At 64.3% G+C, this 57,544-nt stretch carries 50 protein-coding genes and 1 tRNA gene (2 of these 51 only partly in view); 19 read left to right on the top strand and 32 right to left on the bottom strand.

All coding sequences use genetic code 11. The features are described 5' to 3' along the window. From ACFFF7_RS06770 to zapE, 4 genes are all read left to right on the top strand, one after another. Positions 1–319, top strand: partial view of a helix-turn-helix domain-containing protein gene (locus ACFFF7_RS06770; protein WP_379480615.1) — the 3' portion only. The gene continues 215 nt to the left of window position 1, outside the view; the window shows 319 of its 534 coding nt (coding positions 216–534); its start codon lies off the left edge, out of view; it ends in the stop codon at positions 317–319. 131 nt (positions 320–450) lie between these two features. Beyond that, positions 451–1,233 carry a succinate dehydrogenase iron-sulfur subunit gene (locus tag ACFFF7_RS06765; RefSeq protein ID WP_379480614.1) on the top strand — a complete coding sequence of 261 codons (783 nt, stop codon included), beginning with the start codon at positions 451–453 and terminating at the stop codon, positions 1,231–1,233. Between the two features lie 16 nt (positions 1,234–1,249). After that, a complete protein-coding gene (locus ACFFF7_RS06760) occupies positions 1,250–1,714 on the top strand; it encodes a PaaI family thioesterase (protein ID WP_379480613.1) in 465 nt (154 codons plus the stop codon). Next, complete coding sequence (zapE, locus tag ACFFF7_RS06755; RefSeq protein ID WP_379480612.1) at positions 1,711–2,823, top strand: cell division protein ZapE; 1,113 nt, start codon at positions 1,711–1,713, stop codon at positions 2,821–2,823. The genes ACFFF7_RS06760 and zapE overlap by 4 nt, the downstream gene beginning before the upstream one ends. A 2-nt stretch (positions 2,824–2,825) precedes the next feature. Here the strand turns inward: zapE and ACFFF7_RS06750 are convergent, their stop codons facing one another. Beyond that, a complete protein-coding gene (locus ACFFF7_RS06750) occupies positions 2,826–4,970 on the bottom strand; it encodes a TonB-dependent receptor (RefSeq protein ID WP_379480611.1) in 2,145 nt (714 codons plus the stop codon). A 175-nt stretch (positions 4,971–5,145) separates the two neighbouring features. Here ACFFF7_RS06750 and ACFFF7_RS06745 point away from each other — a divergent pair, with 175 nt between their 5' ends. Next, complete coding sequence (locus tag ACFFF7_RS06745) at positions 5,146–5,844, top strand: pirin family protein (RefSeq protein ID WP_379480610.1); 699 nt, start codon at positions 5,146–5,148, stop codon at positions 5,842–5,844. On the opposite strand, the gene ACFFF7_RS06740 is transcribed toward ACFFF7_RS06745, so the two are convergent. From ACFFF7_RS06740 to ACFFF7_RS06660, 17 genes are all read right to left on the bottom strand, one after another. Continuing rightward, positions 5,841–6,818: a crotonase/enoyl-CoA hydratase family protein gene (locus ACFFF7_RS06740; RefSeq protein WP_379480609.1), complete on the bottom strand. Its 978-nt coding sequence runs from the start codon at positions 6,816–6,818 to the stop codon at positions 5,841–5,843. The two genes, ACFFF7_RS06745 and ACFFF7_RS06740, sit on opposite strands and share 4 nt — an antisense overlap. A gap of 137 nt (positions 6,819–6,955) precedes the next feature. Then, complete coding sequence (locus tag ACFFF7_RS06735; protein ID WP_379480608.1) at positions 6,956–8,068, bottom strand: ABC transporter permease; 1,113 nt, start codon at positions 8,066–8,068, stop codon at positions 6,956–6,958. Beyond that, the gene (locus ACFFF7_RS06730; protein WP_379480607.1) at positions 8,065–9,198 is read right to left on the bottom strand and encodes an ABC transporter permease; all 1,134 of its coding nucleotides are present in this window, start codon (positions 9,196–9,198) and stop codon (positions 8,065–8,067) included. Before ACFFF7_RS06730 ends, ACFFF7_RS06735 begins: the two co-directional genes overlap by 4 nt. Beyond that, the gene (locus ACFFF7_RS06725) at positions 9,195–10,910 is read right to left on the bottom strand and encodes an ATP-binding cassette domain-containing protein (RefSeq protein ID WP_379480606.1); all 1,716 of its coding nucleotides are present in this window, start codon (positions 10,908–10,910) and stop codon (positions 9,195–9,197) included. Before ACFFF7_RS06725 ends, ACFFF7_RS06730 begins: the two co-directional genes overlap by 4 nt. A 6-nt stretch (positions 10,911–10,916) precedes the next feature. Continuing rightward, positions 10,917–11,945 (bottom strand): HlyD family secretion protein, encoded by a 1,029-nt coding sequence (locus ACFFF7_RS06720; protein WP_379480605.1) that lies wholly within the window; start codon positions 11,943–11,945, stop codon positions 10,917–10,919. 71 nt (positions 11,946–12,016) lie between these two features. Further along, positions 12,017–13,915 (bottom strand): XrtA/PEP-CTERM system amidotransferase, encoded by a 1,899-nt coding sequence (locus ACFFF7_RS06715; RefSeq protein ID WP_379480936.1) that lies wholly within the window; start codon positions 13,913–13,915, stop codon positions 12,017–12,019. An 11-nt stretch (positions 13,916–13,926) separates the two neighbouring features. Next, positions 13,927–15,483: an exosortase A gene (gene xrtA / locus ACFFF7_RS06710; RefSeq protein ID WP_379480604.1), complete on the bottom strand. Its 1,557-nt coding sequence runs from the start codon at positions 15,481–15,483 to the stop codon at positions 13,927–13,929. Beyond that, positions 15,473–16,732 carry a TIGR03087 family PEP-CTERM/XrtA system glycosyltransferase gene (locus tag ACFFF7_RS06705; protein WP_379480603.1) on the bottom strand — a complete coding sequence of 420 codons (1,260 nt, stop codon included), beginning with the start codon at positions 16,730–16,732 and terminating at the stop codon, positions 15,473–15,475. Before ACFFF7_RS06705 ends, xrtA begins: the two co-directional genes overlap by 11 nt. Next, positions 16,708–17,784, bottom strand: a complete 1,077-nt coding sequence (locus ACFFF7_RS06700) for a FemAB family XrtA/PEP-CTERM system-associated protein (protein WP_379480602.1) — start codon at positions 17,782–17,784, stop codon at positions 16,708–16,710. Before ACFFF7_RS06700 ends, ACFFF7_RS06705 begins: the two co-directional genes overlap by 25 nt. Next, complete coding sequence (locus tag ACFFF7_RS06695) at positions 17,781–18,638, bottom strand: XrtA system polysaccharide deacetylase (RefSeq protein ID WP_379480935.1); 858 nt, start codon at positions 18,636–18,638, stop codon at positions 17,781–17,783. The genes ACFFF7_RS06700 and ACFFF7_RS06695 overlap by 4 nt, the downstream gene beginning before the upstream one ends. Positions 18,639–18,673: 35 nt before the next feature. After that, complete coding sequence (locus tag ACFFF7_RS06690) at positions 18,674–19,852, bottom strand: XrtA/PEP-CTERM system-associated ATPase (protein WP_379480601.1); 1,179 nt, start codon at positions 19,850–19,852, stop codon at positions 18,674–18,676. Between the two features lie 16 nt (positions 19,853–19,868). After that, complete coding sequence (locus ACFFF7_RS06685; RefSeq protein WP_379480600.1) at positions 19,869–21,575, bottom strand: preprotein translocase subunit YajC; 1,707 nt, start codon at positions 21,573–21,575, stop codon at positions 19,869–19,871. Beyond that, on the bottom strand, positions 21,572–22,678 hold the full coding sequence (locus ACFFF7_RS06680; RefSeq protein ID WP_379480599.1) for a nucleotide-binding protein: 1,107 nt from the start codon (positions 22,676–22,678) through the stop codon (positions 21,572–21,574). Before ACFFF7_RS06680 ends, ACFFF7_RS06685 begins: the two co-directional genes overlap by 4 nt. A gap of 10 nt (positions 22,679–22,688) precedes the next feature. Continuing rightward, a complete protein-coding gene (locus ACFFF7_RS06675; protein WP_379480598.1) occupies positions 22,689–24,206 on the bottom strand; it encodes an XrtA system polysaccharide chain length determinant in 1,518 nt (505 codons plus the stop codon). Positions 24,207–24,228: 22 nt separating this feature from the next. Beyond that, the gene (locus ACFFF7_RS06670) at positions 24,229–24,873 is read right to left on the bottom strand and encodes an XrtA/PEP-CTERM system exopolysaccharide export protein (RefSeq protein ID WP_379480597.1); all 645 of its coding nucleotides are present in this window, start codon (positions 24,871–24,873) and stop codon (positions 24,229–24,231) included. A 185-nt stretch (positions 24,874–25,058) separates the two neighbouring features. Then, positions 25,059–26,285 carry a pyridoxal-dependent decarboxylase, exosortase A system-associated gene (locus ACFFF7_RS06665; protein WP_379480596.1) on the bottom strand — a complete coding sequence of 409 codons (1,227 nt, stop codon included), beginning with the start codon at positions 26,283–26,285 and terminating at the stop codon, positions 25,059–25,061. Beyond that, complete coding sequence (locus ACFFF7_RS06660; protein WP_379480595.1) at positions 26,282–27,799, bottom strand: acyl-CoA ligase (AMP-forming), exosortase A system-associated; 1,518 nt, start codon at positions 27,797–27,799, stop codon at positions 26,282–26,284. The genes ACFFF7_RS06665 and ACFFF7_RS06660 overlap by 4 nt, the downstream gene beginning before the upstream one ends. 34 nt (positions 27,800–27,833) lie before the next feature. Here ACFFF7_RS06660 and ACFFF7_RS06655 point away from each other — a divergent pair, with 34 nt between their 5' ends. From ACFFF7_RS06655 to ACFFF7_RS06640, 4 genes are read left to right on the top strand one after another with little or no spacing between them, the layout of a single operon-like run. Beyond that, on the top strand, positions 27,834–28,832 hold the full coding sequence (locus ACFFF7_RS06655; RefSeq protein ID WP_379480594.1) for a GNAT family N-acetyltransferase: 999 nt from the start codon (positions 27,834–27,836) through the stop codon (positions 28,830–28,832). A gap of 31 nt (positions 28,833–28,863) precedes the next feature. Further along, on the top strand, positions 28,864–29,127 hold the full coding sequence (locus tag ACFFF7_RS06650) for an acyl carrier protein (protein ID WP_379480593.1): 264 nt from the start codon (positions 28,864–28,866) through the stop codon (positions 29,125–29,127). After that, positions 29,124–29,804 carry an alpha/beta hydrolase family protein gene (locus ACFFF7_RS06645; RefSeq protein WP_379480592.1) on the top strand — a complete coding sequence of 227 codons (681 nt, stop codon included), beginning with the start codon at positions 29,124–29,126 and terminating at the stop codon, positions 29,802–29,804. The genes ACFFF7_RS06650 and ACFFF7_RS06645 overlap by 4 nt, the downstream gene beginning before the upstream one ends. Beyond that, positions 29,801–30,607 (top strand): hydrolase 1, exosortase A system-associated, encoded by an 807-nt coding sequence (locus tag ACFFF7_RS06640; protein WP_379480591.1) that lies wholly within the window; start codon positions 29,801–29,803, stop codon positions 30,605–30,607. Before ACFFF7_RS06645 ends, ACFFF7_RS06640 begins: the two co-directional genes overlap by 4 nt. Here the strand turns inward: ACFFF7_RS06640 and trxB are convergent. Next, positions 30,601–31,566: a thioredoxin-disulfide reductase gene (gene trxB / locus ACFFF7_RS06635; protein WP_379480934.1), complete on the bottom strand. Its 966-nt coding sequence runs from the start codon at positions 31,564–31,566 to the stop codon at positions 30,601–30,603. The genes ACFFF7_RS06640 and trxB overlap by 7 nt on opposite strands. 115 nt (positions 31,567–31,681) lie before the next feature. On the opposite strand from trxB, the gene ACFFF7_RS06630 reads away from it, so the two are divergent. After that, positions 31,682–32,551, top strand: coding sequence for an alpha/beta fold hydrolase (locus ACFFF7_RS06630; protein ID WP_379480590.1), 870 nt, complete (start codon positions 31,682–31,684; stop codon positions 32,549–32,551). Here the strand turns inward: ACFFF7_RS06630 and ACFFF7_RS06625 are convergent. Genes ACFFF7_RS06625 through folE form a run of 4 tightly spaced genes read right to left on the bottom strand, consistent with a single transcriptional unit; the run spans position 32,548 to position 35,692 of the window. Further along, positions 32,548–33,327, bottom strand: a complete 780-nt coding sequence (locus ACFFF7_RS06625) for a tyrosine-protein phosphatase (RefSeq protein WP_379480589.1) — start codon at positions 33,325–33,327, stop codon at positions 32,548–32,550. The genes ACFFF7_RS06630 and ACFFF7_RS06625 overlap by 4 nt on opposite strands. Before the next feature lie 52 nt (positions 33,328–33,379). After that, entirely contained in the window at positions 33,380–34,102 is a 723-nt protein-coding gene (locus tag ACFFF7_RS06620) for an SDR family NAD(P)-dependent oxidoreductase (protein ID WP_379480588.1), read from the bottom strand. Continuing rightward, positions 34,099–35,058, bottom strand: a complete 960-nt coding sequence (locus tag ACFFF7_RS06615; RefSeq protein ID WP_379480587.1) for an NAD(P)/FAD-dependent oxidoreductase — start codon at positions 35,056–35,058, stop codon at positions 34,099–34,101. The genes ACFFF7_RS06620 and ACFFF7_RS06615 overlap by 4 nt, the downstream gene beginning before the upstream one ends. Positions 35,059–35,077: 19 nt before the next feature. Continuing rightward, positions 35,078–35,692 carry a GTP cyclohydrolase I FolE gene (folE, locus tag ACFFF7_RS06610; RefSeq protein ID WP_379480586.1) on the bottom strand — a complete coding sequence of 205 codons (615 nt, stop codon included), beginning with the start codon at positions 35,690–35,692 and terminating at the stop codon, positions 35,078–35,080. Between the two features lie 141 nt (positions 35,693–35,833). Between folE and ACFFF7_RS06605 the strand changes: the two genes are divergently transcribed. From ACFFF7_RS06605 to ACFFF7_RS06595, 3 genes are all read left to right on the top strand, one after another. Continuing rightward, positions 35,834–36,412: a PAS domain-containing protein gene (locus ACFFF7_RS06605; protein WP_379480585.1), complete on the top strand. Its 579-nt coding sequence runs from the start codon at positions 35,834–35,836 to the stop codon at positions 36,410–36,412. Positions 36,413–36,479: 67 nt separating this feature from the next. Next, a complete protein-coding gene (locus ACFFF7_RS06600; protein ID WP_379480584.1) occupies positions 36,480–37,952 on the top strand; it encodes a phytoene desaturase in 1,473 nt (490 codons plus the stop codon). Between the two features lie 8 nt (positions 37,953–37,960). Next, positions 37,961–38,464, top strand: coding sequence for a sterol desaturase family protein (locus ACFFF7_RS06595; RefSeq protein WP_379480583.1), 504 nt, complete (start codon positions 37,961–37,963; stop codon positions 38,462–38,464). Here ACFFF7_RS06595 and ACFFF7_RS06590 read toward each other — a convergent pair. Both ACFFF7_RS06590 and crtY read right to left on the bottom strand, forming a co-directional pair. Next, positions 38,455–39,384, bottom strand: a complete 930-nt coding sequence (locus ACFFF7_RS06590) for a phytoene/squalene synthase family protein (protein WP_379480582.1) — start codon at positions 39,382–39,384, stop codon at positions 38,455–38,457. The genes ACFFF7_RS06595 and ACFFF7_RS06590 overlap by 10 nt on opposite strands. Beyond that, positions 39,381–40,529, bottom strand: coding sequence for a lycopene beta-cyclase CrtY (crtY, locus tag ACFFF7_RS06585; protein WP_379480581.1), 1,149 nt, complete (start codon positions 40,527–40,529; stop codon positions 39,381–39,383). The genes ACFFF7_RS06590 and crtY overlap by 4 nt, the downstream gene beginning before the upstream one ends. Positions 40,530–40,652: 123 nt before the next feature. Here crtY and ACFFF7_RS06580 point away from each other — a divergent pair, with 123 nt between their 5' ends. Then, the gene (locus ACFFF7_RS06580; RefSeq protein ID WP_379480580.1) at positions 40,653–41,099 is read left to right on the top strand and encodes a DUF2141 domain-containing protein; all 447 of its coding nucleotides are present in this window, start codon (positions 40,653–40,655) and stop codon (positions 41,097–41,099) included. On the opposite strand, the gene ACFFF7_RS06575 is transcribed toward ACFFF7_RS06580, so the two are convergent. The 4 genes from ACFFF7_RS06575 to ACFFF7_RS06560 are packed head-to-tail and all read right to left on the bottom strand — an operon-like array spanning position 41,096 to position 46,093. Beyond that, the gene (locus ACFFF7_RS06575; protein ID WP_379480579.1) at positions 41,096–42,181 is read right to left on the bottom strand and encodes an LLM class flavin-dependent oxidoreductase; all 1,086 of its coding nucleotides are present in this window, start codon (positions 42,179–42,181) and stop codon (positions 41,096–41,098) included. The two genes, ACFFF7_RS06580 and ACFFF7_RS06575, sit on opposite strands and share 4 nt — an antisense overlap. A 2-nt stretch (positions 42,182–42,183) precedes the next feature. Further along, entirely contained in the window at positions 42,184–43,098 is a 915-nt protein-coding gene (locus ACFFF7_RS06570; RefSeq protein ID WP_379480578.1) for an aldo/keto reductase, read from the bottom strand. Further along, positions 43,095–44,108 carry a LacI family DNA-binding transcriptional regulator gene (locus tag ACFFF7_RS06565; RefSeq protein WP_379480577.1) on the bottom strand — a complete coding sequence of 338 codons (1,014 nt, stop codon included), beginning with the start codon at positions 44,106–44,108 and terminating at the stop codon, positions 43,095–43,097. Before ACFFF7_RS06565 ends, ACFFF7_RS06570 begins: the two co-directional genes overlap by 4 nt. Then, positions 44,105–46,093, bottom strand: a complete 1,989-nt coding sequence (locus tag ACFFF7_RS06560) for an alpha-glucosidase (protein WP_512700620.1) — start codon at positions 46,091–46,093, stop codon at positions 44,105–44,107. Before ACFFF7_RS06560 ends, ACFFF7_RS06565 begins: the two co-directional genes overlap by 4 nt. Before the next feature lie 212 nt (positions 46,094–46,305). Here ACFFF7_RS06560 and ACFFF7_RS06555 point away from each other — a divergent pair, with 212 nt between their 5' ends. Then, positions 46,306–48,696: a TonB-dependent receptor gene (locus ACFFF7_RS06555; protein ID WP_379480576.1), complete on the top strand. Its 2,391-nt coding sequence runs from the start codon at positions 46,306–46,308 to the stop codon at positions 48,694–48,696. Positions 48,697–48,773: 77 nt separating this feature from the next. Here the strand turns inward: ACFFF7_RS06555 and ACFFF7_RS06550 are convergent, their stop codons facing one another. After that, on the bottom strand, positions 48,774–50,018 hold the full coding sequence (locus ACFFF7_RS06550) for an MFS transporter (protein WP_379480575.1): 1,245 nt from the start codon (positions 50,016–50,018) through the stop codon (positions 48,774–48,776). Between the two features lie 206 nt (positions 50,019–50,224). Here ACFFF7_RS06550 and ACFFF7_RS06545 point away from each other — a divergent pair, with 206 nt between their 5' ends. From ACFFF7_RS06545 to ACFFF7_RS06535, 3 genes are read left to right on the top strand one after another with little or no spacing between them, the layout of a single operon-like run. Beyond that, on the top strand, positions 50,225–51,655 hold the full coding sequence (locus ACFFF7_RS06545; RefSeq protein WP_379480574.1) for a sodium:solute symporter family transporter: 1,431 nt from the start codon (positions 50,225–50,227) through the stop codon (positions 51,653–51,655). Further along, on the top strand, positions 51,652–53,760 hold the full coding sequence (locus tag ACFFF7_RS06540) for an alpha-galactosidase (protein ID WP_379480573.1): 2,109 nt from the start codon (positions 51,652–51,654) through the stop codon (positions 53,758–53,760). The genes ACFFF7_RS06545 and ACFFF7_RS06540 overlap by 4 nt, the downstream gene beginning before the upstream one ends. After that, entirely contained in the window at positions 53,747–54,835 is a 1,089-nt protein-coding gene (locus tag ACFFF7_RS06535) for a CaiB/BaiF CoA transferase family protein (protein WP_379480572.1), read from the top strand. Before ACFFF7_RS06540 ends, ACFFF7_RS06535 begins: the two co-directional genes overlap by 14 nt. A 25-nt stretch (positions 54,836–54,860) precedes the next feature. Here the strand turns inward: ACFFF7_RS06535 and ACFFF7_RS06530 are convergent. Together ACFFF7_RS06530 and ACFFF7_RS06525 are read right to left on the bottom strand one after the other, a co-directional pair. Continuing rightward, positions 54,861–54,937 (bottom strand) — tRNA-Met (locus tag ACFFF7_RS06530). Between the two features lie 66 nt (positions 54,938–55,003). Then, a complete protein-coding gene (locus tag ACFFF7_RS06525; protein WP_379480571.1) occupies positions 55,004–55,549 on the bottom strand; it encodes a 2'-5' RNA ligase family protein in 546 nt (181 codons plus the stop codon). A gap of 100 nt (positions 55,550–55,649) precedes the next feature. On the opposite strand from ACFFF7_RS06525, the gene ACFFF7_RS06520 reads away from it, so the two are divergent. Continuing rightward, positions 55,650–57,544: the 5' portion of an alkyl/aryl-sulfatase gene (locus tag ACFFF7_RS06520; protein WP_379480570.1), read on the top strand. The gene runs 61 nt beyond the window's last position; the window shows 1,895 of its 1,956 coding nt (coding positions 1–1,895); it begins with the start codon at positions 55,650–55,652; the stop codon falls past the right edge of the window.

Genomic DNA, 57,544 nt, shown 5'->3' with positions numbered 1-57,544 from the left:
TACGGTTGTCTTCACTGTTCCGGCTAGTAATCCAGTTACAGGTAAGTTAATCCAGCTTCTTGGTGACGGGATCGAAGCGCAGGCCTCCGAGGCGGAGGGTTCCGAGGTTTCTACCATGGCCTTTCAGCCTACGAGCCAAGTCGGGTCGCACCCCTCCGGTCTACGAACGACCTACGCTGCCAGCGCTCTCGACGGTCCGTCGGGGCGCTGGCTTCGGTTCGGCATCCTTGTTGGCGTCGGCTTCGCCGTTATCGCATCGGTTGCCCTGATCGTCGATATCGCCTCGGGCCTGCAGCACCTGCTGCGCGGAACACACTGATCTGGCTTCAGCGATGCTGCACAAATCCTGCAGGGCTTCGCGAAGAATGCACCATCGTCCGCTTGCTCCGCGTGGATGAATCGCTAGAGAGGGCGCAAACCGGCACAAGCTGAGTAGCGACAGGGATCGATATGGCGACCTTCACACTTCCCGCGAACAGCAAGATCAACGGCAAGGGCCAGCGGCACCAGGCGTCCAGCGCCGGCCGGGTAAAGTCGTTCAAGGTCTATCGTTATGATCCAGACAGCGGTGAAAACCCGCGCTACGACACGTTCGAGATCGACCTCGACAACTGTGGCCCGATGGTGCTCGACGCACTGATCAAGATGAAGTCGGAACAGGATCCCACCCTCACCTTCCGCCGTTCTTGCCGTGAAGGCATCTGCGGGTCCTGTGCGATGAACATGAATGGCCGCAATGGACTGGCCTGCACCACCGCAATCGAGGACCTGAAGGGTGAGATCCGCATCACCCCGCTGCCGCATATGGATGTGATCAAGGACCTCGTCCCCGATTTCACCCATTTCTATGCCCAGTACGCCTCGATCCGGCCGTGGCTGCAGACGGTCAGCACCACGCCGTCGGGCAAGGAGCGCCTGCAAAGTCCGGAACAGCGCGAAAAGCTGGACGGCCTTTACGAATGCATCCTGTGCGCCTGCTGCAGCACCGCATGCCCCAGTTACTGGTGGAACAGCGACAAGTTCCTTGGCCCGGCGATCCTGCTGCAGGCCTATCGCTGGCTGGCCGACAGCCGCGATGAAATGACTGGTGAACGTCTCGATGAGCTGGAGGATCCGTTCCGGCTCTATCGCTGCCACACCATCATGAACTGCGCCAACGTCTGTCCCAAGGGCCTCAATCCCGCCCGCGCTATCGCAGAAATCAAGAAGATGCAGGCGGCCAAGCATGTCTGACGGACGCGGCAACTAAGTGGCTGACCAGCGCGGCTTCATCTACGAACCCGATCCGGACAATCCTGGCTGGCACCGCTGGGAACTGGCCGACGATACGCGCTTCAATGCCCAGACCATGGGCCGCATGCTGGTGCGTCCAGAAGATGCGCGCAGCTGCCGCGTTAGGATGTTTCCCGAACGGCGTCATTCGAACCTTCTGGACATGGTCCACGGCGCCGTCACGCTGGCGCTGATCGACATAGCGCTGTTTGCCGCAATGCGGACTCTTCTGCAGGGCGATGCGGGCGGTTCTGTCACGCTGGAACTGTCGAGCCAGTTCACCGGTGCCGGATCGCTGGGACAACCGCTCGACGCCATTGTCGAGGTGATGCGTGAAACCGGGCGCTTGGTGTTCATGCGCGGCGTCGTGGTCCAGGGCGAAGGCGACAGCCACCTGGTCGCGTCCTTTTCCGGTATTGTCCGCAAACCGACGGTGCGATGACCAGCGTAATCGAGCGGTACCATGCGCTCGTCGCTGCGGGCGAACTGCGCGCGGATCCCCAACAACGCGCTGCTGCGGAATTGCTCAGCCGGCTGCAGGCAAGGCTTGAAGCACCAGCGAACAGCAGTGTTCTGGGTCGCCTGTTCGGACGAAAGGCAGAGTCGCCGCGCGGGGTCTATCTGTGGGGCGGGGTCGGACGCGGCAAGTCGATGCTGATGGACCTGTTCCACGACAATCTGGCGATCACGGAAAAGCGCCGCGTCCACTTCCATGCCTTCATGTTGCAGGTCCACCAGGCGATGCGGATCTGGCGCGAAAGGGATCCTGGCGATCCGATTCCCAAAGTCGCGCGCGAACTGGCGCGGGATGTGCGCTGCCTGGCCTTCGACGAAATGGTCGTGAATAATTCGGCCGATGCAATGATCATGAGCCGGCTGTTCACTGCATTGATCCGGGACGAAGGCGTAACGGTGGTCACGACCAGCAACCGGGCCCCATCAGAGCTTTACAAGGACGGCCTGAACCGTGAGCACTTCCTGCCGTTCATCGCCCTGATCGAAAGCGAACTGGACGTCCTGCCGCTGAACGGGCCAATCGACTATCGGCTTGAACGGCTGGCGGGGATCGATAGCTGGCACACACCCATTGGCGAGGCCGCCACCGCCCAGGTGCGCGAGGCGTTTTTCCGGCTGACCGATTACCCCCCCGAAGACAGCGAGCACGTACCGTCAGCCGATCTGGACCTGGGCGGAGGCCGCACGCTCCACGTTCCCAAAAGCTTCAAGGGCGTGGCCGTCTTCAGCTTCAAGAAGCTTTGCGGCGAGGCACGCGGGGCGGCGGATTATCTGGCCGTCGCCCAGACCTATCACACCGTCATCCTGGTCGGCATCCCTTGCATGGGCCCCGATCAGCGCAACGAAGCGGCGCGCTTTGTGACACTGATCGACGCGCTGTACGAAAATCGGGTAAAACTGTTCGCCACCGCCGCCGCCGAACCGGAAGATCTCTATGCCCAAGGTGATGGACGCTTCGAATTCGAGCGAACCGTCAGCAGACTCAAAGAAATGCAAAGCGCGGACTATCTCGCCGCCGGACATGGCGAAGACTAAGGCTAGAGCTCCAGCCGCGCGGTCACGCGAATATCGCGACCGGCAAGCGGCGCATAATCCTTCAGAAACGAGGCGTGCCGCCGGGCATTGACGTCGAACAGGTTATTGGCCGTCAGTACGAAGCTCAGCGGGCGAGACTTGCCCCAAGGCCGCCAGCCCAGCTCGGCATTGACCATGGTGTAACCTGGCGTTGCGGTTTCAAACGGCGCAATGCGGTTCTGCGCGGTCACGCGCTCCACTTCGCCGCGCAGGTTGACGTGCGAGGATTCCAGGCTCAGCCCGCCCAGCATGCGCAGCGGCGGGATCCGCGGCGCCGGTCCGGAGCCATCGATCGTGGCATGGACATAGTCGGCCAGCGCATCGGCCTCGATCGTCCAAGCACCGAAACGCGCCAGCGTGACCTTGGCTTCCGCTTCAAAGCCATAGAGGCGGGCATTGGCCTGGCTGATCTGGAAAACCGGAAGCCCCTCTTCCAGACCGCCGGTCGCACGTTCGAAGATGAAGTTTCCGAACCAGCTATGATAGGCGCTCAGCTCAAAGCTGTAGCCGGCACCCTTCCCCCGCAGAATCGCCTCGACACTCAAGGCGTTCTCCTTGGCCAGATCGACGTCGCCGATTTCGAACGCCGACGTTCCGGCATGGGGTCCGTTGGCGAACAATTCCTCTGCTGCGGGCGCGCGCTCGGTCCGCGACAGGTTGACGCCGATGCGCCAATCCTTGGCCAATTCGAACGAGGCACCCAGTGCTCCTGAAAACGCGTCAAAGTTGCGTGACCCGCTGAAGAACTGGGTCTGATCCGGTGCGGGTTTCGCTTCCAGTGCGGCATGTTCCCACCGCGCGCCGGCTTCAACGCGTAGCGGACCGCTGTCGATCTGCTGCATGGTGAACAGGCCGAACTGGCCGGTTGAATTCCGCGGCAGAAAGGCCTCATCGCCAATCACGTCGAAATCCCGGCGAACAAATTGCAGTCCGCTGACTCCGCTCCAGGGACCGGACTTGCGCTGACGCAGTTCGAGCCGACCTTCCATGCCCTGGTTGAAGAACGTGGTGCCAACCGCCCCGTCTGGTCCCAGTTCGGCATGAACGTAATCGGCAAAGCCGAAGCGGAAGCCGATCTGATCGAACGGGCCGTTGTCCGGCTTGACCTCGGCCCGGGCATCGATCCGGTCCTGGCTTTGCTGCAACCGCGGCGCCTCCTGTCCCTGACCGGGCAAAGTGGCAAGGCGCAGCGGAACGCCGTAGAGGCTGTCGAAATGGCTGTAGGCCACCCCGATCGAGCCGCGATCATTGATATAGGCCAGTCCAGCGGCCGCACTCCAGGTTCGGGCGGCGGTGTTGGGCAGGATCCCGCGGACATTGGCATTGGCGGCGAAATCAATATCCGAGCCCGGCTCTGCCGGCAGCAGGCTGGAGGTCAGCGCCTGCGCGCGCAGGTCCGGAGTCAGGGCATAACCGCCGATCCGCATGTCCGCGCTCTTCAGGTAGCTGCCATCGACATGGCCAACCCAGCCACCGGAAAGCGGGACGTCAATACTGATCGATCCGTCACGCTCTTTGGCTGCCGTCGCATAGCCGGCCAGTGCCGACAGATGGATAGGCTCATCCGGAACGACGTTGGGAATACGCCCATCGACCACGTTGACGACCCCGCCGATCGCGGCCGAGCCATAGAGCAGCGACTGCGGGCCGCGCAGCACTTCGATCCGCTCCGCCAGTAGCGGATTGACCACCGGGGCGTGGTCGGCCGAGGTGTTCGAAACGTCGATCGAACCGATCCCGTTGGTCAGAATACGCACGCGCTCACCTTGAAGCCCGCGCAAGACCGGGCGTGATGCGGTCGGTCCGAAAGAGCTTGAACTCACCCCGGGCGTGTTCTTGAGCGTATCGCCGATCGACGGGCGCAGCGCAGCGGTCAGATCGGCACCGCCTAGAATTGCGACACCGGAGAGGCTGTCGAGGCGCTGGGTGCGCAGCGGTGCCGTAACGACGATTTCCTGTCCCGGACCTTGATGATAGGTATCGGCGGGCGAATTGTGGTCCTGTGGCACAGGCTGCGCCGGGGTTTCCTGGGCATGAGCGGGAAATGCTGCCAGCAGCGCAAGGACAGCAGAGCCAGTGAGCAGCGCAAGGCGGTTGGTCGTGGGCATTGGTTACCTGGATCAGGAGGGAATCGCGTTCGGCGCCTCCATATGACCTCAGCTGCGATGATACAACATTACTCTATGTATGCGCACACCCTTCCCCGCAGCCCTTGAACCGTTCGCCTCAAATCCCATCTTTGATCCATGCCGGCGGTCACACCCCGCCGAGGTGGAAACAATCATGATCGAAGTTCGCCCTTTTGCCAGTCTTGGCCATGCCGACCACGGCTGGCTTGATGCCGTTCATCATTTCAGTTTTGCCAATTACTACGATCCCCGCAGGATGAGCTGGGGTCCGATCCGCGTGTGGAACGATGACACAATCGCGCCAAAGAGCGGTTTCCCACCCCATCCCCACAGCGACATGGAAATCATCACCTATGTCCGCAGCGGTGCGATCACGCACCAGGACAGTCTTGGCAACAAGGGCAGGACCGGCGCGGGCGACGTTCAGGTGATGAGCGCCGGCACCGGTATCCAGCACGCCGAGTTCAATCTGGAAGACGAAACGACCACCCTGTTCCAGATCTGGATCATGCCCGACCGCGCTGGCGGGGCGCCTGGTTGGGGACAGCGCGCTTTTCCCCGCGGCGAGCGCGCCGGACGATGGGAAGTGGTGGCGAGCGGCGATCCCGAAGCTGACGATGCCCTGCCCATCCGGTGCAATGCCCGCGTGGTGGCGGCGACAATTCCTGCCGGAACGTCGATCGATTACCCTATCGATCCGGCGCGTCACGTCTATCTGGTGGCACCTGTCGGGCGCATTCGCGTCAACGGCGTGGAAGCGCAACCGCGTGACGGCATTGCCATCACCGGCGAAACCGGCCTGACCGTCGAGGCCATCGATGATGTCGAAGTGGTGATGGTCGACGCTGCTTAGGCAGCAGCGGCGGCAGCCGCGTCGCGGGGAAGCTTCTCCTGCGCCGCGGCAAGCCGCTGCATGAGCTTTAGATCCTGCTCACGCAGATTGAGTGCGGCATTTGCCCAATGGTCAACGATGTCGCGCAGTTCCGACAGGCTGATGTCATCCGCCCGCTTGCTTGCTCGGCGCGCGCCGACCAGTCCGGCATGGCGCCGCTCTGACTTGCGCATGAAGTCTCTGACGGCGGCAACGCCTTGCCCTGGTTCAACCAGGGCCTGCACGATACCCATGTCGAACATCTGTTCCGCGGTGAATGGGACATCGCCCATGATGACCCGGTCAGCCAAGGCCGAGCCAATCTTGCGCGATAGAAAGGCGTGCGCGCCCATGCCGGGAAACAGACCGAATTTCACTTCAGGTAGTCCGAACACCGAACCACGTTCCGCAATGATGTAATCGAACGACAGCAGCGCTTCGAACCCGCCGCCAAGTGCCTGCCCCTGAACCAGTCCGATTGTCAGCACCGGCAGGTCGAGCGAATGCAGGTTGCGATGAAGAATCTCGACGCAGCGATAGCCATAAGCCGCCAGTCCATCGCGATTGCCTTCGCGGATCAGGGCCGCGAACAGTTCCAGGTCGCCGCCGAAACAGAACACCCCGGGCGAGCGGCTGCCGAGCACCAGATAGCGGAGCGGTACATGATCAGGGCCAAAATGGGCTCCGATCAATCGTTGCCAGTTGATGAAGTCACCGAGCAACTGCGGCGTAAAACTTGGCCTGCCCGATGGCCGCATGAATGACCAGAGAGCGGCCGGCTCCTCGTCATAAAAGACATCGAGTTGCTCCAATCCGAATAGTTCTTCGGGAATGGCCAGTCGCCGCTGCGCCTGGACCAGTAATTCCTCAGTCGGATTGGTGAACGAGATCGCGCCATAAGGCTGCGATTCAGCCGTTTCTTCCCGTCCGCCTAGATCGCTCGAAAGTCGATCCATATGCCCCTCTTGCTGCGACCTAGTAATTTGGCAGATGGACTTTTGCAGGCCCCTGTCTTTTTAGGAATCTAACTGAAGGTATGGTCACTTGGCAAAGAAAAATTTCCGCAATGCGATAGACCGAGTCTCGTTTCAGGTCATTCGCTGCGCCATTTGAGCAACAGGGTCGCGGCAACCAGCGCGGTCGAAGCCACGGCCAGCATCGGCATGATCTGCGCAAGAACAGTCTCGGCGGGGATCCCCTTCAGGAACAACCCGTGGCACAGGATAAGCATATGGCTGAGCGGATCGAGCCACGAAATGGGCTGAAGCCATGGCGCCATGGAATCGACCGGACTGGCGTAGCCCGACAGCAGCATCATCGGCACAATGACAAGAAAACCGCCAAGAAAGGCCTGCTGCTGGTTCTGTGCCAGAGTCGAAACGCTGAGACCAATGGCTGTTACCGTAATACTGAAGCATGCGATGGCCAAAATCATCAACGGGATCGATCCGACGAAGGGCACGTCCGACACCAGCGGAATGATCAGGATGTATAGCACCCCGTTGCACAGCCCGACCGTGAAAGCAGGAACACATTTTCCGGCAACGATTTCCCAATAGCGCATGGGCATGGCCATCAGTTGGTCCCAGGTGCCCGCTTCACGCTCACGGGCAATCGCCTGAACGGATACAGACAAGACCAATACCGTGGTGATCAATGTGATCATCCCCGGCAGCGTGAACCAGCGATATTCGAGGTTGGGATTGAACCAGTGCCGCGCGACAACCTGTGGCGCGGCGGTTACTGTATCGGGCCGCAGAGTTGCCCCGGTCTGCAAGGCAATGTCATTGAGGTAGCCCGCAACGATTTGCGCCGCATTGATCCTCCGCCCGTCCAGCAGCACGCCCACAGTGGCCGGTTCGCCGCGTGCCACCTTGGTTGAAAGATCGGGCGGCAACAGCACGCCGGCAATGACTTCCCGCTGTTCGATCGCGTCGGCAAGCGCCTGTTCGCTGGCGTAGAATTGCAGCGCGCGGACGTTGCGCAGCGCCCCGACGCCAGCGAGAAACTGTTCGGCAGCAACGCCGCTATCGCGGTTGACCACGCCGACGGTAATATTCTTCACTTCCAGCGTCGTGGCAAATCCGAACAGGATCAGCTGGATGATCGGGGAAATCACCAGCGTGGTCAGCACGCGCCGATCGAGTAGAACAACCCGCAGCTCCTTCAGCGCCATCGCGGCGATGCGGACCAGCGCCCCGCTCATGCGATGCGCCGCTTGATCGCGCGGGTCACCCGCAGGAAGAAAAACGCGCCGAAACCGAACAGGATCACGATATTGGGAATGAACAGGCGCCAGACATCACCGACCAGGAATACGCTTTGCAAGGACGGGATCAGGTACCGCGCCGGGACTATGTAGGTCAGCCACTGGATCGCTGGCGGCATTGAATCGATCTCGAACAGAAAGCCGGACAGCAGCAGCGACGGCAGAAATCCGGAGAGCAGCGCAAACTGGGTCGAGACAAACTGGTTCTTGGTTCCTGCCGAGATCAGCAGTCCCTGCCCCAGCACGGCGGCCAGAAAGGCCGAGGCAATCAGGAACAATGCCAGGATCGAGCCACGGAACGGCAGGCCGTAGCCATAGACCGCGACAAGCACGCAAATGCCGGTCGATGCCAGGCCGAGGACATAATAGGGGATCAGTTTGGACAGCACGAGCGAGGGAATCGAGATCGGCGTCGAGAGCAACCCCTCCATCGTCCCGCGTTCGTACTCCCGCGCCATGATCAACGCGGTCAGCAAACTGCCGATCATCGCCATGACAATCCCGATCGCGCCGGGGACAAGCATGTAGCGGCTTTGCAGGCCCGGGTTGTAGGTATAGCGCGGGACGATCTCGATCATCGGGCCGGCGCTGGCGCCATACTGGCTGGCGCGCGCTTCGCTCCACGCGCGCAGGGCCCCGCGCAAGTGTCCCGTCAGGAAGGTCGCAGTGTTGACCTGCGCGCCATCGGTGACCAGCTGGACGTCACGCGGCTGGTCCAGGGCAAGGCCTTGCTCGAAACCTTCAGGTATCGTCGCGATCCCCCGCAACGTGCCATCCTTGAGACCGCCTTCCAGTTCAGCAAGGGCTGGCCCTTCGACAACGGCAAAACTGCTGTTGTGGCGCAGCACCTGGACCAGCTCGCGCGATGCCGCAGTATGGTCGCGGTCAATCACGCCTAGCCGTGAGGCCTTGACGTCAAGGCTGACGGCATTGCCGAACAGGATCATCAGGATCAGCGGCATCAGCACGACCAGGCCGAAGGTTGACGGATCGAGCCAGACCTGCGCCCATTCCTTGGCCCGGATCGCACCGGCGCGCCGTCTGGCGTGCGGATCGCGCGCGCTCACGCTGCCTCGCTTTCGATGCGGCCCTGGGCCTCGATCAAAGTGATGAACGCCTGTTCCAGGGTGGGATCGGGATTATCGAGGACCGCGCGCTTGAGATCGTCAGGCGTGCCGCTGGCGATCGCCTGCGATCGGTTGATCAGCAGCAGGCGGTCGCAATTCTCGGCCTCGTCCATGAAATGGGTGGTGACCAGCACCGCCGTGCCGCGCGCAGCAATCGCGTTGATGTGATGCCAGAACTCACGCCGGGTAAGCGGGTCGACGCCCGAGGTCGGCTCATCCAGAAACAGCACTGGCGGCGTGTGCAGCACGGCCGCGCCAAGCGCGAGCCGCTGTTTGATGCCAAGCGGGAGCAGGCCTGCCATGCTTGCGGTGAACGCGCCAAGGTCCAAAGCGGCGACAGCCCTATCGATCGCCTGCCGCGCCTCCACGCCTCTCAGTCCGTAAGCACCCGCGACGAATCGCAGGTTGGCCAGCACCGAGAGATCGCCATAGAGCGAGAACTTCTGCGGCATATAGCCCATCGCCTCACGCGCCTGGGCACCGGCACTGGTCAGCTCACGCCCGGCAACGGTGCCATAGCCGCTGCTTGGGGTGGTCAGCCCGCACAACATGCGGAAGGTCGTCGATTTGCCCGCGCCATTGGGACCAAGCAGGCCAAATATCTCGCCTGGAAATACGGTGAAGGCGATGTCCTGCGCCGCGATAAAATCGCCGTACCGGCGGGTAAGGCCCAGAGCTGCGATCGCCGGCCGTGCCGGATCGGCCGTACGCAGGGGAAATGCCGCGGCTAGCGCGCTGGGCGGCAAGGGCGTGCCATCGTCCAGGATCGCGGAAAAGCCGTCCTCTGCGGTTGGCTGTGCCGGCTTCCACTGCGCGCCGGGTGCGCTCTTGGCGCGGCACACCGCTCGCAGCGTGCGCCCGGACATGGTCGCGCTGATCACGTCGGGGCGTTCAAGCACGGCCTGCAAGGCGTCCCGGCGGTTGCTGGCCGGCAAGGGCATGGCGAAGGTTCGTCCGGCTGCCCGTTCGGCCAACTCGGCGGGCGGCCCGTCATAAAGCACCTTGCCATGATGCAGCAGGATCGCGTCATCGCATTTGCCGGCGTCGTCTAGAATGCTGGTGGTCCAGACGATCGCACTGCCCGGCCCGGCCAGCTCCTGCGCCAGATCCCAGATCTCGCGCCGCGACACCGGATCGACGCCGACCGAAGGCTCGTCGAGCAACATCAACGGCGGCGCGGCCACCACCGCACAGGCCAGGGCCAGTTTCTGCCGCATCCCGCCGGATAGCCGGTTGGCCGCGCGATCCTTGAATGGTCCAAGTCCGGTTGCACGGTAAAGAACATCCATCCGCTCAGGGTTATCCTGCGGCTCAAGACCGCGCAGGCGTGCATAAAGTTCTAGGTTTTGAAGGACCGTAAGCTCGCCATAGAGCGCTCCTCCCTGCGGCATGTAGCCGATCAGGCTGCGATCAAGCTCCGCGACCGGACGCCCCATTACTTCGACGCTGCCGCTGTCGGCCTCGACCAGTCCGGCAAGAATGCGCATCAGCGTGGTCTTGCCGCCAGCATCGGGCCCGACAAGTCCGAGCGAGTGCCCCGGTAACAGTGTCAGACTAATCCCGTCGAGCGCCTGTGTCCCCGCCGCGCCGCGCCGCGCTCCCTTGAAACGCTTCGCCACGTCGATCAGCCGGAGGAGCGGTGCCTCCGCCATGGCAGGTCAATTCCCGCCCGCACTGTCGGGTAGCAGAACCGTGACCGGGGCACCCTGACGCAAATCGCCCTGTGGGTCATTGACGGTCAGCCTGACGCGATAGACCAGATCGGAGCGCAGTTGCTCGGTCTGGACCGTCTTCGGCGTAAACTCGGCCACGGGTGAGATGAAGCCGATCGTGGCGGGCCATTCCCTGGCCGTCCCATCGGCCCTGACCCGGACGGCCATGCCCGGCCGGATCCGGTGCAGATCGGGTTCTGCGACATAGGCCCGCACCCGCACTGGCTGGGTCAGCGCGACGGTCAATACGGTTTGTCCGGCGCTGACGATCGCTCCTGCTTCCCGCGCGCGGGTCAGCACCTGGCCCGCTTCCGCAGCGCGGATCACAGTGTCACTTATATCGGTCTGAACCGCCTGGCGTTCAGCCACGGTGGCTGCGCGGTTGGCCTGGCTGGTCGCCTGATCCTCCACCCGCGTGCCGGCCAGGGCGAGCGACAGCCCGGCCTGAGCCTGGGCAAGCCGCGCCTGCGCGCTGCGCAGTGCGGCGTCTGCCGTCTGGAGGTCTGCCTTGCTGATGAAACCCTTGTCCACCAGCGCCTGGCGGCGCTCGTACTGACGCTGCGCCTCGGTCATGGCGGCTTCAGCGGCAGCGACTTCGGCACGGGCTTCACCGATTTGCTGCGGACGCGATCCGTTGGCATCGCGTGCCGCAGTTGCCGAAGCGGCTTCCACGCGCGCATCGGCTCCGGCCAGACGATCCTCGAACGGGCGGGTATCCAGCTCGGCCAGAACCTGGCCCGGCGTCACTCGATCACCTTCATCAACCAGAAGCCGCGCGATCCGCCCCGGCACGCGGAAACCAAGCTGAACTTCCCGGATTTCGACATTGCCGTAGAGCCGCAGATGACCATCGTCCTGCTTGCCCCACCAGCCCATCGCGCGCCCGCCGAACCACAGCGCTGCCGCAATCACGGCAATGACAAGAATGCCGCGCAATCGCTTGTTCTTAGGCGATGAAACGTCTTGCGACCCCATGAATACTCCCCCGCACCGCTTCAGGTGCCTGGGCGATAGCTAGCCCAACTGCAAGCGGGGTCAAGAACTTGTCAGGCGTTTAGGCCCAAAGTCGACATGGAACGATCAAGCATCAACAATTGCCATAACAGGCGGCCATGATCAGAGCGTCCGCTGATATGTGCTTCGGCCACGCCATTAAGTGCCTGCGAATTGAACCAGCCGGTTCGCGCCAGGGCGCTGCTGTTACCGATGGTCCGCGCGACATCTGCCAGCGGTCCTCGAAACCACTGCGAAATCGGGGTGACGAACCCCTGCTTCGGACGGTAAAGAATCTCGTCGGGCAGATAGCGCTGCATGGTCTTCTTGAGCAGCCACTTGCCCTCGCCCCACCGCACCCGCAGCCCTTCGGGCAGGTTGGCGGCGAATTCGATCAGGCGGTGATCGAGCAGCGGCTCGCGCGCTTCCAGGCTGACCGCCATGCTGGTGCGATCGACCTTGGTCAGGATATCGCCGGGCAACCAGAACTTGAGGTCGGCATATTGTGCGCGGTCGAGCCCGGACCGCGCCGGGGCGTTGCGCATCAGATTGATCAGCGGCTCTTCCGCGCGGTAGTCGCCGCGCAGCGCCAGATAATCGGGCGAATAGAGAGATGCGCGCAGCTCCGGCGGCACGATCCCAATCGCGCTGGCATAGCCGTCTTCACTGGGCAAGCCGAGCGCTTGCAGCGTCGCTTTCGCGCGCAGCGGCCGCGGCGCCCAGTCGGCCTTTGGGTAGACCGCGCCAAGCGCCCCGAACAGCGGACCGCGCAGCGCCTGCGGCAGGGCGCGACGCAGGCGGTCCTCGCCGTGCTGGAAGACATGGCGGCGATAGCCCGCAAAGGCTTCGTCCGCGCCGTCGCCGGAAAGGGCAACGGTCACCGTTTCACGTGCTAGTTGGCAGACTCGCCAGGTCGGTAGCGCCGAAGCGTCGGCAAACGGCTCATCGAACATCGTTGCCAGGGTATCCACAAGGGCGAAATCGTCTGGCGAAACCGTCCGGGCGCGGTGATCGGTGGCAAAGCGCCGGGCGATCTGGCCGGCATATGCACTCTCATCGAGTCCGGCGACATCAAATCCAATCGAGCAGGTCTTGACCGGATCGCGGCCAGCCTCGGCCATCAGCGCCACCACGCTGGAACTGTCGACCCCGCCCGACAGGAACGCGCCCAAGGGCACGTCGGCGACCATCCGCGAAGAGACCGCCTGGCGCATCAGGTGCAGCAGTTCCGCTTCCAGATCGGCAGGCTTGCCGCGGCGCCGCTCGGCAAAGGACACGTCCCACCACTGCAGTGGTGCAGGCAGCGGCGCGCCGTGGCGCAGCAACAGCGAATGCCCGGCTGGCAGTTTTCTGACGCCCGCCAGGATCGAGCGATGATCCGGGACATAGCCCCAGGCAAGATAGTCATCGATCGCCAGCGGATCGACCTCGCGCCGCAACAAGGGATGGGCCAGCAGCCCCTTCAGCTCTGATGCGAAGGCAATGCTGCCATCACTCAACGGGGCGTAGAACAGAGGTTTCACCCCCAGCCGATCGCGGGCGAGGAACAGTGTGCGTTCGGCCAGGTCAAAGATCGCGAAGGCAAACATGCCGTGCAGGCGCGGCAGGCAATCCTGGCCCCAGCGCTGCCAGGCGGCAAGGATCACCTCGCTATCGCCGTCGGTATGGAATTGCGCCCCATCGCCGCGCAGTTCCTCGCGCAGTTCGCGGTAATTATAGATCTCGCCATTGAAGACCAGCATGGTGCGGCCATCGCTGGAGGCCATCGGTTGCGGCGATCCGGCGACGTCGATGATCGACAAGCGGCGATGTCCCAGCCCAACGCCCGGCGCGGTCCACACCCCGGCGCCGTCCGGTCCGCGATGCGCCAGGGCATCGCACATTCGCTCGATCCGCAGCGGATCGACCGGCTTGGGCGTGGCAAGGTGATAGATTCCGGCAATTCCGCACATCGGTCCGGTCCCTAGCGGCCCGATCCGATGCGGTCCATCCATTGCCCGACAGGGCCGATCGCGGCGCGAAAGGCCGCCAGATCGGCTGCTGCATCCCGGCCGGGATGCAGTTCACTCGACAGGATCAGCAACATCGTGGCGCGCGGCCGCAACAGCACCCGGTCGCGAATGACCGCGAGCTTGAGCTCGCCATTGCTGCCAGTGAGCAAGGCTCCGGTGCGATAATAGGTTTCGGCGATGCGCTCGGTGCCCTGTTCGGCGCGAAGCCGATCGGTGCGCGCCGATGGCATGCTGGGCCCGTTGCCCCGCCAGGACCATCCGGCATTGCTCGGCAAGGCACCCTCGCCTGCGCCGCCGGCTTCCTTGCCTTCGCGCTGGGCCGCATATTGCGCCACAAAGACATCAACCTGGCGTCCGGCGGCGTTGCGATAACGCCCGATCCGGCGGTGGTCAGCACCCGCGGCGCGCGGCTGCCATGGGTAGGACGGCGCGTAATCGTCCCTTTGCCACCCCGGAACTTCGGGCAATCCGACCTGTGCCGGCAGCGGCGCGGTCAACTCGTCGGCGGCGCGGACCCACAGCAGCGATCCCGCCAGCGGCAAGGCAATGGCCAGCATCGCCGACCATGCCGGCGAAGGCGTCCCGGTCAGGCGCGCCAAAACCTTCGAACGGTCGATCGCCTGGGGATCAAGCATCGGATCATCGCCCGGCCGGTCGAACCAGCGCCAGGCGATGCCAAGCACCGCAGCAATAACAAGCGCGAAGAATACCCAGCCATAGATCAGGTGATCGATCCCGCCGGCCTTCTCGGCGCCCACGTATTGGGCTGCCAGGATCGTCCCGAAGGCACGCAAGCCGTTGGCGAGGATCGGCGCGACCACACACAGCGCCATGAACAGGGCGCGGCGCCATGGGCTGCGAAAAGCGACATGGGCGACAAACGCGCCTAATGCGATCATGGCGATCAGGAACTTAACGCCTGAACAGGCTTCGGCCACTTCGAACAGACCCGCCGGCGTATCGATGAACACGCCGTCGATCGAAGCCGGAATGCCGCTCAGCCGGACCAGTGCAATGGTCAGCGTCGCGGTGACCATTTGCAGCGCCGGGACAAACTCATCGCCGAACGGCACCATGAAAGCCATAAAGCAGAGCGGAAAAAGCAAGCCGGCAAAGACTTTGGGGCCGAGCAGAACGAGCAGCGTTGCCGGAAGCAACGCGACGACGGCGCTCTGCCGCAGAAGGTCAAGCCCGGACACTGCACCCAGAACCCAGATCACCAGCACGCCCATCACGGCCAGGATGCCGCGCGCCCAACCCTGCGGGTGTAGCTGCAGGATCTCGGTGCGGCGCTGATAGACAAGCCATGCAACCATGGGCGGGATCAGCAGCATGTGGCCATAGGTCGAGCTATGCCACCATTGATCGAATATGCGCAGCCAGTCAGCGGCGAAGACGGCGATCAGGCTGGCCCAGACCACGCCCAGGCGGATAAGCGCCGATTTCCAAACCGGGTCCAGCGCCCAGGCGCGCTTTGCGCCCAGGCTTAGCGCAAGATCAGGCGGCATGGCGCGGCTCGGCCGCAGGGTCGGAGACCAGATCGACCAGCGGTGCCAGCGCGGCCTGCCAGCTCATCTTCTCCACGACATAGTTTCGCGCCTCGTGCCCCAGCGTCAGTGCCTGGCGCGGGTGCGCCAGCAGCGCGGTCACCCGGTCGACCAGATCTTCATCGCTGTCGGCGATCGCCAGATGTTCACCATCGACTGCGCCGATCCCGGTGGCAGCCTGGCTGGTAAGTACCACCGGCAGGCTCATCGCCATGGCTTCCAAAACCTTGTTCTGCACCCCGCGGGCGATTTCCAGCGGGATCAGCGCCAGATCAGCTGCGGCCAGATAGGCGCGAATATCGTCCACCCCGCCCCAGACGAATACCCCGTTCTTGCCATGATATTCGACCAGCTGTTCGTCGGGATTGCGCCCGACGATATGGAACGTCGCCTTGGGCAGCGTCTCGCGTATGGCAGGAAGCAGGCGGTCGATCACCCGCAGCGCGGCCGTTACGTTGGGCGCATAGTCCATCTGGCCGACAAAGATCAGTCGCGGTCCCGGGCTGGCTGCCATCGCCGACGCGGCGCTGACGATCGCCGGATCGAAGAAGCGGCTGTCGATGCCGTTACGCAGAGTACGCACGTCGCAGTCCGCGGCCTGCTCGGCCGGCAAGCGCAGGCGAAACAGGGCTGCCTCTTCGGACGAAACCAGCAGGCTGACGTCGGATCGCGCGGCGATGCGCGCTTCCTCATGCGCAAGCAGGCGCCCCTCGCGCTCGAACAGCCAACGCCGAATGCCGCTGGCCTCATCGGCATAGGCTTCGAACTTGGCCGAATCGACGTCGACGAAATCGAAAACAACCTTCCCGGTAAACGACGCCGGGATGAACTGTCCCATCTGTCCGGAAAATGCATAGATCATCGAGATCGGATGTTCGGCCAGTACCGCGGCAACGTATTTGGCAATCTCTGCGCTCGAAAAGGCCGGAACGCTGACTGGCTGCCGCCGCATAAGCGATTGCATGCCCGCCACGATCAGGGGCTTGACCCGGCGGACCAGACGATAGCTGCGCGCGATCGAAGCGAGTTCCACCTCTTCCGCGATATCGCGCTCATCGTCGGCAAAGGTTGCAACGTGGACCGGGGCCAGCGTCGCAAGCTTGCGCAGCACATGGTGCGAGCGGATCTTGTCGCCGCGATCCGGCGGGAACGGCATGCGGTGCGACAGAAAGAGGATCTCGCCGCTCATCCCAGCCCCCGCGAAATCCACGGACCGAGCAGATTGGCGACGGGCAAGGGCAAGCGCTTCCACAGGTCGATCTTGGCGCTGTGGCTGCTGCTGGTCGGGTCCGTGTTGCGGGGCTGGGCGCCGGGGGCAGTCCAGGTTGCATAGCGCAGCGGCTCAGGTTCGAAGCCCCAGTTGCGCTTGAACTCATAAGGCCCGCTGCCGGTCTTCGACCGCCCGAAATCGAAGCGGTTGCAACCGCGCCGACGGGCATGGAGCATCAGTTCGTAATACATCCGGTCGTTGGCGCGCAGGCTGCGGGCGTTGGGGGTTCCCCCGCCCCAGTAAGGCAGGACCGCCCCGGCGTGATAGAGCGACAGAACGCTCGCCACGGGCTGTCCGTTGTGCCGGACGGTCAGGATATCGGCCTCTGCGCCGAACGCGTCCAGGACTTCGCCAAACAGGCGGCGCGGAAAGACCGGCGTACCCAGGTTGCGCACGCATTCGGCATAGACGGCATAGTGCGCGGCGCGGTCTGCGCGGGACGTACCGATCTCCACCGTCAGATCGCCGGCCAGGCTCTTGCGGACTTCGGCGCGTTGCTTGCGCGGGATTGCGAGCAGCTGCGCCTCGTCATCGTCGGCCAGCGGACGGACAAACCCGCAATGGGCTGCGGCGGTAACGGACCACGCCTTGCGCGCTTCGGGCAGGTATCCGCCGCGCAGTTCAAGCGACGGACAATGCGTGGCCAAGGCCAGCTCTTCCGCCTCGGCGATCAGACTTGCGGCGACCGCATCGTCATCAGCCAGAACCCCGCCGCCCACGGCGAAACCGTTGGAGACCAGGGCACGCCCGAACAGCCAGGAGGCGATGTCGAGCAATGGCAGCAGGCCGACGACGTCGGTGCCGCGTTCCGCAATTAGCGTGCGCGCCGTGTTGCCGGTACCTTTCGCCGCGGCCAGTGTCCAGGCCGGACGATGAAAGGCTGTCCCGTGCGGATGTCCGGCTACATAGGCCTCCAGCCGGGTGCGCTCATCGCGCTGGGCCAGGTCGCAGGCACGAACCGTCACGGTAACAGGGCGAAACGGTGCGTTCACGCTGCCAGATCCGCCGCGAGCGGCGCTTCGCGCAGTGCCAGAACATCCATCCGCCCCCAGGCGAATTCACCGATAAGCTGCTCAAGCTTTTCGCCCAAGACCGAAAGGTTGGTGTAGTGCCGCAGTTTCGAGCGGAGTGACGCGCCGGTGACGCGCGGCTGTGCCGGATCGATTTCCCACGGATGGAAATAGAATACCGCCGGGCGGCGATCCTGATCGTTGACCTGGCGAATTGCCCAGCGCGAAAAGGCATAGGGGAGAACACGAAAGAATCCCCCCCCACCTGCCGCCAGCCGTTTTCCGGCGAACTGCGCAGTGGTTACCGGAATTTCGACCAGATCGGCCCACGGCAGCGGCTTGAAGGCAAAGCGCGGTGCGTCACGCCAGCCATAGTGATCGTGGGTGATCGGCGCCACGCTGGAGCTGTAGGCAAAGCCTTGTTCGGCCAGCACCATGTAGGCCCACGGTGTGCGCTGGTCGATCGAGAAGCTGGGCGCGCGATAGCCGGTGATGGCCACGCCTGAGGCATCTTCAAGCATCTTGCGGCTTTTCTCGATGTCACGGGCAAATTCAGCGCGGTCCATGCGGAACACCCGGGCATGATCCCAGCCGTGACTGGCCAGTTCGTGGCCCTCGGCGACGATCCGGCGCATCAGCGCGCCGTGACGCTGGGCGACCCAGCCAAGCGTGAAGAATGTCGCCTTGACCTCGGCCGCGGCGAACATGTCGAGGATCATCTCGCAGTTGCGCTCGACCCGGGAGCCAAGCGAATCCCAGTGATCCCGGTCGATAACCCCTTCAAAAGCGCCGACCTGGAACCAGTCCTCGACATCGACCGAAAGGCCATTGACCAGCTGGGATTGCACGGCGACCTCGCGTTCCCGTTCGATCAGGCGGCTGCGCGGCCGGCGTCGTCGGCCTCGATCCACTCGATCAGCATGGTCAGGGTTTGTCGGATCGTCCGCTCCTGCTCGAGCATCTTGGCTTCGAGCGCGGCGAACTTGGCCTCAAGCTCTTCCATCGCTGCGTCGCGGCCCGGGGCGTCCACGCTCACCGCAGCAGCGGGCGCTTCGCGTTCGTTGGCAAGCTCGATCACGGCCTGTTGCAGTTCGGTGATCTGGGCATCGCGTTCGGCCAGCAAGGCCTGAACCTGGGCCATCGCCACAGCATCGACCGGCAAGGGTGCGGCGACGGGGATTTCGGCCACGGCAGCAGCAGCGTCCTGCATCCGCTCGGGCGTCTTGAGCTGCATTGTGCCGTCAGTCTCAAGTTCTTCCAGAACCTGGCCCAGCATTTCGCTGTCGATATGGGTGCGCTGCTCGATTGCGCCCAGCATCATCAGGCGGTTGCACACCTGGTTGATCCGGCGCGGCACGCCGCCGGACGCTTCATAGATTTCGGCGAACACGCGTTGATCGAACGCCGGGTTGCCGTCCCAGCCAACTTTCTTGAGGCGGTGTTCAATGTAGGACTGAACCTCATCCCGCTCCATTGCTTCAAGATGATGCGCGGCAATCACGCGCTGGCGCAGCTGCTCCAGCTGCGGGTGCTCCTGAATGGTGTCGCGGAATTCGGGCTGGCCGAGCAGCAGGGTCTGCAGCAAGGGATGCGCGCCCAGCTGGAAGTTGGACAGCATGCGCAGCTCTTCCAGCGCCTCAAGCTCAAGGTTCTGGCTTTCGTCGACCACCAGCAGGCAGCGCCGGCCCGAGCGGGCCTCGTCGTGCAGGAACGCTTCGATCGCGCCCAGCGCGCTGGCCTTGTCATGGCCTTCGACGATCAGGCCAAACGCCTGGGCGACGACATGGACCAGTTCCTCGCCGTCCAGCTTGCTGGTGACGATCTGCGCCGCGGTCAGCCGCGCCGGGTCGATCGTGGCCATCAAATGCGCGACCAGAGTGGACTTGCCGGCCCCGACCTCACCCGTGATCACCACAAAGCCTTCGCCCTGGGCCAGGCCATAGGACAGATAGGACAGCGCCTTCCTGTGCGTCAGGCTTTCGAAATAGAACGCCGGATCCGGCGTAAGCTGAAACGCCCGTCCGCTGAGCCCGTAAAAGTCGTTGAACATCCTAGCTACTCCAGGCTCAGAACTGATACCGCACGCCCGCCTGGGCCTGCGCTGTCCAGTAATCGGCAAGGTCGTCGCGGTTGACGCCGGTGATACCCACCGCCGCGGTTGCGCTCAGACGATCCCAGATCGAACGATTGTAGGACGCGGTTGCGCCAACCGCATTGCTATTGCCAGCCAAGGCGTCTCCGCTTTGGAACCAGTTGGCCCATACGGTGGCCCCCAGGCTGGATTTGGCGTCAAGCTGCCCGCTCATATAGGCGCCGACCCACCAGTTTTCGTCGATGGTCAGGTTGGTCACGCCCAGCACCGATCCCGGTACTGCGATGAAGCGGCGGCGGTCATAGCCGGCACCCAGACCATAGTTCCAGCGCCCGCCGGTAAGGCCCAGGCTGGCCATCACCCCGCGGCCGCGGAACACCGAGGAACGCAATGAGCTGAGCGCTCCGGTCAGGCAGCTGCCCTGCCCTGACTTGAGCGGACCCTGCGCCGCGACGCAGCCACCAAGATCGCCATTGAGCGGATTGCGCACGGCTTCGAATTCGGTCGGCAGGTCGGCCAGCGCATCGTTGAGCATACCGCCAAGGCTGGTGATGCTGTCATAGACCGAGACATTCAGCGACATGCGGCTGTTCGGCGCATAGGCCAGGCTGCCGTAATAGTTGGTATAGCCATAGCGCTTGCCGACATGCGCTTCGAGCGCAGTGCGGCGGCTGGGCCGCCACATAACGCCGGCATCCCAGATCAACCCTTCGCTTTCAAAGGCGATCTGGCGCGGCTGGGCCGTGTCCGTGGCATAGCGGCCATCGGTGCCGATGATCGGCAGGCCGGTGACCGTATCGCGCAGCGCGTCGCGATGCGAAACCTTGACCTTTTCCCAGCCCACGCCGCCGACCAGCTGCAAATCACTGGTCAGCGGAACGGCAACGTCGCCGCGCGCATGAAAGTCTTCGAGACGCTGGTCGAGATTGGAGATATCTTCGCGGTTATAGCCTGCCCCGGCACCGATCCCGACAGGCAATGGCTCGCCTGCCTTGGTTCCGACATGCAGCTCGGCATTGTGCCGGGTCGAGCTATCGAACAGGTCAACTGGGTTCTGTCCCGGAACCAGCACAATCGCATCGGGCTGTTCAACTTTGGTGTAGCCGAAGTAGTAGTGGCCATTGACGAACAGATCGCCGGTTCGGGTCGCGATGCTGGGTCCGGCATAGGCCGAATAGACCTGGCTGCTGTTGCCCAGTTCGACGCCGCTGACCGTCGAACCGTTGTTTTCGACTGTGCTGCGTGCGGCCATCGCGCCGACTTCGAAGTTGATTGCGCGCGGAACGATGGCGGTCTGGAACCGCGCCACGCCCGACAGCGAATCCGAATCGACCGTCTTGCCGCCCCAGCCGAAGCGGCGCTCATAACGAAGCGAGACAGCCCCCTGGTTGTTGCGCCCCCCAATGACCGCGTCGACGCCGGCGGCCAGGGTGGAATAGGTCACCGTGTCGTGCCCGGGCGAGAGCTCCGCCAGCAGCACCTGGCTCGCCTCGATGTAAGGCGAGATGGTGACATGTGGTGTGCGGACCCCGGTGCCCCCGTCTCCATCGCCATGGCCGGAATCGGCCTCTTCGGCGACATCGCTGTAAGGCAATTCCTGCGCGTGCAGCGCCATCGGCGCCCCAAGGGCCAAGACCGCAGCCAGCGCGACGCGGTTGAACTGATGCGACATCTTGGTCATCCCCCGTATCCATAATACGACCCGAAACGGCGACCGCTGGGGCTGAAATGGACGGCATTGAGAAGAAGCTGGATGTTCGGGCAGGCGCAGAGCAGCGAGATCGCGTCTTCGAGCGCCCCTTGCCCGGTCCGGTCGGCGCGGGCGACCAGCACCGCCTGTCCGACATATTTGGCAAGTTCGGCAGCCGGTGACGCGGCCAGCGCCGGCGGCGAATCGAAGATCACGAAGCGCTGCGGCGAACCCTGGGTCAACCGGTCGAGCACAGCGCGGGTGCGCGAGCTCGACAGATATTCGGAATCCGAAGTCGTTGCATTGCCCGCAGGCAGCACCCACAGACCGGGAATATCGGTGCCGATGACGCAATCGACAACGTCGAGATTCGGATCGGCCAGCGCATCCATCAGGCCCGGTCCGCCTGCCAGCCCCAGCGACGACAGCACCGATGGCTTGGCGAAATCGGCATCGACCAGCAGAACCTCTGTCTCTTTTTCCGCAGCGATCGCCAGGGCCAGATTAAGCGAGGTGTAGGTCTTGCCCTCGCCTGAATGCGGTGAGCAGACCAGCACGCGCTGCGCCGCCGGACCCATGCCCTGCTGGGCAAGTTGCGAGGCCTGCAGCAGGAGCTGCCGCTTGACGATGCGGAATTCCTCAAGGAGCCCGGTCACTGTGCCTTCGGGGACGATAAGCCCCTGATCGCGCAGATGGTGGCGGTTGACCGCCATGGCGGGGCCCTTGAAGCGGACCGGCTCGGGCATGGCTGCCAGCGCGGTCGACTCCTGCGGCGCAGGCGCCGCCACCACGACATCGGGTTCGATGACTTCGGGCTTTGGCTGGAAGGCTTCGGCCGGTTGCGGCGCGGCTTGCCGAGCCTCGGTGATCGGCGTGACTACGGCATCTTCGGCCTGGTCGGAGGCGCGGCTGTAGCGTCGACGCTTTGCCACGGGCGGGATCAGGTTTTCCGGAATCGGTGGCGCGCTGAGCTGAACCAGATCGTAATTGCGCACGACGCGTTCGATCAGGGTTCCGCCATCGCGCTTGGGCTGCTCGACCGGAATGTCTTCACCCTTGATCTTGGGGATGCGGATCTTGCTGTGCTTGGTCATGTCCGGTCCCTCACGCCACCAGCCCGCGCTGGATATATTCGGCGGTCAACAGCAAGGCGAAGACCACGGCCAAGGCCCCGCTGGCGGCATAGAAAAGCTTGCCCCGCTTGCGGCGCAGATCGCGCCCGCCATCGGTCAGCGTCGTGGTAATCGCACCCAGAACCGGCAGACCCAGCGCGCGCTCAAGCTTGGCCGTGGTGGCAAAGGTCGAACGCAGCTGGCCCATGGCAAAGGCTGCGGCCACACCGCCGCCGATCCCTGCGAACAGCACCGCGAGCAACATCAGCGGACGGTTCGGCCAGACCGGACCGCGCGGCGTGGTCGGCGGATCGATGACCTGGAACTTCACAGCACTGTGCTCGGTCTGGACCTGCCCACGCAGGCGCAGCTCTTCACGGTCCTGCAGCAGCTTGTCGTATTGCTGCTTGAGCACGTCGTAATCGCGGTTGATCCGCTGCTGCTCGGCCACAACCTGTGGATTGGTGATCTGCTGCGAGGTGATGCGCGACACATCGCCCTGCACTGCGGCGCGGCGGGCGGTCAGGCCCATCACGGTGGCCTGGCGATCGGCGCGGATCGATTCGAGCGAGCTGTAAGCCGGATTCGGCGTGCCGCTTGGCCCGCCCTCGCTTGACGCGGCAGCACGCAGGGCGTTGACCTGATTTTTCGCAGCGATCACGTCCGGGTGGTTCTCGGTCAGTCCCCGAGCGCGCATGGCATTGAGGTCGGCCTGGGCCTGGGCATAAGCGCCCTTGGCTCCGCCCGTCGATGCCATTCCGGGCAGCGTTTTGGGCGTCCCGGCAAGTTGACCGTTGATCGCCGCCAGTGCGCTTTGCGCCGCGGCCAGATCGGCATCGATTCCGCGCAGTTCGGCCCGGCTCGCTTCGAGCTTCTGCAGCACCGACAGGCCACCACCGGCGGCATCGGGATTCTGCGCTTCGAAGGCGAGACGCTTCTGCTCGGCCGTTTCCAGCTCCTTCTGACGAACCGCCAGCTGCTGGTTCATGAAGTCGAGCGAGGTCGTCATTTCGCCGCGGTTGCCGGCCAGGTTCTCCTCGCGGAAGATGTCGATCATCTTCTGGACGATGTCCTGCGCCAGTTTGGCGTTCTCGGCATCGGAATGGACGCCGTCGCCATAGCGGGCGGTGATCTCGAACAGGTTTTCCTGCTGGCTTTCGACCTTCACGGTCTTGGCCAGGCTCAGGATGGTGTTCTCCATCGCCTTGGGCGTGGTTATATCATTGCCCAGGCTGGTGCCCCGGATGACCTTTTCAAGGTTTACCGCGCTGGTCAGGGTCTGGCGTACGCGATCGATATCGCGCTTGCCGTCGGACGGCACGCCGGTGACATCGGCCAGCACGTCATCCAGCTGCACGAAAATCCGTGCACGCGATTCGTAATTGTTGGGAATCATCGCGACGAGCAGCCAGCCCACCATGCAGATGCCCCAGGCCACCGCCAGCGCCAGCCACCGGCGGTGCCAGACGCTGAATACTGCGGCGCGCGCTTCGTCGAAGATCGAATTCATCGTGTGCCCCCCAGCCCCGCGTTCAGAACGCGCTTTCGGGGATGATGATCACATCGCCAGGCATCAGCATGACGTTGGCCGAGCTATCGCCCTTCTTGAGCAGATCGCCCAGCCGCACGGCGAATTCCTTCTGCTTGCCCGATTCCTTGTCGAAGCGGATCAGCTTGGCGCGGTTGCCCGAGGCATATTCGCTCAGTCCGCCGACCGCGATCATCGCGTCGAGCAGGGTCATGTTGGCGCGGTAGGGCAGCGACGCCGGCTTTTCGGTCGCGCCGACGACGCGAACCTGCTGGCTGAAGGTGCCCGCGAACTTGTTGACGATCACCGAGACCAGCGGATCCTGGATGTACTGCGACAGCTGCAGGGTGATGTCGTCGGCCAGCATCTTGGGCGTCTTGCCCACGGCTGGCATGTCGGTGATCAGCGGCGTGGTGATGCGTCCGTCCGGGCGAACCTGGACCTTGGCGCCCAGTTCCGGATTGCGCCAAACGAAGATCGTCAGCTCGTCGAGCGGACCGATGACATATTCCTCACCCGGGCCTTCCTGCATCGCAACGAACGACGCCGGCGGCAACTGCGGGCCACTGCTACCCGCAGCACAGCCGGACAGCACCAGGCTGATCACGGCACTGCCAGCAAGAAGTCGGGTAACTCGGTCGATCGGCATCGGGCATGTCCTTTTCACGCACCGGATCGCCGCGCTGGGATGCCCACCCCGCTTGTCATTCCGGTCGTTCGCGTCCGGCTATCGGCAAAAAGGGTGAATATTGCGTTAGCCTTGAAGCCAACTAGCGGGTTTGCGGAGGGAATTATTCCAGCAGTCCCAAACTGAATCGGCCGCGCGGACCGGCGCTAAACCAACATCTCGGCGGCCGGCCCGTGTCCGAGAAACTGCGCCGGACTGGCGCTCGCGCCATAGGCTCCGGCGCAAAAGACGGCGATCAGATCACCAACGTCGGCGCGCGGAAAACCGCCCTTCTCGGCCAGACGATCAAGCGGTGTGCACAGGCAGCCCACGACGCTCGCCTCTTCCTCGACAGGAGCATCGAAGCGCGAAGCGATGGCGACGGGATAGTTGCGACGCACCACGGTGCCGAAATTGCCAGATGCGGCGAGCTGATGGTGGAGACCGCCGTCGACTACCAGGAAAACCTCGCCGTGGCTCTCTTTCCTGTCGACGACTCTGGTCAAATAAACTCCCGCTTCACCAACCAGATAGCGCCCCATCTCAAGGCAAAATCTCGTATTCGTAAGGGCATCGGGCAGTTGCGCGAATTGCTCCGCCAGCTTTGCGCCTATCGCCCTGAGATCGACCGGCTTGTCGCCAGCGAAATAGGGAATCCCCAACCCGCCGCCCAGATTGCAATGCGGCAGGGCAACGCCGCTTTCCGCGGCCAGACGCGCGGCGAGATGCAGCGCTTGTCGCTGGGTTTCACTAACTGCATCGCTGTCCAGCGACTGACTGCCCGCAAAGATATGAAACCCGCGCCACTCGGCCCCGGACGCGATGATTCGCCTGGCCAGTTCGGGCACACGATCGGCATCAACCCCGAAAGGCTTGGCCCCGCCGCCCATTTTCATGCCGGATCCCTTCAGGTCGAAGTCCGGATTGACGCGTATCGCCAGTCGCGGGGTCACGCCCAGTCGATCGGCGATCGCCATGGCCCGGTCCGCCTCGCCCGCGGATTCCAGGTTTAGCGTGACGCCGGCCAGGATGGCAGCTTCAAGCTCAATTTCGCGCTTGCCGGGACCGGCGAAACTGACCCTGTCCGCAGCCAGTCCCGCGGCCTGCACCTGGGCGAGCTCCCCCCCGGATGCAATGTCGAACCCGTCGACCAGCCCGTCCATCAGCTGCAAGACCGGCCGGAACGGGTTGGCCTTGACTGCATAGTGCAAAGCGAGACGTGACGGAATTGCCTCGCGCAATTCGGCCACCCGGCGGCAGATATGCTGCGCTGAATAGACGAACAGCGGAGTCGATCCCGCTTCGGCCACCAGCGCGCTGGCCTTACGCCCATCCACGGCGAGTTCGCCGTCAATCAGCGCGTAGCCGGAGGGGATCGGACCAAGCGGCTTCATGCGGCCAGTTCTTCGGCCAAGGCGACCCGGTCGATCTTGCCATTGGCTGATAGCGGCAACGCCTGGCGCCAGTGAATCTGCCGCGGCTGCATGAAATTGGGTAATTCCTGCATCAGGATACGCGGCAAGTCTTTCATCGCCTGTGAACTATCTGCCTTGACCCGCACGATCAAGTGCACCGCCTGACCAAGCCGCTCGTCCTTGACACCCAGCGCAACGGCCTCGGATACAAGGCCGGTGGCCAACACGGCTTCCTCGATCTCTTGCGGACTGATCCGATTTCCCGCGCTTTTGATCATCGCATCGCGGCGCCCGACAAAGTAAAGCAGGCCATCGGGAGCGCGACGCACCCGGTCGCCGGACCAGACCGCCATTCCCCCATAGCGCGACGACGCCGGTGCGGGACGAAAGCGCTCGGCCGTGCGTTCCGGGTCCTTCCAATAGCCTTGGGCGACCAGCGGACCGCAATGGACAAGCTCTCCCTCGGTGTCGTCGGCGGCGATTGTCCCGTCGTCCGCCACGACCAGAACCTCGGCGTGCGGGATGGCCTTGCCCATCGAGGTCGGAAAGGCATCGACCAGATCCGGATCGAGATATGTCGAGCGAAAGGCCTCGGTCAGCCCGTACATCGGGAACAGGCGCGCCTGCGGGAAACGGCTGCGCAGCGCACGAACCAGATCCAGCGTCAACGCACCGCCACTGTTGGTAAGGCGCCGGAGCGGACGGATCGCTTCATCCGGCCAATTCAGTTCGACCAGTTGCACCCACAGCGGCGGCACAGCAGCCAATGTCGTCACACCGTGCCGGGCGATCGCCTTGATCACGTCGCGCGGCGTCAAATAGTCGAGCGGAACGGCGCTGCCCCCCGCGTACCAGTGCGACAGCAGCTGGCTCTGTCCGTAATCGAACGACAGCGGCAGCACAGCCAGTGCCCGGTCATCGCGGCCAAGGCCCAGATATTCGGCGACGCTTACTGCGCCGAGCCACATGTTGGCGTGCGTCAGCATGACGCCTTTGGGCCTGCCGGTCGATCCGGAGGTGTAGAGGATCGCCGCCAGATCTTCCGGCTCGGCTTCGGACTGGTCGATTGGCGCGGCATGACCCGCAATTGCTGCACTTTCCTCGAACGCATCGCAGCGCTCAGGCAAGTCGCCCGGTTCAAGACTGGCAAGCCGCGCCTTGCTGGCGATCAGCAACGCAGTGCCGCTGTCGGCCAGAATATGCGCGACCTGCGTGCGCTTCAGCAGCGGGTTGATCGGCACGTGGACCAGCCCGGCGCGGGCCGCGGCCAACGGCATCAGGCTGGTCAGTTCGCCCTTGGCCGCCCAGGTGGCAACGCGCGCGCCTGCTGCCAGATCCAGACTGGCAAGCCAGCCCGCCAGGGTCGCGACACGATCCCTTAAGTCCTTGAAGCTAAGCGTGCTGTCGCGCAGAACCAGTGCCGGATCGCCATCGCGGCCCCGCAGTGCAAGTTGGTCCAGTGTCCGGATCGGCGAAGACGGCAAGGCAGGCACCAGGGTTTCGGGGCTCCAGAAGGGGGAAAGCGGCGTGGTCGTGGTTAACTATCACGATGATCTTAACGAAGTGCAAGGCGACCCCGTGCTGGCCGCCCTGCTTTCCGCGCCCGCCGCAGCCGCGCCGTTCGATCGCATCGACTGGTGGCGCAATCTGGTGAAGAACTGCGATATCCTGCCTCTGATCGCCGTTGCCACAGACGGCACGCAGCGACTGGTGCTGCCATTGATGCGCCGGGCGCGCACCATCATTGCCCTGGGCAACTGGTACAATTTCCGGCTGACGCCTCTGGCCACAGCGGATGCCAACCGGCCGGCACTGCTGCGCGCCCTGGCCGAAGACCTCGCCGGTCAGGCACCGCGCATTATCCTGGAAAAGCTGTCGGAGAGCGACGCTGCCGAGCTTGCCGCGGCATTCCGCAGCACAGGCTGGTCGGTCTGGCAATCGGTCAGCGATATCAACCATATGCTCAAAGTCGGCGGCCGCAGTTATGCCGAATATTTGGCGGCGCGTCCTGGACCGCTGCGCACGACGTTGAAGCGCAAGGGCAGCAAAGTCGAAGTAAGTCTATATCGTAGCTTTGATCTTCAAGCCTATGAAGCATATGAAGATATATACGCCGCAAGCTGGAAGCCAGAGGAAGGGTCGCCGACATTCCTGCGGCGGTTCGCCGAAGAGGAAGGTGCCACTGGTCGGCTGCGCATGGCAGTTGCCCGGGTCGCTGGCAAACCGGTCGCGGCGCAATTGTGGACAGTCGAAAGCGGCACTGCCTTCATCCACAAGCTGGCTCATCGCGAAGATGCCAAGGCGCTGTCCCCCGGCACCACCCTGTCCGCTGCCCTGTTTGCCGAAGTGATCGACCGCGACCGGGTTGCCTTGATCGACTTCGGGACCGGCGACGATGCCTACAAGCGGGACTGGATGGAGCAGGTTCGCCCGCGCTACCGGCTGGACATGTTGCGGCCGCGCTGGCCGGGCAATTGGCCGATCATTGTGCGCAATGCCTTGCGCGCCGCGACCGGCCGCGGGTAATGCGCCCAGACCAAGACAAAATGGGATCGCAATGACCGTTTCGATTGATCAAAAGCTTCGCCGTGTCCTGTCCGACGTCCTTGGCCTCGATGCCGATCAGGTTGCCGCGTTCGATGCCGATACCGGTCTGTTCGGTCACTTGCCCGAGCTCGATTCGATGGCGGTTGCCGGCCTGCTGACCGAACTGGAAGATCGCTTCGACATCGTCATCGACGAGGACGAGATCGATGGTGAGCTGATGGAAACCTATGGCTCGCTGCTGGCCTTCGTGAAAGCGAAGCGCGAGGCCGCGTGAATCCGCGCACTTACCCATGCCCCCTGTCTGGCGGCGGGGACGCCGACGAGTATGCCCTTGCTTTCGACCGGGGGCGCAAGGTGCGCATTCTGGTCGTGCCGGCGTTGCTTGACGAAGCAAGCAAGCTGCGCCGCTTTACCGTCGAGGTCATGCGGCGGCTCGATGGCGCCGGTCTGGACTGCCTGCTGCCTGATCTTCCGGGGTGCAACGAAAGCCGCTTAAATCTGGCCCTGCTTGAGCCAGAGGACTGGGCGACCGCCATGCACGCTGCGGCCCGGCATTTTGCCGCGACGCACGTGCTGGCGATCCGCGGCGGCGGACTGATCCTGCCGCCTGGGCTGGGGGGCTGGCACTATGCGCCAGTCAAGGGTGCCAGCCTGCTCAAGACGCTGCTTCGCGCCCGAGTAATCACCGCGCGCGAGATGGGCCAGGAGAAGAGCGTCGACGGACTGCTCACCGAAGGCCTGGAAACCGGGCTCGAACTTGCCGGATACAGTCTATCGGCGGAAATGCTGCGACAGCTTCAGGCACTTGTGCCGGCACCGCGTCCGGGCCTTGCGCTCATCGAACAGGACATGATCGGACCTGGCCCATTATGGCTGCGCGCCGAACCGGATCACGATCCAGCCCAGGCAGACGCTTTGGCCGCGGCGATCGTCATGGGTGTGGCGGCATGACCCGGCGGCACTTCAACTTCAATTGCCGCGGCGCCATGCTCGTCGGGACGCTTGATCATGCTTCCTCAGCAACAGGCCTGCTGATCGTCAGCGGCGGCAACGAGGTGCGCAGCGGTCCCTGGGGCAGTCAGGCCATGCTGGCAGAGCGAATTGCCGCCGCGGGCTTCCCGGTCATGCGCTTCGATCGCCGCGGCGTGGGCGACAGCGAGGGCGAAAACGCCGGTTTCGAGGCCTCCGCACCCGATATCGCCGCAGCGTTGCGGGCATTCAAGGCGCAGGTTCCGTCGCTGCAGCGCGTCGTTGCCTGCGGCAATTGCGACGGGGCAAGTGCGCTGATGCTGGCTGGTGGGGAAGGTTGCGACGCGCTGGTGCTGGCCAATCCATGGACGTTCGAGGCAACGCCGGCACCGGTCAAGCCACACGCCGAGACAAGGCCCGAAATGACTCCGCAGCGGCTGCGCGCGCATTATCTGCGCCGGATCATGGATCCCCGGGCCTGGCTTCGCCTGCTTAGTGGCAAGGTCCGGGTCGGCGCGCTTGCCGACAGCCTGAAGGGTGCATCCGCGCCGCCCGCCCCGCCCACTGCCCTGGCTCAGAAGATCGCGGCGGGCCTGGCCGCTTTTTCAGGACAGGTGACAATCCTGATCGCCGAGCGTGACCGCACCGCGCAGGCCTTTCTCGATCATTGGGACAAGGCAGATCCGCGGTTGCAGCACTGCCCTGAGGCGAGCCACAGCTTTGTCGAGCCGCAGGCGCGGACCTGGCTGGAGCAACAGATTCTGGCAGCGCTCCGGGCTCAGTAGGCCGCGGACTGCGCCGCTTCATGATGCCGCAGCGCGACGAACCGCTCGGCGTCAAGGGCCGCCATGCAACCGGTGCCGGCAGCCGTCACCGCCTGGCGATAGGTGTGATCCATGACATCGCCGCACGCAAACACGCCGGAGATCGCCGTTTTGGGCGTGCCCGGCTCGACAATCAGATAGCCGCCGTCATCGACCGGTAGCTGGCCCTTGAACAGCTCTGTCGCCGGAGCATGGCCGATCGCCACGAAGGCGCCTTGGGTCGGCTCAACCGAGCTTTCGCCGGTCACCGTGTCGGTCAGCGCGACCCCGCTCAGCCCGCCCTCGCCGCCGACGAAGTGATCGACAGCCTTGTTCCACAGCACCTTGATATTGGGGTGGGCGAACAGCCGGTCCTGCAGGATCTTTTCCGCACGCAGGCTGTCGCGCCGGTGGATCAGGGTGACGTCCTGCGAATGGTTGGTCAGGTACAGCGCCTCCTCGACCGCGGTGTTGCCGCCGCCGATCACCACCACCTTCTTGCCGCGATAGAAGAAGCCGTCGCAAGTGGCGCAGGCCGAAACGCCCTTGCCCGACAGCTCCTGCTCACCCGGCACGCCCAACCACTTGGCCTGAGCACCGGTCGCGATCACCAGGGTTTCGCCTTCATAGACATCGCCGCCATCGCCATAGGCGCGGAACGGCGGGCCCGACAGATCGACCCGCACGATGGTGTCCCACAGCATCCGCGTGCCGACGTGTTCGGCCTGGGCCTGCATTTCCTGCATCAGCCACGGCCCCTGGATGACATCGCGGAAGCCGGGGTAGTTCTCGACATCGGTGGTGATGGTCAACTGTCCGCCGGGTTGCAGCCCCTGGACCACGATCGGCTCCAGCCCGGCGCGCGCGCCATAGATCGCGGCGGATAGCCCTGCCGGGCCCGAGCCGATGATGAGCATCTTGGTGGTATGCGTGGTCATGATGATGTCCCGAACTGCTTTGCTCCGCATGTAGGAAGCCACCGCACGATGCGCAAATCGCGCCTGCGCGTTCCCCACAAGTTGACGCGGAGGCCGCTTCATCGCAAAGCCCTGCGCCATGAACGTGTACGGACCGACCTCGAACAGCTTCATCTCGCAGCGGCTGCGGCTCCACTATGTCGACTGGGGCAGCCCCGATAAGCCGCCGCTGATCCTCCAGCACGGCGGGCGCGACCATTCGCGCAGCTGGGACTGGGTGGCGGAAGAGCTGGCGCGCGACTGGCACGTCATCGCGCCCGACCTGCGCGGCCATGGTGACAGCGCTTGGGCCCCCGACGGCAATTATGACATCAACGCCTTCGTCTATGACTTCGCCCAGCTGGTCCACACCCTGGGCCACGACCAGGTGACGATCATCAGCCACTCTCTGGGCGGCAATGTCGCGACGCGGTTCACCGGGCTCTATCCGGAAAAGGTCCGCAAGCTGGTCAATATCGAAGGGCTTGGACCCTCGCCCAAGGTGCGCGCCGAGCGTGAGGCGGCGGGTTATGCCAACCGCTTTCGCAAATGGATCGATGATCGCCGCGCTGCCTCGGGCCGGATTCCGCGGCGCTACCCAACGATCGAGGCAGCCTATGCCCGCATGAAGGAAGAGAACGGCTTCCTGACCGACGAGCAGGCCCGCCACCTGACCATCCACGGCGCCAGCCGCAACGAGGATGGCACGTGGAGCTGGAAGTTCGATCCCTATCTCAACGTCTGGCCGTTCGAGGACACGCCGGAAGAGCGCACCGCCGAACTGTGGAGCGCGATCACCTGCCCGATACTGTTCCTTTACGGTGCCGACAGCTGGGCCTCGAACCCCGAGACGGACGGAAGGGCGATGTCATTCCAGGATTACCGCGTGATCGAATTCGAGAACGCCGGGCACTGGTTGCACCACGACCAGTTCGATCGCTTCATGCGCGAAGTGCGGGCGTTCCTTTAGCTTTCGAGGTACAGCGAACGCAGACTATCGCGTTTCGCAGCATCGATGCCGAGCACCCGTTCCAGATAGGTTTCAACACTTCCCGAACGGTCGGCGATAGCGGCGAAGGACTTGTCGAGATAGGCCGGTTCAACCCCCCACAGCGCGCGCACCGTATCCGCATCGAAAGCGGCATAGCGCGGCATATCGCGGAAAGCGCCTGAGGCGATTCGCTCATCCAGCCGGCTGGCGGAATTCGTGGCAAGGTAATCGCCGACGATGTCGTCGTGATGCACGCCCAATGCCGATTGCAGCATGGCAACGGCAAATCCGGTCCGATCCTTGCCCGCAACGCAGTGCACCAGGCTGGGCTCGGCAGAGCGGCCGAGCAGCTCGAAGTAGACCTTCAGCATCGGCACCAGGTTTTCGCGGTAACCGATACCTTCATAGAGCCGCAGCATCGCCGCGCGCGCGTCTGCCAGGGTAAACGCGCCGTCAGCGGCTTCGGTATGGAGCGCCAGGCCTGCGGTTTCTTCAGGATGAAACCGCACTTCGGCATTGAATTCCGGGTGACGGCGGCACGGGCTGGCGTCACGCTCGCTCGGACCGCGCAGATCAATCACCCGGGTGATGCCAAGGGCATGGATCGTGTCGAGATCGGCGTCGCTGGCCTCACCATGCTGGGCCGAGCGCCACAGTAGGCCGGTCTTTACACGCCGACCGTCCGCCCCGACGTAACCGCCATAGTCGCGAAAGTTGTTTACGGCTTCGAGCGGCAGGACACGGAGATCGTTCATTGGGGCGCGTTGGCAGTTTGCGTGCGCCCGCGCAAGCGATCCGATGATCGGATCAGAAAGTCAGTCGGGTACCGTCCCATGCAAACAGCCCGCCACTGTCACCTGGGCTCAATCTGCCCAGCACGTCCAGCAGGTATCCAGCCGATTGATCTGGCGAGAAAAGCTTATCGGGCGCAACGCCGCGCTGAAACGGCGCGGACAATCCGCTGTCGACGGTCCCCGGATGCAGCGCGACTGCCAGCGCCAGCGGGTGACTGCGCGCCAGTTCGATGGCGAAATTGCGCATCAGCATGTTGAGCGCGGCTTTGCTTGCCCGGTAGGAATGCCACCCGCCCAGGCGATTGTCACCGATCGATCCGACCCGCGCCGACAAGGCCGCGAAGACCGCGCGGCGGTCGCGCGGAAACAGGGGCAAACAATGCTTGGCGAGCAGGGCCGGGCCAATTGCATTTACCACGAACACATCTGCCATTGCCTGCGCGTCGATGCCGCGCCAGCTCTTCTCAGGCGCTACCCCGCAGGCATCGTTGTGCAGCATGCCCGTCGCCACGAAGACATGGTGCAGCGGCAGCTCGATCTTGCGCAACGCAGCGGCGATCGAAGCCTCGTCGGCCAGATCAAACCACAGCGGAACTGCGCCTGCGAGGTCGGTCGTGCCGCTGCGCGATGCTGCAAATACGCGCGCGAATGTGCGCTCTTCAAGCAGCCGCGCAGTCACTGCCCTGCCGATCGCGCCGGTCGCACCGAAGACGATCGCGGCCCCCGTCCCGGTCACTTTGCCAGCACAGCCTCTGCCGCTTCTACGCCGGCCCAGTTGCCGATCATCCGTTCGACAAGTTCCGTGCCCGCGTTCCAGGCCCCGCCGACATCGGGCGCGGCGCACCAGTCACCGCAGGCACCAAGGCGCAACTGCGCATTCCAGAGTGGGCGGGCGGCATGGCCATGCGGCGCCGCAAAGCGCCAGCGGTGGGCCTTCAGAAAGGTATGCGGCGGCAGGGGCGCCGCACATTGATCGGCAAAGGCTTCAAGCAGCGCTTCGGCGACCCAGCCCGCATCCCGCTCAAGATGCGCGGCCGTCCAGGCTGCATCGGCCTGGATCACCCAGCATTCGCTGTCAGCGCGGCCGGGCTTCGAGCTGTCGCGCGCCGCCAGGGCCAACGGCGGACTATCAGCCACCACATCGGGCGCAGAAACGCGTTCAGAAAAGGCAGCCATCACCGTCCAGCACGCCCGTGACCGGATTGCTGCAGCCTCACGCGCCATCGACAGGTCGTGGAGGGACAGGAGCGGCGCGGCCTGCTCGGCGGGAATTGCCAGCACAAGCGCATCGAATGGGCCGTCATCCAGCCCCGGACCACCAAGCTGCCAACCCCCTCCAGTTCTGGTAAGCCTGGTGACCTGCGTCGCAAAGCGAACGTCGTGGTGCGCCGCCATCTCTGTTACGAGACGTGCCATTGTGGGCACCCCGACCAAGGCCCCGGGCGGTCCCGCAGGCCATGGTTCGATCACGCCTGCCTGGCGCCAATTGGCGATCTGCAGCGCAAATGCCCCTTGCCCCTGTTCGATGAACTGCGCGCCAAAGTCCCAGGTCCGACCATCCAACTGCAACGTCGACAACCGCCCTCCCGGACGCTTGCCCTTGTCGTAAAGCGCAACGCCAATGCCCTTTTCGGCAAGGCGACTGGCGCAGGCCAGGCCCGAAATCCCGGCGCCGACAATTCCGACTTTCATGGACTTGGCCCCGTTCGGTTCAGCCATGGCCCATCAATGACAGCACTTCCTTGCGGCTGCTGGGATCGTCACGAAAGCAGCCGAGTACCTTGCTGGTGATCATGTCGACCCCGTGGGTACGAACCCCGCGACCGGTCATGCAGCCATGCTGCGCCTTGATCACCACGGCGACGCCCAAGGGGTGCAGATTCTCCCAGATGCACTGGGCGATCTGGGCGGTCAGTCGTTCCTGGATCTGCAGGCGATGGGCAAAGCCGTGAAGCACGCGTGCCAGCTTTGAAATGCCGACGACCCGATCGGTCGGAAGGTAGGCGATCGACGCCGTTCCGACGATCGGGGCCAGGTGATGCTCGCAATGCGAATGGAACGGAATGTCGCGCAGCAGCACGACCTCGTCGTATCCAGCAACCTCTTCGAAGGTCCGCTGCAAATGCAGTGCGGGATCTTCGTCGTAGCCCGAACAGTATTCCTTCCACGCCCGCCCGACTCGTGCCGGCGTATCAAGCAAGCCTTCGCGATCGGGATCGTCGCCAGCCCAACGCAGCAATGTGCGCACGGCGTCCTGAACCGCATTCGGCACCGGCAACTTTCCGGCATCGTGATCGGACTGAAAATCGCCGTGGATCGCATTCATGGACGTGGTCTCTCTCTGGAAGGTTGGCCGGCTGCCAATGGGAGGAGGAAGCAAGTTGGCAGCCGACTTCTTGCGTCTATGCTTTCACGCAGCAGTCTGCGATATGGCCATACGGGTAGTACCATTAAGGCTGCAGTTAGAATGACACCGGAAGACCTGATCGATCATAGCCACGTTGCCGCGGTGGTCAGCGACCCACGCCTTCCGGACAATCCGATCATCGCCTGCAACAGCGCCTTCATGCAGCTGACCGGCTATTCCCGCGACGAGATTGTCGGCCGCAATTGCCGCTTTCTGCGCGGCGAGCGAACCGAGCCTGCACAGACTGCCATGCTCCGCGATGCCGTGGCCCAGCGGCGCGCGGTGATGGTCGAGCTGATCAATTACCGCAAGGATGGCACCGCGTTCCGCAACGCGGTGATGATCGCCCCGCTGTTCGACGATGACGGGGAATTGACCTATTTCCTCGGCTCGCAAATGGCGATCGATGATGATGGTGCCAATCGCCACGACCGGGCGCGTGAGAAGATCGCTACGCTGACCACGCGCCAGCACCAGATCCTTGAAGGACTGGCCAAGGGGCGGCTGAACAAGCAGATCGCCTATGATCTTGGTCTGACGGAGCGGACGGTAAAGATGCACCGCGCTGCCTTGCTGAAGACGTTGGGGGTACGCACCGTGGCCGAAGCGATCCGCATCGCGATCGAGGCGGGCTACTGATTGCCCGTCGCACTTCCGTCCCTAGGGACAGGTTGTTCCAATCCGCGCGAACCCTAGGTGCCGCAACATGAATGCCAAATCGTCTGCGATCGTCATCGGCTCGGGCTTCGGAGGACTGGCGCTGGCCATCCGCCTGCAAAGCGCCGGAATCGCCACAACCATCGTCGAAGCCCGCGACCGGCCCGGCGGGCGCGCCTATGTCTGGAAGCAGGACGGCTATACCTTCGATGCGGGACCCACGGTCATTACCGATCCTGCCTGTCTTGAGGAACTGTGGACCTTGTCGGGCAACCGCATGGCCGATGATGTAACTCTGCTGCCGGTGCATCCGTTCTATCGCCTGCTGTGGAACGACGGAACGCGGTTCGACTATTCGAATGACGATGCCCAGCTCGATGCCGAGATCGCCAAGCTCGATCCGGCCGACGTCGCGGGCTACAAGCGGTTCCTGGAATACTCGAAAGGTGTCTATCAGGAAGGCTACATCAAGCTGGGCGCAGTCCCATTCCTCGACTTCACATCGATGCTCAAGGCCGCCCCCGCGCTGGCCAAGTACCAAGCCTGGCGCTCGGTCTATTCGATGGTCTCAAGCTTCGTCCGCAACGACAAGCTGCGCCAGGCGCTGTCGTTCCACTGCCTGCTGGTCGGCGGCAATCCGATGAACACCAGCAGCATCTATGCGCTGATCCATCAGCTGGAAAAGCTGGGCGGGGTGTGGTTTGCCAAGGGCGGCACCAACGCGCTGGTCAATGGCATGGTGGCGTTGTTCGAGCGCCTTGGCGGGACCCTTCTGCTGGGCGAAAAGGTTGCCCGCGTAACGCATCACGACAAACGCGTGACCGGTGTTGTTACCGAAGCCGGCAAGACTCTGTCCGCCAACATGGTCGTCAGCAATGGCGATCTGGTCCACACCTATGGCCTGATCGAAGGCTCGCCCTATGCCGCTGGCAAGGTGCGCAGCCTGCGCCGCAAGCGCTTCTCACCCAGCCTGTTCGTCGTGCACTTCGGACTGCACGGATCCTTTCCCGAGATTGCCCATCATTCCATCCTGTTTTCGGACCGTTATGGGCCATTGCTCAACGACATTTACAAGAGCGGAACGCTGGCCAACGATCCGTCGCTTTATCTTCATCACCCCAGCATTACCGATCCGGACATGGCCCCGGCAGGCAAGTCGGCCTTCTATGCCCTCGCCCCCGTCCCCCACATGGGCACCGCCCCGGTCGACTGGGCAGTCGAAGGGCCGCGTTATCGTGACATCGTGCTGGGCCGCATCCGCGATCTGCTGATCCCCGACCTGGACGACCGGATGGATACCTGCTTCCACTATACGCCGCAGGACTTTTCCGACGATCTTGGTGCACACCTGGGCAGCGCCTTCAGCCTTGAACCGGTGCTGACGCAAAGCGCCTGGTTCCGCGGGCACAACCGCGACGATCATTTCCCCAACCTCTATTTTGTTGGCGCCGGCACCCATCCTGGTGCAGGGATTCCCGGCGTGGTCGGCAGCGCCAAGGCGACCGCCAGCCTGATTGTCTAGAGGTCCGCATGCACTGGGTCGAACTCGCCCTGATTTTCCTGGCCACCGTCGCGGCGATGGAACTGTTCGCCTATGTCATGCACCGCTGGGTGATGCACGGACCGGGCTGGTTCCTGCATGAAAGTCACCACCGGGTTCGTCATGGCCTGTTCGAACTGAACGACCTCTATGGCGTGATTTTCGCCCTGCCCTCGATCGCTTTGTTATGGCTGGGCATCCGCGGCGGCTGGGGCGATGCGACGGCCGCCGTTGGCGCGGGCATTGCCGGTTACGGTGCGATCTACTTCGGCTTCCACGACTGGATCGTCCATCGCCGCCTGCCCCACCGGATCGTTCCGAAAAGCGCTTACTTCAAGCGTATTGTCCAGGCGCACCGGCTGCACCACGTGGTTGAAAGCAAGCATGGCACGGTCAGTTTCGGCTTCCTTTGGGCGCCGCCAATCGACGTCCTCAATGCGCAGCTGCGCGAATCGAAGGATGCGGTTCTGCGCGCGCCCTCGGTTCAGGATTGACCCGGCCGGGTCCAGAGCCCGGCGCGTGACACGTCTGCCGGCCGGCGCAAGCCGCGGATAACGGCAAGGCAGACATGTCCAAGCTTGCCTGCGCCGCTCACCCGAACACGCTGATCCCAGGCCTGGCCACCCAGTTCGGCGACCTGTTTGCCAATCGCCCCATAGATTCCGTCGGCCGAAAGCACTGCCAGGCGCGCGCGGAACGGCAGTCGCGCCGCGCCGACCCGTGCCGATCGCCGGTAAGGCCGGGCCAGACTGACCAGACGACCTGCCATTGCCGCGACCGCCAGACGGTTGGCGGGATCGGCCAGGGCATCCTCGCGCAGGCCGTGCAAGGCCAGCCAGTGCGAAGGCAAGTAGCACCGTCCGACCAGGGCATCGGGCACGATATCCCGCGCGATATTGGCAAGCTGGAATGCCAGGCCAAGATCGCAGGCGCGGTCCAGCGTCTCTTCGTCGTTGGGCGACACGCCCATGACCACCGCCATCATGCAGCCAACGCTGCCGGCTACATGGTAGCAATAGCGCAGCAAATCGTCCTGGTCGCGCGGCCGCCAATCCGCCGCATCCAGGGCAAATCCGGCCAGATGATCGGCAATGAAGCCGCGCGGCATCGCGGTTTCGCGGACAACCTGACGCAGCGCGGCAAATGGCAACGGCACCGCCTCATCGCCGTCAAAGGCGGCCCAGGTCAAAGCCTCAAGCCGGCCTTGCACAGCCGTTGAGGAAGAATCGATCGTGGCGCCATGACCCAGTTCCTGCCCGTCGGTCATGTCATCGGCGGCGCGGCACCAGCTGTACAGCAACCAGGCCCGTTCGCGCATTGCGGGCGCGAACAGCCGGCTGGCCGCGGCGAAACTTTGCGAGCCTTTGGCGATCGTGTCGCGCGCCGCCGCAACCAGAGCAGTCCGGTCGGTCATCCGCGCAGCAGGCTGGCCACGGCTGCCCCGATCGGCACTGGCGGCCGCCCCGAAAGGATCCGCATCCGATCGCTCAGCGTCGGCGTACCGGCATAGAATCGCAGAACCAGATCGATCGGCAGCCGGTAGAAATGCTCGAACACCTTGTACCGCTCGTCGGGCGCTGCGGCGTGGAACAGCATGCGGTTGAGCACGCGGAAAAAGCGCATCTGCCGCCAGTGCTGCGTGAAACGGTCGCGCGTCCAGCTGGCCAGGCTGGCGCTGTCGAAGGCGCCGTTGCGCTCAGCCAGAGCGGCGGCGGTCTGCAGGGCCAGGCCGAAGGAATAGCCGGTCGTGGCATGAAACACTCCGGCACGCAGGCCAAGCCGAGGGATCGGGTCCGACTCGGGCCAGAACCTGTCCGGATCGCCGCCGATAAGAATCGGCAGTACGCCGCTTTCCTGGCGCATTTCGGGCCCGCTCAGACCACGCTCCGCACCGAGCACACGCACCCGGTTCGATATCGCATCGACATCCAGCGTCGCACTGCTGCTGTAATAGGTGTCTTCCACCAGCACACGGTCGGCCGCCATGGGCAGCACATAGACGAAGCGATAGCCGTCGCATTGCGGAATGGTCGCGTCCATCACCGTGGCACAGTCTGGCTCAGGCGCTTGTGCTGCAAATTCGATCCCGACGAACTTCTGCCAGCCCAGCTCAAGCCCCGGCATGGGACCGTCCGGTCCGCGCGCATCGATCACGCCGCGTGCCGCGATCCGCTCGCCAGAGCGCAGCACGACATGATCCGGCGCGATGGTCGCGACAGCAGTATCGAGCCGCCAGGAGCCTGCGGGGAGGCGCGTCCGTACCAGGCGATCCAGCGCGGGCGCGCCGATTGCGTTGTAGGCACTTTCGAACATGCGTTCGCGCAGCGGAAACCGCACCCGGTGCCGGGCCCAGCGGACCGGTTCGAGCGACTCCACAATATCCCGCGTTGCCGACGGAACGTCGCTGTCGAAAAACGACCAGGTGTGATTGCCGCCAAAGGTCTCGCCCGCTTCGAGAAGCAGCAAGGGCATGTCGGGCTGCCGCTGCGCCAGGCACAGCGCGGCGAGCGAGCCGGCAAGTCCCCCACCAATGATCACCAGGGGCTTGTCGTCTGCCATCGTCTTGCGCATAGCCCAGCCCGGCGCGCCGTTACAGTCTCATTAAGGATATTTCGGCAAGAGGGATCGGCCTTGGATACGAAAAGGCGCGGCGCTCATGATGTTTTTGAAAGCGGGGGTTTAGTGCGTTTCAAACTGATAACGGCTGCTGTTGTGGCCATCGGCGCCGCATCGGGATCGAGCATGGCAACGCCGCTGGGCAGCAACGCGCTGCAGATTACGGTCAGCGGGATCAAATCGGACAAGGGCGTTATCCGCATCGCAGTGTGTCCGCCCCAGGCGGGCTTTCCCGAGTGCAAGGCTTCAGTAGCCCGGACCGCCTCACTCAAGATTGTCAACGGCACTGCGCATGCCGTGCTGGATGGCCTGCCCGCCGGGACCTATGCGGTAAGCGCATTCCATGACGCCAACGACAACGGCAAGCTCGATACCTTCGTCGGCATCCCCAAGGAAGGCTATGGCTTTTCGCGGAACCCCGCGTTCAAGCCGCGCGCGCCCAGGTTCGACGAGACCGAAATCACCATTACCAGCAATTCGGCCACGGCGATCAAACTGCGCTATCTCCTCTAAAGCTCTAGCGGACCGTGCTCGATGTGCGGCAGGACATAGCGGGCGAACATGTCGGCTTCCTGCATGTGCGGATAGCCTGACAGGATGAAGCCCTCGATCCCTTCGGCCTGATAGGCGCGCAGCTTGGCCAGGACCTGATCAGGTGTGCCGACGATCGCCGCGCCGCAACCGGAACGTGCCCGCCCGATACCGGTCCACAGATTTTCTTCGACAAAGCCATCGCCATCCGCCGCGCCGCGCAGTTCCTGCTGACGCTGCACGCCGTAATTCTTGGCGTCGAGCGACTTTTCGCGGATCGCCTTGCCCGCGTCCTCGTCCAGTTTCGAGAGCAGCCGGTCGGCATAGAGCCGCGCCTCGTCCTCGGTCTCGCGCACGATCACGTGGACGCGGTAGCCGAACTTCAGGCTGCGGCCCTTGGCAGCGGCGCGGGCCTTCATGTCGCCGATCGTCTCGCGCACCTTGTCCATCGTGTCGGGCCACATCAGGTAGACGTCGCAGGCCTCGGCCGCGCATTCGCGCGCGTCGTGGCTCAGCCCGCCGAAATAGAAAGCCGGGCACTTGCCCGACAGCGTCGCGATCCGCGGCGGATCGAGCTTGAGGTTGTAGAACTCGCCTTGGAAATCGAGCGACTGCCCATCGAGCAGCGTACGCACGATCTTCATGATCTCGGTCGCGCGGGCATAGCGCGGGGCGCTCTCGATCTTCTCGCCCGGCATGTCGGACGAAATGATATTGACGTTCAGCCGCCCGCCGGTCCCCGCCGCGTTGGGGCCAAGGATGCGGTCGAGCGTGGCGATCCGCCGCGCCAGCTGCGGCGGCCAGTCCTCGCCCATGCGGGTCGCCCACAGCAGCTTGATCCGCCGCACCTGGGTCGCCACCGCCGCGGCAAAGGCGGTGGTATCGAGGCCCAGACTGTAGCCCGAGGGCAGCAGGATGTTGTCGAACCCGCCCTCTTCGGCGCGCATCACCAGGCTGCGGCAATGCTCCCAGCTCGACTGGAGATAGGGGTCGGGAACCCCAAGAAACTCGTAGTCATCGTCGCACAGGGCTGAAAACCAGGCCACTTCGCATTGCTGGGTCATGATCAGGGCAACCTTTCACCACGCGCGGCGACCAGCACCGCATACCAATCCGTGCGGGTCCAGCGGACCTTGAGCGCGGCCGCACCTTCGGCGATCCGGATGGCCTGCTGCGAACCGATGATCGGCACGATTCCGGCCGGATGGGCCATCAGCCAGGCATAGGCCGCCACCGTGCGCGACACGCCGTGCGCGGCCGCCACCACATCGAGCGCTGCAGCGACGGCCAGATCGCGAGCGCTTTTGGGATCGGCCAGCCGGCCCCCGCCCAGCGGCGACCAGGCCAGCGGGGTCAGCCCCAGCATCATCGCCTGATCGAGCTCGCCGTTTTCAAAGCAGTCGATCCGCAGCGGGCTGATTTCCGGCTGGGTGCTGACCAGCTTGTGCCCGAGGAACCGGTCGAGCGCGGCGATCTGCGCCATGGTGAAGTTCGACACGCCCAGCGCGCGGACCTTGCCCGCTGCAACGGCATCGTCGAGCACGCGGGCCGTCTCTTGCGGGTGCGCCAGAATGTCCGGGCGGTGGATCTGCCACAGATCGATCTGCTCGACCTGCAGGCGGCGCAGCGAAGCCTCGATCGCCGCGCGCAAATAGTCGGCGCTTTGATCATAGGGCAGCGGCGGGAGGATCCCGCCCTTGGTCGCCAGAACAATGCGGCTGCGCAAGGCAGGCTCGGCCGCCAGAACCTGACCCAGTAGCGCCTCGGCTTCGCCGAACCCGCTCTTCCCATCGAAGCCATAGATGTCGGCGGTGTCGAGCAGGGTGATCCCGGCGTCGAGTGCAGCATGGACCAGATTGGCGGCCTCAGCGGCGGTGCGGCCGTCCTCGGCCAGTCGCCACATGCCCCAAGCAATCGGGCTTATATTTATGTCGCTGGCACCAAGGGTGCGGGTCGCGGGCGGAAGAGGCAGTTCGCTCATGGGTTTTTCCTGGCTGGTGGCGCGACGGAAGCACGCTCGACGAAGGTATGGGGCAATCGGCAGTGGGTGATGTCGCCCCCTGCGGTAAGAATTTCGGTCGCTGTCCGGGCCAGTTCGACCATCGGCTGGTGGATCGTGGTCAGCGGCGGCCAAACGGTGCGCGCCAGCGTGGTATCGTCGAAGCCGACCACCGAGATCTGGTCCGGCACGTGGACCCCGCGGTCATGGGCCAGGGCGAGCACGCCGGCGGCCATGTCATCATTGGAGGCGAAGATCGCGGTCGGCGGGGCATCGCTGTCGAGCAGGAAGGCGCCTGCCCTGACCCCCGAATCGAAATCGAATTCGCCGTCGCAGACCAGGCTCGGCTCGAACGAAATCCCCGCCCGGTCGAGCGCGCGGCGATAGCCGAACAGCCGTTCGTCTGACGCCATGTGGTTGGGATGGCCCTTGATGAAACCGATCCGGCGGTGGCCGCGGTTGATCAGGTAGGTGGTCATGTCGTCCGCCGCCTGAGCATCGTCCATGAAAACCGAACTGGTCAGCGCATGATTGGTCCCCGGCGAAATGCGAACGAAGGGGATGTCCATCGCTTCCAGCGCGCGCAGCACCGGATCGCAATCGGTGACCGGCGATGACAGGATGATTCCATCGACATGGGTTTCCGTGACCAGGCCGCGGACCTGTTCGCCGACTTGCGGATCGGCGACGTCGACCGGCTGGGCAAGCAGGCGGATGCCCTTTTCCTTGCAGGCCTCCCAGCAGCCCTTCTGGATTTGCGACATGTAATAGGGGCTGTGGTTGTCATAGATCAGCGCGACCTGGTTGCTCTTCGCCCCCGACAGGATCCGCGCCGCAACGCTCGGGCGGAAATCGAGCGTGCGCATCGCTTCCTCGACCCGCGCCTTGGTATCGGCGCTGACATAGGGGTGGCCGTTGAGAACGCGGCTGACGGTTTTGACCGCAACCCCGGCGTGGGCCGCGACATCGCGGATATTGGCGCGTTCGTTCATGCCTTTGCCACCTCTGCCAGACCGGCAAACAGCGCAGCAAAGCCACTGTCCGGGCGATAGTATACCGGCGGCCTGCCGATCGGCGCGGCCACCGTGTGCACGCCGGGTGGCACAAGTTCGCCGGTCCAGCAATCCTGCCACGGCGCGATGCCCGGCAGCACGACGTTGCGCGACACTGCACCGGCCGCGATCACCGGCGCAACCAGCAGATCGGCGCCGTAAAGGAACTGGTCTTGCACTGCGAACAGCGCCGGTTCGTCGGGATAGTGCAGGAACAGCGGTCGCTGCGCCGGCAACCCGCTGGCCTGCGCCTCGTCGCACAGGTGCCGCACATAGGGCGCAAGGTGCGCATGGACCCGGCTCCACCGGGCGAAGCAGTTCAGCAGCTCCGGCGTGCTGTCGTATTGTAGGTTTTCGTCGGGACGATTGCCTTCGTGGCTGCGCATGACCGGGGCGAAGGCGGCCAGCTCGCACCAGCGTATCATCAGCTCTTCGGTCCGCACATTGCCAAGCATCGAAGTGTAGCCGCCGCAGTCCGAATGGCTATAGGCGTTGCCGACAAGACCCGCCGAAAGTGCCGCGGTGATCACTGTGCCGATCCCGTCGTGGCGGGTGAAATCGACCGACTGGTCCCCCGCCCACAGCAGCGGGCAATGTGCCTGAACCCCGGAAAATCCCGCGCGCATGAAGAACACCGCATCGCCGGTGCGCCCGCGCGATTCGACGGCCTGCGCGTTGACTTCACCCCACAGCACTGGCCAGCGGTTGTGCGCTTCCATCGGATTGGAGCCGTCGGCCAGGCGGACGTCGGTCGGGAGATACTCGCCGAAGTCGGCCATCCAGCCGCTCATGCCGATGTCGAGCATTTCGCGGCCCAGCACCTTTTCGGCAAACCAGTCCCGCGTCTCCACGCGGGTCAGATCGATCACGCCGCAGTCGAACTCGCCGAAGTCGACGAGGTAAGGCTCGTCGCTGTCTTGGCGCAGACAGAAGTGGCCCTCTGCCCTCGCTTCTTCAAACAGGATGCCATCGACCGCAAGATAGGGATTGGCGTAACCCAGGAAGCGGATCCCGCGGGCCTGCAGCGCGGCAATCCGCTCGGGCAAATCAGGATAGCGTTGCCGGTCACGACGCCAGTCCCAGAACAGGCGGCGGCCAAAGCTGGTTTCGCGGATTCCGGCCCAGTCCTCGCACCACAGCCCGGCAACCGCGGTGCCGGCCTTGAGGAACGCGTCGAGTCGCTCGAAACTGCGCGCGCCGTCTTTCAGGCCCAGGATCGCCCCGCCGATCGCCCAGTCGGGCAGCGGCGGCTGGCGGCCGAAGCGGGCCGACAGATCGCCGACCAGCGCCGCCGGACTGTCCGCGGCGAAGATCTCGAACTGGGCTTGCGCCGCCCAGACTTCGACCCGGTGGCGCGCCGGATCGGTGAAATCGAGCACGCTGTAGGCAGTGCTGCCGCAATGAACCGCCAGCCAGCGCGAGGTCAGGAAAGTCGGCTGGGGGTAGTTGGTGTTCCAGTAATCGCCCCCGGCCATCCCCGATTCGTCCATCGCCCGGGTCAGTTCGGTCGACTTGTCGCGGCCTACCCCCGGTTCGCTGGTCCACATCGGGAAACTGCGGTCATTGAGCGCCAGATAGCTCATCTGTTCGCCCCCGCCCCAGACCGTTTCGCCCGGCTCGGCATGGAAGAACAGGTGCAAGCGATCGTAGCCGGGGCGGAGCAATTCGACCGTGATCGCGGCATCCGCCAAGGTCAGCCGCGCGGCAAGCCCGGCAGCGTCGCTCAAGGTAACCGAATCGCCTTCGATCACGAAATCCGGCGGCGTCACCAGGTCGGCAGGATTGTCTTCGATGCGAAAGTTGCCGCGGTACATTTCGACAGCAGCATTGCCGAGGGCCATGGCCAGGGCGGGCCGATCGGCGCGGTGCGACAGGATCGTCCGGCCCGCCATCAGCAGGTCGAATCCATCCCGACGTTCGGCCACTCGGATTTCCACCCTGCACCTCTCCATATCACCCGACCGCGGCACGCGTTTGCCGCGCCTTGCCGCATATGACACCGCTTGACATATCGAGCGCGCAGCAGCATTGCAAGCAGCACAGACAGGGAAGATCCGTGGGCGCATTGCCGCGCTCTCTGTCGCAAAAATGATCGGACAGGGTTCGCCTGGGTCCGGCTTGAATTGGGAGGAATGCCATGAAATCGGTGCTTTACGTATCCGTCGCCGCGCTTGCTCTGGTGAGCAGTGCCACCGCTGCCCTAGCGCAGGACGCCGCCCCTGCCGACGCTGCCGCTGATGAGCAGGCGCCCGGCGAAATCGTGGTGACCGCGCAGAAGCGCTCGGAATCGCTGCAGAGCGTTCCGGTCGCGGTGTCGGTCGTTTCGGGCGATTCGCTCGCCGCCGCCTCGCGCCCCAGCATCGAGAGCGCGGCGCAGCTGGTGCCCTCGCTCAACTTCCTCAAGTCGGGCACCACGCTCAACCAGACGATCTTCCTGCGCGGGGTCGGCACGGCGACCTTCTCGATCGCCGGCGAACCGTCGGTTTCGACCGTGGTCGACGGCGTGGTCTATGCCCGTTCGGGCGAAGCCTTCTCCGACATGGTCGACATCAACCAGATCGAAGTGCTGCGCGGACCGCAGGGCACCCTGTTCGGCAAGAACGCCTCGGCCGGGGTGATCAACATCACCACCCAGATGCCCAGGCACGAACTGGGCGGCTCGGTCGAAGCGAGCTATTTCGACCGCAACGAATACCGCGTGAAGGGCATGGTCAATGCCCCGCTGGGCGAGAACCTGGCCGCGCGTTTCACCGGCTTCTACGGCGAGTATGACGGCAACATCCGCAACACCGCGACCAACCAGTGGGTCAACGGTTACAAGCATTGGGGTGCGCGGGCGCAGTTCCTCTATGATCCCAGCAGTGATTTCCGGCTTTACCTGACCGCCGACTATCACCGGAACGACGACGATTGCTGCGCCGACATCATCGCCACCCCGCCGATCGTCGGCGGCACCGGCCTGCCGACCACTGGGCTGAGCACGAGCGCCCTGCCCGCCCCGCTCGGTGCCAATACGCGCGCGGTCAACCAGAACCTGGTCACCGCCACCAAGGAAGAAGGCTGGGGCCTGTCCGCCCAGGCCGACATCGCGCTGGGCGAGAATACGCTGACCAGCATCACCGCCTATCGCAAGTGGGACAACACCGAAATCCGCGACGGCGACTGGCTCGACAAGGCCTATGTCGGCTACAACCAGCTGCACGACAATGGGCCGCAGACCTCGAATACCTTCACTCAGGAACTGCGCCTGACCTCGCCCGGCGGCAAGGAGCTGTCATGGGTGGTCGGCGGGTACTTCTCGCGCGCCTTCTCGGAACGGGTGTTCACGCGCAACGATGTGGTCTGCACCGCCGCGGTCGGCGCGCCGACCGGGGTGCTGATCCCTTGCGGCAGTGTCAACGCCAATGCCTCGACCCTGCCTTCGGCGACGGCCGACTTCGGATCGACCTTCAAGAACTACGCCCTGTTCGGACAGGCCACTGTCCGCGCGAGTGACGCCTTCCGGGTGATCGCCGGGATCCGCTACAGCCATGACGAGCTGAACGTGTTCCACAAGCGCGTGACCACGCTGACCGGACCGGGCATCCAGCCCAGCTTCGACCAGGGGGTTTACGACGAATACGTCCGTCTGGTGAACCTTGGCACATCGCCCACCACCGCGGCCACGAACGCCGCCGCGCTGGCCAACGGCGTGCCGTTCCGCACCGGCACCAAAAAGGACAACGTCTCGGGCAAGGTCGCGATGCAGTACGACTTCAGCCGCAATATCATGGGCTATGCCAGCTTCGCGCGCGGCTACAAGGGCCCGGCCTACAACATATTCTTCAACCTAACCGGCACCGGCACCAACGTGATCGAAGCGGAAACCTCCGATGCGTTCGAACTGGGCCTCAAGAACCGGCTGTTCGACGGCGCGATGACGCTGAACATCGCCGGGTTCTATGCCAAGTATCACAACTTCCAGGCCAACAACCCGGATCTGGTGTCGGGAGTGGTGGTGACCCGCTTCACCAATGCGGGCGAGGTTTCGACCCGCGGGGTCGAGGTCGATCTCAACTGGCGTCCGGCCAGGGACCTGTCGGTCGTCGGCGGGGTCGCCTATACCGATGCCCACGTCGATGCGTTCAAGGCCCCGGCCGGCGGCGCGGCGATCCCTGCGGGCACCCCGCTGGGCTATGCGCCGAAATGGAAGGGTTCGCTTTCGGCCGATTACCGGGTCCGCACCGGCGGCTTTGCCGACGTGTTCCTGGGCAGCCAGATGAACTTCCAGTCGAGCCAGCTGTCGCTGTTCGCGGCCAATGCGGTGCAGCGCCAGCTGGGCACCATTCCGGCCTATGCCTTGCTCAACCTGCAGGCCGGGATCGGCGATCCGGAGGACCACTGGAAGCTGATGTTCCAGGTCCGCAACGTGTTCGACAAGGCCTATCCCGCGGCGATCATCAACGGCGGCCCTGACGGTGCCTACCGCTATCAGATCCCGCGCGACGCGGACCGCTATTGGGGCGTGACCGGCAAGGTCAGCTTCTAAGACCCGAAGCGGTTCGGATCGCACCGAGCAAGGCCCTCTCGCCATCGCGGCGAGAGGGCCTTTGCTTTGGCCGGGTGCTATTCGTTCTCGGCAACGATCCGCGGCACCAGCAGATGGATCCACAGCAGGGCGAGCAGGTAAGCTCCGGCGGCCGCATAGAACAGCGGGGCATAGCCGTAACCGCCCGTCAGCAGCCGCCCGGTCGCTTCCTGGATGCCGAAACCGGCCAGATTGCCCGCAATTGCCCCGATCGACATCACCGTTGCAACACGGGCTGCCGGGATGGCATCGGCAGCAAAGCCGAAGATGTTGGTCGAAAAACCCTGATGCGCGAACAGGGCCATGCCGATGATCGCGGCGGCGGTCCACGGGCTGGCCGCGGTCAATGCCAGCGGGATCGGCAGGATCACCAATGCAAACAGCAACATCGCCGTCTTGCGGGCGCCGTTCACACTCTGGCCGCGCGCCAGAAGGCGGGGAAACAAGGCGCCCCCGCACAGCGCGCCGACGGCGGCCAGCGTGAAAGCGAGCGCGGTCGGGCCAACCAGCTGCGACTGGCTGAGCTGAAAAACCTTGTGGAACAGGTCGGGCAGCCAGAAGGTGAAGAACCACCAGAACATGTCGGTCAGCGCCTTGGCCCCGGCAATCGCCCAGGTGCGGCGGTCGCTCAACGCGTCGCCGACCGCCAGTCCCTGCCCAGTACCATGCCGCGCCACGCCGGGCAGCGGCTGCAACCTGCGCGTGCCCACGATCCACGCCGCCAGCCAGACGAAGCCAAGTGCGCCGGTCACGATGAATGCCGCCTGCCAGCCGAACACGGCAGCAAACGGGATCACTGTCAGCGGCGCGAGGATATTGCCCAGATTGGGCGCGGTGTTGACGATGCCCACGGCCATCGACCGCTGCTTGATCGGGAGGAACTGCGCCGCCGATTTGACCGCGGCAGGCGTGTTGACGGCTTCTGCTGCAACCAGAACGACCCGCGCGGCGAGGAACTGGGTGACATTGGCGGCAAAGGCATGGGCGATCCCCGCCAGGCTCCAGATCGCCACCGCCGCGCCATAGGCGACCCGGACCCCGAAGCGGTCGATCAGCCAGCCGACGCCGATCAGCGCCAGAGCAGCCGCCAGCTGCGACATCGAGGCGAAGTGGGCGAATTCGGCGTCACCCCAGCCATAAGCTGCCTCAATACTGGGCTTGAGCAGCGACAGCACTTGCCGGTCGACATAGTTGATGATCGTTCCGGCAAAGAGCAGACCGATCAGCAATCGGCGGGTCCGCACCGTTGCCGCTTCAGCCGCATTGCTTGCTTGCCCGTCCATCGCCTGCTCTCCCGCTGTCTTGTCGTTGCCGGAACCTAACGGCTTTGCCTGCGATGGAAAGCGTCTTGTGACACCGCAGGACATCGCTGCGCACGAACGAGTCTGCAACGCTGGAAAAGTTCCCGCATCAGGTTGAGACTTTGGCTGATCCGGTGCACCAATCCGGGAAGGCGCAGTCGGCCGGCCAGCGCTGCGGAGGACACCTGATGATCATCCAGCTTGCAGTCGCGCTGCTTATTACTGCGCTGATCGGCTATGCGACGTGGCGCAAGGTGAAGAGCGCCCACGCTGCCCATGACGGCAGCGGCAAGGACGTCTTCCTGGCCGGCGGCGGGCTGAGCTGGCTCTACGTCGCCGGATCGATCACCCTGACCAACCTGTCGACCGAACAACTTGTGGGCATGAACGGCAACCAGATGTTCCTGCTCGCCTGGTGGGAGCTGGCCGGGTTCGTCGGCCTGCTGATCCTGGCCGGCGTGTTCGTGCCAATCTATTACCGCAACCAGTGCACCACGGTGACCGAGCTGCTCGAGCGGCGTTACAGCGGCAGCAGCGTGCGGACCATCGTGGCCGGGATCTTCCTGGTCGGCAGTGTGCTGGTCTACATCCCGGCGGCGCTTTATTCGGGCAGCCTGTTCCTCAAGACCATGCTGGGCTTTGACGGCTCGCTGCTGGTCTTCGCCCTGCCGATGGCGGCGATCGCCGCGCTTTACACAATTCTGGGCGGGCTGCGCGCGGTGGCGGTGATGGACACCTATTCCGGCATCGGGGTGCTGGCGATCGCCTTGCTGGTAGTCGTTCTGGCGCTTAGCGCCATTGGCTGGGATTTCAGTGGAATTCCGCCCGAGCGGCTGAGTATGATCGGGGCGACGGACTCGCCGATCCCGTTCCACACACTCTTCACGGGCATGCTGTTCATCCAGATCTTCTATTGGTCGACCAACCAGAACATCACCCAGAAGGCGATGACCGCGCCCACCGTGCGCGAGGCGCAGAAGGGCGTACTGGCAGCCGCTGCGGTGCGCATCCTGATCGTGCCGCTGATCGTCGTCGTGCCGGGGGTGGTGGCCTTCAAACTGTTCGGATCGCTGGGCGATGCCAGTTATGGCCGGATCGTCGCCCATGTCCTGCCCGGCTGGCTGTCGGGTGCCTTCGCGGCAATGATGGCGGCGGCGGTGATCGCCCACACCGCGGCAATCCTGAACGGCGCAGTTGCGCTCTATTCGGTCGATTTCCACGATCGTTTCATCGCCAAGGTCAGCGATCACTGGCGCCTGGCGATGAAGGCGACGATCGTCATGGCGGCCGCCGGAGTGGTGCTGGTGCCGCTGTTCGAGAATGCCAAGAGCATCATCAACACGCTGCAGCAGCTCAACGGGCTGACCTCGATGCCGATCCTCTCGGCCTTCATCGTCGGGCTGCTGTTCAAGGGCGTGCGCGCCTCGGCCGCGTCGGCAGCAATCGTATTCGGGGTGCTGTTCTATGGCTTCCTGACGTATCAGCCGCACGCCTTCCTGCCTGGCTGGTTCCACTATATCGACGCCATGCTGGTCACGCTGGTGGCCTGCGTCGTGGTGGCGCTGGCGGTCAACAAGGCGCTTGGCGGCGAAACTGTGCGGGATAGTGCTTCGTTATGAATGAGTTGATTGCCCTTCGCGGCACGCAGACGTCACTGGTGCTTGAACGTCAGGCGCAGGGTGCGCCGCTGTGGCGCTATTGGGGGCCGCGGCTGGCGGATGACTTTGCCGCCGGCCCGGCGCTGGCCGATGAGCCGTGCTTCAAGGGCTTCCTGCTCGATCAGCCGCTGCGGCTCGACGTCTTCCCCGGCGCCGGGCTCGGCTGGTTCGGGATGAGCGCACTCGAAGCGCACCACGAGGGTCGCGACTTCGCCTTTGCCGCCACGACGACCGCGATCGAGCGGACCGAAAACGGCCTGATCATCCAGCTGAACGATGCCGTGGCGAAGATCGCCGTGGCCTTGCGGCTGAGCCTGGACCCGGTCAGCGATGTCCTGACCCAGTCGAGCGAACTGACCAATATGGGCGATACCACGCTAGACGTGCAGTGGCTGGCCAGCGGTGTGCTGCCCCTCCCCGCCAACTGTACGCAGGTGCGCCATTACGCCGGGCGTCATGCCAACGAATGGGTGCTGCAGGAAGACCCGCTTGGCCGGGCGACCTGGCTGCGCGAGAACCGGCGCGGACTGACGTCGCACGACACCTTTCCCGGTGCGGTGGTCATTGCCGATGGAACGACCGCCCATGCCGGTCCGGCCTATGCCGCGCATCTCGCCTGGTCGGGCAATCACCGCCAGGCGATCGACTGGATCGGCGATGGGCGCTGGCAATGGCAGATGGGCCTGGGACTGGCTCCTGGCGAGCTGCGACTGGCCCCCGGCGAAAGCATCACGACGCCCGACATGCTGGCGACCTGCTCAATCCAGGGCTGGCAAGGTGCGGCAAGGAACTTCCACCAGGCCATGCGCGACCGCATCGATTGGCCAGGCGGCGCGATGGAGCCGCGCTCGGTCCATCTCAACACCTGGGAAGGCTATTACTTCGACCACGATGAAGCCGCGCTGATCGCACTGGCCGATCGCGCCGCCGCGATCGGGATAGAGCGGTTCGTGCTCGATGACGGCTGGTTCCACCGCCGCAACGACGATACCGCCGCACTGGGCGACTGGTGGTGCGATGCGGACAAATATCCAAGCGGGCTGCTCCCCCTCGCCCAGCACGTGCGTGCATTAGGGATGGAGTTCGGGCTGTGGATCGAGCCGGAAATGGTCAATCCCGACAGCGACCTGTACCGCGCCCATCCCGACTGGGCCCTGCACATCGCCGGGCGAGCGATGCAGACCAGCCGCAACCAGCTGGTGCTCGACCTGACCCGGCCAGAGGTTAGTGACTACCTGTTCGATTCGATCAGCAAGGTCATCGCCGACCTGCCGCTGGCCTACCTCAAATGGGACCACAATCGCGATCTGGTCGCCGCTGCGGACAGCACCGGGCGTGCAGCCTACCGCCGCCAGACACTGGCCTATTACGATCTGCTCCGCCGCTTTCGCGCGGCTTTCCCGCAGGTCGAGATCGAGGGCTGCGCAGGCGGCGGCGGGCGGATCGATGCCGGGGTGCTGCCCCACGTCCACCGGTTCTGGACCAGCGACTGCATCGATGCCCTGTCGCGCCTCCGGATGCAGCAGGGCTTCCTGCAGTTCTTTCCGCCCGAGGTGATGGGATCGCACATCGGCACGGCCCCGGCCCACACCACCGGACGCAGCCAGGGTCAGGCGTTCCGCGCCGCCGTGGCTTGTCAGGGCCACCTAGGCGTGGAGCTCGATCTGCGTACCCTGAGCGAGAGCGATGAAGCCGATCTTGTCCGCTGGATCGCATTCTACAAGACCTGGCGCGGCCTGCTGCATCGCCAGACCTGGTCAGGATCTGCCAGCGACGGCCTTGTCTGGCACGCTGCCGGTTCACCGCAGGAATGGCTGCTGTTCGTCTATCGCACCGAACCAACCGCCCAGCACTTCGCGCCGCCCCTGCAACTGCCGTTCGTTGCATCCGACGCCCGCTTCGCCGTCCGGCGGATCGATCCGGGCCATGACGGAAAAATCGCGGCCTATGACGCAAGCTGGCTCCACCACGGCGGACTTTCAATCCCGCCCATGCTGGCAGAGCGTGCCGTGATCTTCCACGGCATCGCCGCGGACACCGGAGGCGCTGCACATGGCCAAGCTTGAAGGGATCACAGTCGTCGATCTGACCCAGTTTCTGCCGGGTCCGATGCTGAGCGTGATGATGGCCGACCACGGCGCGCGGGTGATCAAGATCGAGCCGCCCGGCGGCGAACCGGTTCGCGATCAGGGGCCATTCGAAAATGGTCATTCGGTGTGGTTCGCCAACCTCAACCGAGGCAAGGAAAGCCGCGAGATCGACCTCAAGTCGCCCGACGGCAAGGCTGCACTGCACGCGCTTATCGCCGGTGCCGATGTCTTCCTCGAAGGCTTCAGGCCGGGCGTCATGGCCCGGCTGGGCTTTTCCTACGCCGACGTGAGCGCGATCAATCCGCGCATCGTCTATTGCTCGATTTCCGCGTTCGGCCAAACCGGCGCGCTGGCCCACCACCCCGCCCATGACATGGCGGTACAGGCGCTGGCCGGGTTCCTGTCGGTCAACGATGGTCCGGACGGCACGCCGGTGGTCCCCGGCGCGGCATCAGCCGACATGGCCGCCGGGCTGACCGCGCTATCCGGGGTGCTGATGGCGCTGCTCGCGCGCGAACGGACCGGCCGCGGCGATTATCTCGACATCGCGATGTTCGACAGCTTGCTGCCGTGGTGCGCGCATACTGCCAGCGGTGCCATCGCCGGAGGACCGGCACCGCGCTCGGCGTCCCAGCGCTCGCTTGGCGGCGCGGGCTTCTATCAGGTCTACAGGACCAGCGACGGCAAGCATGTGGTCCTTGGCGGCCGCGAGCTGAAGTTCGCGCGCGCGCTGCTGACTGCGCTAGACCGGAGCGACCTGCTTCCTTTCGTGGAAGCCGAAGCCGGCGAGCAGGGTCCGCTGATCGCTTTCCTGCGCGAGACATTTGCCCAGCGCAGCCGCGAAGAATGGGTGCAGTGGATGGCCGACAAGGATGTGGCCTTCGCCCCGGTGCTGGACTTCCGCGAGGCTTTCGACCAGCCCCACATCGCCGAACGCGGACTTATCATCGAAGCCGACGGCCGCCATCACATCGCCCCGCCGATCCGCTTTGCTGGCGAAGCCCGCTGGCAACCGGGCGCGGTGCCGGAACGCAAGACGAAGCCTCGCTGAAAAACGGAGTTGCAATTGGAAGAAGTGGTAGCGGAGGAGGGACTCGAACCCCCGACACGCGGATTATGATTCCGCTGCTCTAACCAGCTGAGCTACTCCGCCATACCAAGGCGCGTCACCCGGTCGGCGGGGGACAGGCGGCGCACATAGGGTGCGGGTTTCGCGGGGTCAAGGCCTCGTTTGACCGCGGAATGGCCAAATAGCCACGCGTTCCCAATGCGGGTTGCAATAGAGGTGCAGCCCCAACCCGGTGAAGGCAAACCGGCGCAGTTCGATCTGCGGGGCCAGGTCCTGCTGCAGCGCAACTGCAGCCGCGCGCGGCACCTTGTTCTGCACCGTAATGTGCAGCTTCTTGCCGCCGCGATCCTGGGCGGTCAGCATGTCCCAGAAATTTTCGGCGATCCGGTTGCGCAGGGCGATCATGCCTTCGCTTCGCAGCGCGATGGCGGTGCCGCCGCCAAGGTCCATAAGTCCGCTTACGGCCACTTCCGGCGGCGCGAATTCTGCGGCCAGTCTAGCGAGATAGCGCGGCAGTTCCTCGCGCAGGGAGGGCGCAAAGGCGTGAAACAAGGTCACGTGCGCCGCCAGATGGTTGCGCTCGGGCGGGAAATGCGCGCGGCGCAGGCTGTCGGCCCATGACATGATATCGCCGGGCATTTCGGCCGTAACGATGAATGGTGCGGACGACGACCGGGAGGGAGGGATTGCGGCCATCGCCCGCACCTAGTGCAGTTGAACCGTGCGGGCCAGTCAAGGTTCCCTTGCATCGCAAGAAAAGCGGCGACACTCTGCATCGCAACGGGAGGAATCATCGATGAGACTGCACGCCCTGTCTGCCGGTCTGCTGGTCAGCCTGGCCGCCGCGCCCGCCCAGGCCAATCCTGCGCCACAGCCAAAATCGGCCAGTCCAGCGACCGCAGCGCGCCAAGCTGAGGTTGCCGGAGCCCTGCCGGCCGAAGATGGCCGTGATGCCGACTTTGCCGCACGCGGCTTCATCGCGACGCGCACCGACCCGCTCATCGTCAATGCCAAGGGCCGACAGGTGTGGCGCAGCGATGCCTATGCCTTTGTCGAGGGGGCCGCGCCGGCAACGGTCAATCCCTCGCTGTGGCGCGAAATGACGCACCTGAAGCGGTCGGGCCTGTTCAAGGTGGCCGATGACGTGTGGCAGGTGCGCGGCTTCGACGTGTCGAACATGACCGTGGTCAAGGGTGCAACCGGGTGGATCGTGATCGACCCGCTGACCACGCGGGAAACCGCAGCCGCAGCGATGGAACTGGTCAACGCGCAACTGGGTCAACGCCCGGTCAGCGCGGTGATCTACAGCCATAGTCACGCCGATCACTTCGGCGGGGTGCGCGGCGTCATCGACGAGGCAGACGCGGCGGCGCGCAAGGTGCCGATCCTTGCCCCTGCCCGCTTTCTCGAGGAATCTGCGTCGGAAAACATCATGGCCGGGGCCGCGATGGGCCGCCGCGCCAATTACCAGTTCGGTGCCGGGCTTTTTCCCGGGCCGACAGGCCAGATGGGCAGCGGTATCGGCATGGGCGTTGCCGCGGGCGAAATCACCCTGATCGCCCCGACCGACACCATCGCAAATACCGGTGAGACCCGGACGATCGACGGTGTGCCGCTGGAATTCCAGATCGTTTCGGGCAGTGAGGCACCGTCCGAACTCAACGTCTATATCGCTCCGGCCAAGGCGTTCCTGTCGGCCGAGATGTCGACTTGTTCGCTGCACAACATCCTGACCCCGCGCGGGGCCAAGGTGCGCGATACCCACGCCTGGGCCGGCTATCTGGACGAGGCCTTGCGGCTCTATGGCCAGCGCAGCGACGTCGTGCTGTCGAGCCATTGCTGGCCGCGCTTCGGCCAGGCCGAGGTTGCCGGGATGCTGGCGTCGCAGCGCGATAACTATCGCTATCTCCACGATCAGACCGTGCGCCTGATGAACCGCGGCGAGACGATGGTCGAGATTGCCGAGGACCTGAAGCAGCCCGCGTCATTGGCCGCGCAGTGGTACAACCACGGCTACTACGGCACCTACAGCCACAATTCGAAAGCCGTCTATCAGTTCTATCTGGGCTGGTACGATGCCAATCCGGCCAACCTCAATCCCTGGCCGCCAGCCGAGCGGGCGCGCAAGAGCGTGGCGGCAATGGGCGGCGCGAAGAAGGTGCTGACACTGGCGAAGCAGGCGATGGGCGCGGGCGACTATCGCTGGTCGTCTGACCTGCTGAGTCAGGCCGTCTTTGCCGATCCGGCCAATTTGGCCGCGCGCGCGATGCTGGCCGACAGCTTTGAGCAGCAGGGCTATCAGGCCGAAAGCGGGATCTGGCGCAACCAGTTCCTCTCCGCCGCGCGCGACCTGCGCGAGGGGTACAAGGCGGGCGCAACCAACACCCAGAGCGCCGACCTGATCGCCGCGGTGCCGACCCAGCTATTGCTCGATTCGGTGGCGACGCGGTTCGATCCGGCGCGCTTTGGCGGGCGCAAGCTGGCGATCAACCTGGTGATGCCCGAACGCAAGGAAACGGCCGGGGTCGAACTGACCGGGACAACGATGATCGCGCGGATGGAACCCGCCAGCAATGCCGGGGTTACCATCACCGCACCGCGGCGCTTGCTGCTGGCGCTGCTGTTCCTTAAACTTCCGCTCGAGCAACTCGAAATGGGCGGATTGAAGATCGAGGGCGACCGGGCCGCGGC

Origin of the sequence: Novosphingobium aquiterrae (assembly GCF_042434435.1) — a bacterium.
GTDB classification, from domain to species: Bacteria; Pseudomonadota; Alphaproteobacteria; order Sphingomonadales; family Sphingomonadaceae; genus Novosphingobium; species Novosphingobium aquiterrae.
Note: the sequence above shows the minus strand (reverse complement) of the source record. Positions and strands in the feature narration are given on the sequence as shown.

Excerpts from the sequence above, each read along its gene's own strand:
- ACFFF7_RS06685 (WP_379480600.1), bottom strand. The coding sequence starts at position 21,575 with ATGACCAAGATGTCGCATCAGTTCAACCGCGTCGCGCTGGCTGCGGTC.
- ACFFF7_RS06725 (WP_379480606.1), bottom strand. The coding sequence starts at position 10,910 with ATGGCGGAGGCACCGCTCCTCCGGCTGATCGACGTGGCGAAGCGTTTC.
- ACFFF7_RS06665 (WP_379480596.1), bottom strand. The coding sequence starts at position 26,285 with ATGAAGCCGCTTGGTCCGATCCCCTCCGGCTACGCGCTGATTGACGGC.
- ACFFF7_RS06555 (WP_379480576.1), top strand. The coding sequence starts at position 46,306 with ATGAAATCGGTGCTTTACGTATCCGTCGCCGCGCTTGCTCTGGTGAGC.
- ACFFF7_RS06590 (WP_379480582.1), bottom strand. The coding sequence starts at position 39,384 with ATGACCGACCGGACTGCTCTGGTTGCGGCGGCGCGCGACACGATCGCC.
- ACFFF7_RS06745 (WP_379480610.1), top strand. The coding sequence starts at position 5,146 with ATGATCGAAGTTCGCCCTTTTGCCAGTCTTGGCCATGCCGACCACGGC.
- ACFFF7_RS06630 (WP_379480590.1), top strand. The coding sequence starts at position 31,682 with ATGAACGTGTACGGACCGACCTCGAACAGCTTCATCTCGCAGCGGCTG.
- ACFFF7_RS06545 (WP_379480574.1), top strand. The coding sequence starts at position 50,225 with ATGATCATCCAGCTTGCAGTCGCGCTGCTTATTACTGCGCTGATCGGC.
- xrtA (WP_379480604.1), bottom strand. The coding sequence starts at position 15,483 with ATGCCGCCTGATCTTGCGCTAAGCCTGGGCGCAAAGCGCGCCTGGGCG.
- ACFFF7_RS06570 (WP_379480578.1), bottom strand. The coding sequence starts at position 43,098 with ATGAGCGAACTGCCTCTTCCGCCCGCGACCCGCACCCTTGGTGCCAGC.
- ACFFF7_RS06625 (WP_379480589.1), bottom strand. The coding sequence starts at position 33,327 with ATGAACGATCTCCGTGTCCTGCCGCTCGAAGCCGTAAACAACTTTCGC.
- ACFFF7_RS06720 (WP_379480605.1), bottom strand. The coding sequence starts at position 11,945 with ATGGGGTCGCAAGACGTTTCATCGCCTAAGAACAAGCGATTGCGCGGC.
- ACFFF7_RS06735 (WP_379480608.1), bottom strand. The coding sequence starts at position 8,068 with ATGAGCGGGGCGCTGGTCCGCATCGCCGCGATGGCGCTGAAGGAGCTG.
- ACFFF7_RS06750 (WP_379480611.1), bottom strand. The coding sequence starts at position 4,970 with ATGCCCACGACCAACCGCCTTGCGCTGCTCACTGGCTCTGCTGTCCTT.
- ACFFF7_RS06595 (WP_379480583.1), top strand. The coding sequence starts at position 37,961 with ATGCACTGGGTCGAACTCGCCCTGATTTTCCTGGCCACCGTCGCGGCG.
- ACFFF7_RS06525 (WP_379480571.1), bottom strand. The coding sequence starts at position 55,549 with ATGGCCGCAATCCCTCCCTCCCGGTCGTCGTCCGCACCATTCATCGTT.
- ACFFF7_RS06615 (WP_379480587.1), bottom strand. The coding sequence starts at position 35,058 with ATGAAAGTCGGAATTGTCGGCGCCGGGATTTCGGGCCTGGCCTGCGCC.
- ACFFF7_RS06550 (WP_379480575.1), bottom strand. The coding sequence starts at position 50,018 with ATGGACGGGCAAGCAAGCAATGCGGCTGAAGCGGCAACGGTGCGGACC.
- ACFFF7_RS06540 (WP_379480573.1), top strand. The coding sequence starts at position 51,652 with ATGAATGAGTTGATTGCCCTTCGCGGCACGCAGACGTCACTGGTGCTT.
- zapE (WP_379480612.1), top strand. The coding sequence starts at position 1,711 with ATGACCAGCGTAATCGAGCGGTACCATGCGCTCGTCGCTGCGGGCGAA.
- ACFFF7_RS06715 (WP_379480936.1), bottom strand. The coding sequence starts at position 13,915 with ATGTGCGGAATTGCCGGAATCTATCACCTTGCCACGCCCAAGCCGGTC.
- ACFFF7_RS06575 (WP_379480579.1), bottom strand. The coding sequence starts at position 42,181 with ATGACCCAGCAATGCGAAGTGGCCTGGTTTTCAGCCCTGTGCGACGAT.
- ACFFF7_RS06565 (WP_379480577.1), bottom strand. The coding sequence starts at position 44,108 with ATGAACGAACGCGCCAATATCCGCGATGTCGCGGCCCACGCCGGGGTT.
- ACFFF7_RS06675 (WP_379480598.1), bottom strand. The coding sequence starts at position 24,206 with ATGAATTCGATCTTCGACGAAGCGCGCGCCGCAGTATTCAGCGTCTGG.
- ACFFF7_RS06690 (WP_379480601.1), bottom strand. The coding sequence starts at position 19,852 with ATGTTCAACGACTTTTACGGGCTCAGCGGACGGGCGTTTCAGCTTACG.
- ACFFF7_RS06670 (WP_379480597.1), bottom strand. The coding sequence starts at position 24,873 with ATGCCGATCGACCGAGTTACCCGACTTCTTGCTGGCAGTGCCGTGATC.
- ACFFF7_RS06740 (WP_379480609.1), bottom strand. The coding sequence starts at position 6,818 with ATGGATCGACTTTCGAGCGATCTAGGCGGACGGGAAGAAACGGCTGAA.
- ACFFF7_RS06765 (WP_379480614.1), top strand. The coding sequence starts at position 451 with ATGGCGACCTTCACACTTCCCGCGAACAGCAAGATCAACGGCAAGGGC.
- ACFFF7_RS06605 (WP_379480585.1), top strand. The coding sequence starts at position 35,834 with ATGACACCGGAAGACCTGATCGATCATAGCCACGTTGCCGCGGTGGTC.
- crtY (WP_379480581.1), bottom strand. The coding sequence starts at position 40,529 with ATGGCAGACGACAAGCCCCTGGTGATCATTGGTGGGGGACTTGCCGGC.
- ACFFF7_RS06640 (WP_379480591.1), top strand. The coding sequence starts at position 29,801 with ATGACCCGGCGGCACTTCAACTTCAATTGCCGCGGCGCCATGCTCGTC.
- folE (WP_379480586.1), bottom strand. The coding sequence starts at position 35,692 with ATGAATGCGATCCACGGCGATTTTCAGTCCGATCACGATGCCGGAAAG.
- ACFFF7_RS06600 (WP_379480584.1), top strand. The coding sequence starts at position 36,480 with ATGAATGCCAAATCGTCTGCGATCGTCATCGGCTCGGGCTTCGGAGGA.
- ACFFF7_RS06680 (WP_379480599.1), bottom strand. The coding sequence starts at position 22,678 with ATGACCAAGCACAGCAAGATCCGCATCCCCAAGATCAAGGGTGAAGAC.
- ACFFF7_RS06535 (WP_379480572.1), top strand. The coding sequence starts at position 53,747 with ATGGCCAAGCTTGAAGGGATCACAGTCGTCGATCTGACCCAGTTTCTG.
- ACFFF7_RS06650 (WP_379480593.1), top strand. The coding sequence starts at position 28,864 with ATGACCGTTTCGATTGATCAAAAGCTTCGCCGTGTCCTGTCCGACGTC.